Here is a 55755-nt window from a genome sequence, read left to right on the forward strand (position 1 = left end):
GAGCCGAGCAGGGCAGCGGAGACCGCCAGGATCAGCGTGTTGGGCAGCCCGACGGTCAGCATCTCGGGCAGCGCCTCGCGCATCGCGTCGGTGTCGAAGAAGGTCTCCCACAGGGTGCTCAACGGATCCATCGGTCGCCTCTCCTACCGCCCCGCTCGCTCGTCACCGGCTCAGGACGCGGCCGACGCGGACGCGGTCGGCGTGACGGGCGTGCCGGACGCGGACGGCGCGACGGACCCGGTCGGTGCCGGCACCGTGCCGCTGCCCGGCGTGAAGTCCGCCGGGATCGGCCGGCCCGGGTAGTACTGCGTCTGCAACCGGCTCCAGGTGCCGTCCGCGATGACCTCGTCGAGGCCCTTGTTCAGCGCCTCGCGCAGTTTGTCGCTGCCCTTGGCCACGGCGTACGCGGTCGGGGCCGGGCTGAGCTGCTTGGCCGCCACGGTGATCTTGCCGTTGCTGTCGGCGGCCGACTTCTCGCCGATCTCGGCCGGGGCGATCCACGCGTCGGCGGTGCCGGCCTTGAGCTGGTTGATCGCGCCGTTGTAGTCCGGCACCCGCACCGGGTCGAGCTGCTTTCCGGTGGCGTAGTCGTCCTGCACGGTGCCCTGCACCACCACGACCCGCTTGCCGGTGAGCTGGTCGAAGCCGGTGATCGGTGAGCCGGCCGGGACGTCCAGGCCGAAGTAGCCGAAGTCGTAGCCGTTGCCGAAGTCGACTGTCTTCTTCCGCGCCTCGGTGATGGTGATCGAGGAGCTGCCGACGTCGAACTTGTGGTTGTTGACCTGGGAGAGCAGCGCGGAGAAGTCGGTGCCGACGAATTCCACGGTGAGGCCGAGCCTGCCGGCAACGGCGGTCAGCAGGTCGTTGTCGAAGCCGGTGAACCTGCCGTCCTTGAGGAAGACGTTCGGCGGGGCGTCGGTCAGGGTGCCGGCCCGCAGCACGCCCGGCTGGGCCAGGCCGTACGGGTTGGCGGTGGTGTCGGACGAGTTGTCGTCGCCGCAGGCGGTGAGCGCGGTGGCGGCCAGGATGGTGGCCGCGCCGAGGGCGGCGGCACGGGTCAGGGCAGGAAGAAGTCGCACGGGTGTCTCCGAAAGAGGTCGTGTCTCGGCGGGCACGGACGTGCGCCGCCGACGGTGCGCCCGATGGGCGTACCGCTGGAAATGGGTGTGGGAAGAGGGACGCGTCAGTGCGCGGTGCGGCGGCGACACGCCGCGCTGCACATTCGCATCATGTCCACGTGCCGTCGCCGGGTCAGTGCCGGCGCGAGCCGGTCGGCGCGCAGATCCGCGACGTCGGCCGGTGGGGTGGAGCTGAAGATGCGCATACGGTCTCCCGGGTCTGGTGCTGACCTGGGTGCCAGGCCACGCTTGCACCGACGTCGTGCCGGTGCCTGGTCTTCACCCGGGGCACCCCACCGCGGAGGAGGGTTGCCGGCCAGCGAGCCGGGGCTTCGCGCTGGCACTCATGACCTGCGGCGAGGTTAGCAGCACCTCCGGGTGGATCGTCCAGTCGTTATGACCACGCTCACCGTGCCGGACCGGGTGCCCGGCCGCAGGTCAGCCGGCGTGCACGTGCGGCCGGCGGTGCGGGTCGGGCTCCTGGCGGCGCAGGATCTCCCGGGTGACCGAGGCGATCGCCCCCTGCCCGAAGGCCAGGTACCGCAGGATGTTGCGGGCCGGACCGCCCTCGCTCCACTCGAAGTAGATGTGTGGGCGTCGCCGGCTCCGGTCGCGGATCTCCAACAGCAGGGCGGCGAGCGCGGTGGGCACCGAGGAGGCGGCCAGGCTGAGCACCGCGAAGCGGTCGTCCACCATGCTGCCGCGCACCAGCAACTCGGTCTCGAAGTCCGACGGGTCGGTGACGTGCACCTCGACGAAGATCACGTCGCTGTCGTCGGGAAAGTCGTTGTCCGCCATGGTCTGGTCCAACTTGGCGCGGTACTCGGCCTCGTCGCGCCGGTCGGGCTCGTGGGCGATGAGCCGGATCCGCCGTCCGGCCCGCTCGTCGATCATCCGGGCCGCGACCGGGTCCAACTCGACCCGGTCGACGCGCAACTCGTAGGCCCGCGACAGCCGGGAGAGCAGCGACACCACGATGATCCCGCCGATGAAGCAGGCCGCGATCTTGACGCCGTCGGGGCGTTCCACCACGTTCGCCAGGGTGGTGTAGACGAAGGCCACCGCGATGACTCCGAACGCGATGCCGCGACCGCGCTGCCGCCGCCGGACCGCCGCGAGCGTCACGGCCGTCGCCGCCGAAGTGATCAACACCAGCACCCCGGTGGCGTACGCGCCGCCCTGCGCGTCCACGCTGGCCTCGAAGAGGACCGTGATCAGGAAGGCCACCGAGGTGAAGACCAGCACCAGCGGCCGGACGGCCCGCGCCCAGGCCGGTGCCATGCCGTAGCGGGGCAGGTAGCGGGGGACGAGGTTGAGCAGACCGGCCATCGCCGACGCCCCCGCGAACCAGAGGATCCCGATGGTGGACAGGTCGTAGACGGTGCCGAACACCTCCCCGAGGTGCTCGTGCGCCAGGTAGGCCAGCGCCCGTCCGTTCGCCGGCCCGCCCGGCCGGAAATCCTCCGCCGGGATCAGCACCGTGGTCGTCACGCTGCTGGTGATCAGGAAAACGCTCATGATCACCGCAGCGGCGGTGAGCAGTCGGCGCGCACCGCGGATCCGGCCCAGCGGGCGCGCCTCCGAGTCCCGCGGGTCGCCCCGGATGCTCGGCATCACGGCCACCCCGGTCTCGAAGCCGGACAGGCCCAGCGCCAGTTTCGGGAAGACCAGCAGCGACAGCCCGACCACCAGCCAGGGATCACCATGCGCGGTGGTCAGCGCGGTGGTCCAGTCCTCGACCGTGCTCGGGTGCGTCACCACCCGCCACAGCGCGTCGACCACCACCACCGCGTTCAGCGTCAGGTAGACCGCGACCAGCACGACGGCGATCCCGATGGCCTCGGTGAATCCCTTGAGGAACACCGCGCCCAACAGCGCCACGAGCAGCAGCGTGAGCAGCACCTCGTGCCCCTTGAGCCCGTCCGGCCAGAACGGGTTCTCGTCGATGTGCGCGGTCGCGTCGGCGGCCGAGAGGGTGATGGTGATGATGAAGTCGGTGGCCGCGAAACCCAGCAGCACCAGCACCAGCAGCTTGCCGGGCCAGTAGCTCAGCAGGCGTACCAGCATCGCGATGGAGCCCTCGCCGTGCGGGCTCTCCACCGCCACCCGCCGGTAGACCGGCAGCGCGCCCAGCAGCGTCACCAGCACCAGCACCAGGGTCGCCACCGGCGACAGCGCCCCGGCGGCCAGCGCCGCGATGCCCGGCTGGTAGCCCAGCGTGGAGAAGTAGTCGACGCCGGTCAGGCACATCACCTTCCACCACGGGTGGTGCCGGTCCTCCGGCGGACGTCCGTGCGGCCCCGGGTGCCGCACGGCCTGGTCCGAGCCCGCGTCGAGCAACCACCCCCGCAGCCGTCCGGCGCGCCTGTCGACCTCCATCGGCGCGTCCCCCGTCATCCGCCCACGGTCACGGTCAGTATCCGCCGGTGGGGGTGCGCGCGTCCGCCGGTGCGCGGAACCCACCCGGCCGCGGGACGGGTTTCGGGTCGGGGACACGGGGGATGCAGCGCCCCCGGGTTGGCGGAAGTGCGCGGGGCCGGACGGCACCGGGGGAGGGGACAGGGCATGGTCGGTGGCCGTCGCTTCCGCCCCGGTGGTGGCTTCGGTCGCCAACTGGACGAGTACGAGACGACGGAGGGTGTGCCCCCGCCCACGGAGTCGACCGAGCCGCCCAGCGGTGGTCTGGTGGACAGCGCGGTCTACGTCCGCGGGCACCGCTTCGCGTCGCCGTCCGGCCTCGCCGAGACGTACCGCTGTCTGCAGGAGCAGGACGCCGCGATGGCCTGGATCGGGTTGTACCGGCCCGACATCGACCAGATCACCTCGCTGGCCCGGGAGTTCCGGCTACACGACCTGGCAGTCGAGGACGCGATCAACGCCCACCAGCGACCCAAGCTGGAACGGTACGGGCACACCCTGTTCGTGGTGCTGCGTGCCGCCCGCTACGACGACCAGCGGGAGGAGGTCGAGTTCTCCGAGCTGCACCTGTTCATCGGGCCGGGCTTCGTGGTCACCGTCCGGCACGGCGAGGCCCCCGACCTGGCCGCGGTGCGGCGGCGGATGGAGACCGACGCGCAGATGCTGGCCCGGGGCCCGCAGGCGGTCCTGTACGCGATCCTCGACCAGGTCGTCGACGGGTACGCGCCGGTGGTGGCCGGGCTGGAGAACGACATCGACGAGATTGAGACCCAGGTGTTCGGCGGCGACCCGAACGCGAGCCGCCGCATCTACGGCCTCAGCCGCGAGGTCATCCAGTTCCAGCGCGCCGCCCGGCCACTGCTCACCGTGCTCGACGCGCTGGCCGACGGCGCCGGCAGCGCCAACACGGACGAGGAACTGCGGCGCTACCTGCGCGACGTGACCGACCACCTGACCCAGGTGGTGGAGCGGGTGGACGGTTTTCGGCACCTGTTGCAGAACATCCTGACCGTCAACGCCACGCTCGTCTCGCAGCAGCAGAACGAGGAGATGCGCAGCCTCAACGCGGCCAGCTACGCCCAGAACGAGGAGCTGAAGAAGGTCTCGTCCTGGGCGGCGATCCTGTTCGCCCCGACGCTCATCGGCACCGTGTACGGGATGAACTTCGTCCACATGCCGGAGTTGAACTGGCGCTTCGGCTACCTGTTCGCGTTGCTGCTCATGCTGATGGTGTGCGGCACCCTCTACCTGATCTTCAAGCGGCGCGGCTGGCTGTGAACCACGCGGCCGGGGATCACTCGATGCCGCGCAGGATGTGCCGCTCGTCCTCGATGTCGTCGTCGCCGGCAGCGATCCGGCCGAGCAGGACGGCGGCGGCCCAGATCGTCAGTGGTGTCGCCGCCCCGGTCATGCCGCCGCCGGTCCGGTCGTCCCGGGCCTGGCTTCGCTCCGCACGCGCTGGCCTGCGCTGAGCCTCCATGGGCCCCGCCTCTCCTCGTCGAAGCCGCCGTCGGTGGCGCGGCGTCAGCGCGCCACCGGTACGACAGCCACCTCGAACCTTCCCACGCCCGGCCGCATCCGCACCGCTTGTTTTCGGGTTTCTGACTGTGACCCGCCAAACCGGACATTCTCGCCTTCGCCTTCGCCTTCGCCTGATCGTGCTCGATCCTGGTTGTAGTGGCCTCGTGCGCGCATCGAGGGGCACTCGTTCCTGGATCGAGCGCGATCTTCCTGGTGCCCGCCGCGGTAAGTGATCCACTCGGTTTCACGAATATCGGGGCATCCCGGCGTTCCGGATACCGCGTCTTCACCAAACCCGAGTGGATCACCACCGGTCGCCTGAGTCTCGGCAGGACCATGGGCGGCGCTGCGCCGGCTCGGTCGACGCGACGTCCTGGTCCACGACGCCGCCGCCGGGCCTCCTGACCGGCGCGGCCGCGCCGGACCCGTGTGGTTCAGGGCAACGGGTGGGCGATGCCGCGGGCATGGTCGGTGAGCGCCGCGCCGACCACCGTCGCGGCCAGCGGCAACACCTCGAGACAGCGGCGCACCGCCGCGGCCATCAGCGCGTTCGGCACCCGCATGGACAGCGTGCAGTGCGGCACCCAGCGGCCCGGCCGGTAGTGCTCGCTCAGGGCGACGCCGGCGGCGGTGAGCCGGTCGGACACCATCCGTTGGTGGGCCAGCATCTCCGGGGTGGGCACCGGGCCGAGCCAGAGCACCCGGCCGACGAACTGCCCGGCGTGCTGGAAGTCCAGTCGCAGCGGGGCCGCCACGACCGTCCCGTGCAGCGCTTCGGCGACCTGCGCGGGGTCAAGGCGGGGCGCCACCGCGAGCGAGACGTGCGGACGGTGGCGCTGCTCCAACAGCGAGCGCATGCTCTGCACGCCCTCGGCCTCCAGCGCGTCCCACAGCACCCGGATCCTGCGGGTGGCGTCCGGGTCCAGATACAGCTCCACCGCGGCGACCATTCGATCACCGTAGCGACCGAGGTTTGCGCGCCCGCTGTCGGCGGTACCTGATCGGAAACCAACCTGGAGGTGTGCCCGGTGGACGTGAGTGACCTGCTGACCGAGACGTACGACCGGCTGCCCGACCTCGTCCGCGCGGCGGTCGACGGCCTCAGCCCGGAGCAACTGCACCGGGCACCCGTCGAGGGCGCCAACACGATCGGCTGGCTGGTCTGGCACCTGACCCGGGTGCAGGACCACCACGTCGCCGACCTGCTCGACACCGAGCAGATCTGGGTCAGCGGCGACTGGGCGGGCCGGTTCGGGCTCAAAGCCGACCCGGACGACACCGGCTACGGTCACTCGGCTGCCCAGGTCGAGGCGGTGCGGCCGGAGAGTGCGCAGGCACTCGTCGACTACTACGAGGCGGTGGCGTCGCGGACCGGCTCGTTCCTGGCCGGTCTGCACCCGGCGGACCTGGACCGGGTGGTCGACGAGTCGTGGGACCCGCCGGTCACCCTCGGCGTCCGTCTGGTCAGCATCGCCGACGACGACCTGCAACACGTCGGCCAGGCCGCCTACGTGCGTGGCCTGATCGAGGCCGAGGCGCCCGCCAACAGCGGCCGATAGGACCTGCCGGTCAGCCCATCGTCTTCGCGCCGTCGATCGACTCCCGCAGGATGTCGGCGTGCCCGGCGTGCTGGGACGTCTCGGCGATCAGGTGCAGCAGCACCCGGCGGACCGTCCAACTCGCCCCCGGCTCGAACCAGGGTGCCTGCGGCAGCGGGTGCGCCGCGTCCAGGTCGAGGGTGGCGACCAGCGCGTCGGTCTGGGCGGCAACCGCCTGGAACCGCTCGACCAGACCGGCGAGGGTCTCGCCCGGTGCCAGCTGGAACTGACCGACCCAGTCGATCTCCTCACGCTGCATCGCCTCCGCGCCGCCCACGGCGAAGAGCATCCACCGGTGCTCGACGCCGGCCACGTGCTTGACCAGGCCGCCGAGGCTCAGCTCGCTCACCGTCGGGCGGGTGGCGGCCTGCTCGTCGGTGAGCCCGTCCACCGTGTGCAGCAGGAAACCCCGGTGCCGGCGCAGCGTCTGTAGTAGATCGGCCCGCTCACCGGTGAGCTGCTCCGTGCTGGTCATGCCGCCACCCTTCGTCGATGTCCACTCGGTGCCACCGTAGGCCCAGGCACCGACACTTCCGGTGTCGGACACGACGTGCGACGTACGAGCCGCCAGCGGTTGCCGATCCGCGTCGGTGGCGGTCCACTGAATGACATGGGTGTGATCAAGGTGGGTACGTCGTCCTGGGCCGACCAGTCGCTGCTGCGCTCGGGGTGGTACCCGCGCTCGGCCAACACGCCGGCCCGTCGGCTCGGTTTCTACGCCGGCCGGTTCCCGCTGGTCGAGGTCGACACGTCCTACTACGCCGTACCCGTACCGGAGACCACGCAGGGCTGGGTCGACGCCACACCCGACGACTTCACCTTCGACGTCAAGGCGTTCAGTCTCTTCACCGGCCATCCGACGCCGGTCGCCGCGCTACCCCGGGACCTGCGCCCGACCGCCGGCCCGAGCCGGATCCGCCGCCGGGACCTGCCGGAGCGGGCGTACGACGAGCTGTGGGCCCGGTTCCGCGCGGCCCTCGACCCGATCGCGGCGGCCGGCAAGCTGGGTGCGGTGCTGTTGCAGTTCCCACCGTGGCTGGTGCGCGGCGCGGCGGCCGAACGCCGGATCGTCGAGCTGGCGCAGCGCTGCCGGCCGTGGCGGGTGGGTGTGGAGCTGCGGCACGGCTCCTGGTTCGACGGCCCGGCCGCGTCGGACACGCTGGACCTGCTGCGCGCGCACGACCTGTCCCTGGTCTGCGTCGACATGCCGCAGGGGCACCCTTCGTCGGTGCCGCCGATCCTGACCACGACCGCGGAGCCGGCGATCGTCCGGTTCCACGGCCACAGCCGGGCCTGGGGCGACGGCGACAAGCAGGAGAAGTTCCGGTACGCGTACGACGAGGCCGAGCTCGCGCACTGGGCCGGGCGGTTGGCCGAGCTCGCCGGTCCGACCGACGACCTGCACGTGTTGTTCAACAACTGCTGCGCCGGTCAGGCCCAACGCGACGCGACCCGGCTGGCGCAACTGCTCACCGAGACCATGATCGCCGACCGGAGTGTTGCGGCCGGATCGAGCGGCTGACCGGCCACGGGGGATCAGGAGCGTCGACCCCGGCTACGCAGCGCGTCCTGTGTCGAATCGCCGATGTCGGCGTCGTCCGGGAAGGTCCGGCCGCTGGGCGCCGGGTCCGGTGGGGCGCCGGGGCCGGCCATCGTCGTCCGGGTCGGCTCCACCGAGCCGAAGCCGTGCCGTCCCGCCGGGTCGGTCCGGCCCGACGGGGCACCCGCACGCCGTTCCCCGCGTCGTCCCTCGGGCACCGCGGTCTCCTCGCTGCCCTCGTCCATCGGCGAGTCCGCGTCGGCACCCCAGGGCGCGTCGGCGTCGAAGCCGTCGCCGCCGCCCCACGGCTGGGTCGCCTCCGGCTCCTGCCGGTCGTTGTCACCACTGCGTCCCTTGTGCACCGTCATGGCCACCCCGCTCGTCGGTCCGCCGCTGCCGGCGGACGGTGTGCCGTTCTCGGGTCGCGCCCGCCCGCGCCGGTGCCGTCGCAGGAGCGTCGTCGCCGCGTCGGGGAGCGCACGGGACCGGCCAGCGCCCCACCGTCGAGAGGGCGGCGGGACGCGGGCCGGCCCGGCGTTCAGCGTCCGGCCATCGCCATCGGCCGTTTTCCGTTGCTCGTGCCAGCCATCTTGATCATGCCCTTCGAGGCACCCTTCATGCTGCTGCCCCGGCCGAGAATCCCCTTGAACACCTGGCCGGGCTTCTGCTGCTCACCCATGTACGCGGTGACCACCACCAGGGCCCCGGTCAACGCCGGAATGGCCCACTGGAGCAGCTTCATCTGCCGCTGCGAGGAGGCCACGCTCGCCGGGGTCTGGTGGTTCGGCTCGGTGGTCCCGCTCACCGGCGAGGCACCGGCCTTCTCCAGGCGCATGCCGACCAACCGGCTGTAGCCGGTCACGGCCAGCGCGCCGATCGTCAACGCCGTCTTGATGGCGCTGGTACGGCCCACCCCGGACTGAGCCGCCACGCGTGGGCTCTCCGTCACCAACTCGCCGACCGCACCGGCCAGGTGCGCGCCGATGGCGGCGGCGTTGACCGGGGTCCATCTGGACCATCCGGCCGACGCGACCGAGAGTCGCTGGGTCGAGTCGCTGATCTTCCCTGCCGCGCCGTTGACGCCGAAGGCACCCATGAGGGAGCCGCCGAACCAGGCCGCGAGACCCAGATCGTGCATCGAGCGCAGTGCGGTATGCCGTTCGGACATGTGATCCCCTTCCGCCGTGTTGGGCGCTGCGGCTTACCCGCCGCCCGGGCGGCTAACCCCGTCACCCGGCGGCCGATCGGCACCGCACCGGCAGGACCGCGACATACGGGTTTCGAGGTGCCGCACCACCGCCGGCAGGAGTCGTTCGCGCGGTGGCGGGTAGATCCCGAGCGACGCTGACCGAGAGGGGAACGGGATGTCGCAGCCGGACGAGAGTCGGGAGAAGACCCCGAAAACCGACGCGGTGCTCATGCACCCGGACAACGACCCACACAAGAACACCGCGGAGGTCGCGCCGCGCAAGGACCACGCCAAGATCCAGGTGGAGCGCGACGGCGAGCTGGTGCCGCTGGACCAGGACGAGTGACCGGCCCGACCCGGCTCAGCGGGGCGGCAGGTCGCCGGCGAAACTGGCGATCCGCCGCGCCAACGGGGTGCTCGCGCGGACCCACGTGAAGTGGTCCAGAGCCGCACCGGCCTCCGCCACCGAGTAGCGCTCCCGGGTGAGCGGGGCCGCGACGAGCTTCGCGCAGAGGGCGTCCATCGTCTCGTGCGGGGTGTACTGGTCGTCGTCCACACTGACCGCCAGCGTCGGCGTGCGCACCGCGCGTACCGCAGCCTCGGTGTCCGTGCCGTTCAGCCGGGGAAAACGGCCGGTGCGCGCGGTGTGGGCCCAGTCGCGGATCACGCCGCGCGCCTGCCGGCCGCCGAAGCCCCAGCCCGGCCAGACCCGCAGCAGGGCCGCGGTGGCGGCGATCCCCTGGGTGTACGGCAGGACGCCGAGGCCGCGCAGGCCCGGGTAGTGTCGCCAGTACGGGATGCCGACCGCGATCAGTGCCAACGCGTCCACCTCGTCGCCGCCGTGCAGGGCGAGGTGCAGCAGCGCGGCCTGACCGCCGAGCGAGTGCCCCAGCAACAGGCGGTTACGCCCGTCCAGTCGTGGCTTGAGGGCGGCCAGAACGGCCCCGACGTCGTCGGCCAACTCGGCGTAGCCGTAGCGGTCGGCCCGGCTCGGCGTCGGAGTGCTCGCCCCGGTTCCGCGCAGGTCGGCGACGACCACGGCCAACCCGGCGGCGCGTAGCGTGGCCGCGAAGGGGCGGTAGTAGCGGGCCCGCACACCCATCGCGGGCCAGATCACGACCACCGGCGCACCCGTGGTGTCGGGCGGTTCGGGGTAGACCTGCACACCCAACCGGCCGCCGTCGACGTCGACGAACTCCTGCGCGTACTCCGGATCTTGATCCACCGGCTCAGCCTACGGTCCCGGCGTTACCGGCGGGTAGCCGACGGTGCGCCGACGCGACGGAGGGCCCCGCCGCAGCGGGGCCCTCCGGTTGGCGACGCGGTCAGGAGACCGAGATCGTCCCGTTGCCGGCGCGGACGCAGGCGACCGAGCGGGCGCTGGTGGTGGCGGCTCCACTCAGGCACTGACCGAGCACCTGGTGACCCGTGGCGTTCGGGTGCCAGGACTCCTGGCAGGTCTGGAAGTAGCTGACGCAGGTGTTGGCGATGCGCTGGATGGCGATCTTGTCCTTGCCGGACAGGCTGGTGACGAAGGTGCCGCTCGCGCCGTCCTGCAGCCGGATCGGCGTGGCCAGCGAGCCCGTCGGGCTGCTGGTCTGCTCGCACAGCCGAGCGCCGTTGAAGGCCTGCTGCACGTTCAGGTAGACCAGTTCGTCGGCGGGGAACTCGGCCGCGAGGGTGTCCCGGGCGGACTTCACGATGGTGCCCAGGCCCTGCGAGAACCGGTGTCCGGGCGCCAGGCTGGCCCGGTGGATCGGGCAACCCGCCGCGTACCGCTCGGCACCCAGGTCACGGAACTTGTCCCGGGTGTCGTCGCGGCTGTCCTCCTCGTGGAACTGCGGGTTCAGGTCCAGCGGCAGCGGGTTCGTGTAGTCCTGGAACACCACCCGGTGCTGTCCGTCCGCGTCGATCTGGTCCAGGGTGGTCAGGATCTGGCGTACGGCGGCGGTGGTCTCCGCGGTCGCGGCGCTGAGCTGTGCCGCGGTGGCCAGGTCGGCGTCGCTGCACGGCTTCTGCTCCACCGGCCCGCCGAGGTACGCCCAGAACTCCCACCAGCCGGTCCAGGCGTCGGCGATGAACCGGTTGGCGCACTTCTCCGCGACGCTGCCGAAGGTGAACGAGCTGTTGTTGGAGCCCAGGCCGACCAGCACCAGGTCGATGTCCTGGGTCTGCGCGACGGCGCGGAGCTGGTCCAGCTGCGCGGCCACGGTCCGGCCGTTCGTCCGCGCCTGCGAGGCGTTGGCGATGTCGTGCGGCTGGCCGCCGGAGCAGGCCAGGTTGAACCGGTTCTGGATGCCCGGCAGGTTGGCCTGGTGCAGCGAGGCGTTTGCCGAACGGTGGCAGAAGAACGCGTTGTTGTTCGCCGCGGTCCAACCGGGGAAGCCCTGGGCGACACCGTTGACGTCGACCACCGGGGTGTACGCCCCGGCGCCCTCGCCGCTGATGAAGCTGTCGCCGAGTGCCACCGCGGCGGTGGGCAGCGCGGCGGACGCGGGTGCGGGCAGCGCGACGGCGGTCGACAACGCGGCCATGGCGATCGTTAGTCCCGCGGCGAGCGCGGTACGCCGGAACCTGGGCATGGGGCCCCCATCCATCGAAAGATGAAAGATTCTCTGAGAGCGCGATCAGATCACCCCTGTGCAACGGGCGTCAATGGCCCGTAACAGATTCGTTCGATGAAAGACATGTGGCACACTCCGGTCACTTTCCGAAGCCGTGCGCCCCAACCGACCGTGATCGTGCTTTGCGGTGCGTGCTCCCGTGCTCACCGGCTGACTGTTCGCTGGCTCACGTCCGAGGGCCATCGCGCGGCGGGTCGCGTAGGTCCTCCGGGAGTTGTCCTAGCCTCGGGCTAGGCTCGCTGCGGCGCGCCACGCCGGCTGATGTCGCCGGTGACCGGCAGCACACCGCCGAGACCGGGGAGTACGACCAGTTGACCGCAGAGCCTGACACCCTGTACGGGGCCGATGACCTCACCCACCTTGAGGGGCTGGACGCTGTCCGCAAGCGGCCCGGCATGTACATCGGCTCCACCGACAGCCGTGGCGTGGGTCACCTCGTCAACGAGATCCTCGACAACTCCACCGACGAGGGTGTCGCCGGTCACGCCGACCACGTCGAGGTGATCCTGCACGCCGACGGCTCGGTGCAGGTCGACGACGACGGCCGGGGCATCCCCACCGACGTGCACGCCAAATCCGGCATCTCCGGCGTCGAGCTGGTGCTGACCCGGCTGCACGCCGGCGGCAAGTTCGGCGGCTCCGGCTACAAGACCTCCGGCGGCCTGCACGGCGTCGGCGCCTCGGCGGTCAACGCGCTGTCCCGCCGCTTCGACGTGACAGTCCGCCGAGCCGGCAAGATCCACACGATGTCCTTCCGGCACGGCGTCCCGGGCATCTTCGACGGCGCCGGGCCCGACGCGCCCTTCACCGCCGGCCCCGGCCTCCAGGTCACCGGCGCGATGAAACGCGGCCAACGCACCGGCACCTCGATCCGCTGGTGGCACGACGCCCGCTACTTCGAGACCGGCGCCGCACTCGACGTGGACGCCGTCCGCACCAAGCTGCGCAACACCGCCTTCCTGGTCCCCGGCGTGACCTACCTGCTGCGTGACCTGACCGGCGAGGCGCCCGCCGAGGAGCGGTTCCACTACCCCAACGGGCTCAGTGACATGGTGGAGTTTCTCGCACCGGCCGGCGACCGGCCCGTCTCCGGCACCCTGCTGGTCAACGGCGAGGGCACCTACCGGGAGAACGCCGCCGACGCCAACGGCGTCATGCAGTCCAACGTGCAGCGGCGCGCCGAGGTCGAGGTGGCGTTCCGGTGGGGCACCGGCTACGACCGCACCGTCGAGTGCTTCACCAACACCATCCGCAACGCACACGGCGGCACCCACCGCAAGGGCTTCGAGCGGGCCCTCGTCCGCGCCCTCGCCGACGCGGTCCGCAACACCCGCGGCCTGCTCAAGGCCAAGGAGGAGCCGCCCACCCTGGACGACGTCCTGGAGGGGATGACCGCGGTGGTGCACGTGCGCATCCCCGAGCCCCAGTTCACCTCGCAGACCAAGGACGAGCTGTCCACCCCGGGGATCACCAAGGTGCTCCAGGGTCTGGTCGACGCGCACGTGAAGGCCTGGCTGGAGGACCGGCGCACCAAGGCCGAGGCCCGCACGGTCCTGCAGAAGATCGTCGACGCGGCCCGGGTGCGTCTCACCCAGAAGCAACAGAAGGACGCCGCCCGGCGCAAGACCGCCCTGGAGGGCGCGTCCATGCCGCCGAAGCTCGTCGACTGCCGGGCCACCGGCATCGACCGCAGCGAGCTGTTCATCGTGGAGGGCGACAGCGCGCTCGGCACGAGCCGGATGGCGCGATCCTCGGAATACCAGGCGCTGCTGCCGATCCGCGGCAAGATCCTCAACGTCCAGAAGGCCAACCTCCAGCAGGTTCTGGACAATGCCGAGTGCGCCGCGATCGTGCAGGTCCTCGGTGCCGGCTCGGGGCGCACGTTCGACCTGTCCGCGCTGCGCTACGGCCGCGTGCTGATCATGGCCGACGCCGACGTGGACGGCGCCCACATCCGGACGCTGCTGATCACCCTCTTCGCCCGGTACATGCGCCCGCTGATCGAGGCCGGTCGGCTCTACGCCGCGATGCCGCCCCTGCACAAGATCACCACCAGGGGGCGCAACCCGCAGACCACCTACACCTACACCCAGGCCGAGATGGAGACGACGGTCCGCAAGCTGGAAAAGGCCGGCAAGCAGATCGTCACACCCATCCCACGCTTCAAGGGTCTCGGTGAGATGGACGCCGACGAGTTGTGGGACACCACGATGAACCCGGCCACCCGCGCCGTCCGCCGGATCACCCTCGACGACGTCGACGCCGCCGAACGCATCCTCGAACTGCTGATGGGGGAGAAGGTCGAGCCGCGCCGCAACTGGCTCATCGACTCCGCCGACCGCGTCGACCGGGATGCGATCGACGCGTGAGCGCCCGTTCCGTTCCAGTTCCAGTTCCCGTGGAGAGCTGAGTCATGGCACGCCGTAAGGAAAACAAGGTCGACCTCTCCTCGTTCGACCAGGCCGGCGCGCGGGTCTTCGACAACCCGCTGGTCACCGAGGTGTCCGACTCCTACCTGGAGTACGCGTTCTCGGTCATCCACTCCCGCGCCCTGCCCGACGCGCGCGACGGCCTCAAGCCCGTGCACCGGCGCATCCTCTGGTCGATGTACGAGCAGGGCTACCGCCCGGATCGCGGCCACGTGAAGTCTGCCCGAATTGTCGGGGATGCGATGGGAAAGTACCATCCACATGGTGATACGGCCATTTATGACGCGATGGTCCGCCTCGCACAGGACTTCTCGCTCAACGTGCCACTCATCGACGGGCATGGAAATTTTGGGTCTCCAGACGATGGCCCGGCTGCCTCGCGTTACACGGAAGCACGAATGTCCCGGGAGGCCATGCTGCTCGTCGGTGAGCTGGGCGAGGACACCGTCGACGTCGAGCCCAACTACGACGGGTCGCTGACCCAGCCGACCGTGCTGCCCGCCGCGTTCCCCAACCTGCTGGTCAACGGCGCGTCCGGGATCGCGGTCGGCATGGCCACCAACATGATCCCGCACAACCTCGCCGAGGTCGTCTCCGCGGCCCGCTGGCTGATCAACCACCCGGACGCCACCCTGGACAAGCTCATGGAGTTCGTTCCCGGCCCCGACCTGCCCACCGGCGGGGTGCTGCTGGGTCTGGACGAGGTGCGCCGGGCGTACGAGACCGGGCGTGGCGTGGTGCGGATGCGCGGCAAGGTGGAGATCGGCCCGATCGAGGGCAGCCGGGGTCGCCAGGCGATCACCGTGGTCGAGCTGCCCTACGGCGTCGGCGCGGAGAAGGTCATCGCGGCGATCACCAACGAGGTCACCAAGACCAAGCGGCTCACCGGCATCGCCGACGTCAAGGACCTCACCGATCGGGAGAGCGGCACCCGGCTCGTCGTCGAGTGCAAGGTCGGGGTCAACCCGCAGGCGCTGCTCGCCGACCTCTACCGGCTGACCCCGCTGGAGCAGTCCTTCGGCGTCAACAACCTGGTCCTGGTCGACGGGCAGCCGCGCACGCTGGGGCTGAAGGCGTTGCTGGAGGTGTTCCTGGCCCACCGGTACGAGGTGATCACCCGGCGTACCTCGTACCGTCGGCGTAAGCGCCAGGAGCGGCTGCACCTGGTCGACGGTCTGCTGATCGCGCTGCTGGACATCGACGAGGTGGTCCGGCTGATCCGGGGCAGCGACGACGCGCAGGCCGCGAAGGACGGGCTGATGAGCCGGTTCGGCCTGTCCGACATCCAGGCGACCTACATCCTGGACACTCCGCTGCGCCGGTTGACCAAGTTCGACCGGATCGAGTTGGAGGCCGAGCAGGAGCGGCTGCGTGCCGAGATCGCCGAGCTGAGCAAGATCCTCGACGACGAGCGGGTGCTCAAGAAGCTGGTCTCCGACGAGTTGGCGGCGGTGGTCAAGCAGTTCGGCACCGAACGGCGGACGACGCTTGTCGACGGCGATCTCAAGGAGGTGCTGGCGGCGTCCGTGCCGGCCGGCCCGCTGGAGGTTGCCGACGACCCGTGCCAGGTGATCCTGTCTGCGACCGGGCTGGTCGCCCGGACCGCGGCCGAGTCGGAGGAGAGCGCCGAGGGGCGCCGGCGCAACGGCCGGGTCAAGCACGACACGGTACGCGCGATCGTGCACTCCACCGCCCGTGGTCGGGTGCTGCTGCTGACGAGTGCGGGTCGGGCCTTCAAGGTCGACGTGCTGCCGCTGCCGGTGTTGCCCGAGCAGGCCGGCACGGTGTCGCTGCGCGGTGGCATGTCCGCGGCCGAGCTGGTGCCGTTGGCCGCGGGGGAGACGGTCGTCGGTCTTGCCCCGTTGGGTGGGCAGGCGGACGGCTCGCCCGGCCTGGCGCTGGGCACCCGGCAGGGCGTGGTGAAGATCTGCGCGCCGGAGTGGCCGGTGCGCTCCGACGAGTTCGAGGTGATCGGCCTTCGGGACGGTGACGAGGTGGTCGGTGCGACCTGGTTGTCCGACGGCACCGAATCGCTGACGTTCGTCACCTCGGAGGCGTCGCTGTTGCGCTTCCCCGCCGGGCTGGTCCGTCCACAGGGCCTCAAGGGCGGCGGGATGGCCGGCATCAACCTGCCGGAGGGGGCGCGGGTGGCGTTCTTCGGCGCGGTCCGCACCGACGACCCGGGGCATGGTGAGCCGATGGTGGTCACCTCCACCGGGGCGACGGTGAAGGTGACGCCGTTCAAGGCGTACCCCGCGAAGGGCCGGGCGACCGGCGGCGTGCGGGCGCACCGGTTCCTCAAGGGTGAGACGGACGTGGTCGTCGCCTGGGTGGGTCCGCGCCCGGTCGGCGCGACCGGCACCGGCGACCCGGTGGAGTTGCCCACGGCGGATCCGCGCCGCGACGGCTCCGGCTTCGCGGTGATGCTCGGCCCAACGGTGGTGGGCCACGTGATCGAACGCGACTGACCGCACCAGGTCGACGTCGACACATGCGCGTGTCGCCAGGCCACGTGGGACTCATGCGTGCGAGCGAGGCTCTCATGCGTGCGGGGGAGGTGGCGGGCACTGGCAAGATCGCCCGGCGGCGCGATGCCGTCGGGGCGGCGAAACGGGAGGCTTGACCACGTCGAACACACGACGTCAGCACCCCGAGGAGACACCACAATGGAGTTTCGTTCCGCCTTCGTCGCCGCCCCGGTCCTGGTGATGAGCTACGGCATCATCCGTCTCGTCGACGGGCTGGACGGCGAGCGTGGTCCCGGCCCGGCCTGGACCATCGGGCACCTCGCATTCATCGGCGCCCTCGTCGCGTTCATCTCGGTGTTCTGGCAGATGCGCCGCATGACTGGCGGCCGGGTCCTGGCGACGGTGTTCGCCACGGCCGGCACCTTCGGCGCGCTGTCGTTGATCACCCAGTTCTCGATCGACCTGGTGGCCGGCCTGCTGGCCACCGACAACTACGGCATGAGCATGATCACTCACCAGGTGCGTACCCTGCCGGGAATCTCGCAGTTGGCCTACGACTTCGGGCCCTACGCCTTCTACCTCGGCCAGCTCGCGTTGGTCGTCCTGCTCGCGGTGCGGCGCCGGGTCAAGGTGTGGACGCCGGTCCTGGTGCTTGCCGACCTTGCCACGCCGTTCATCGACAAGGACCTGATTCCGCTGGGATCGATCTTGTTGCTGGTCTCCTTCCTTCCGCTGGCCCGCCGCGGCACCGCCGCCACCCCGGCGAGCCCGGTGCCCGCCCTCGCCTGAGCGGCGAGTCCGAACCAATCCCCCCGGGGCCGGGGGATCGGCTGCCGATGGGGAGGAGGGTCCGAGCTGATGCACACTGTCGCGATGTCGTTCGCCCGGCTCGTGCGCACCGCCAATCCGTACGTGGTGGATGCGGCGATCGCCGTGTTCGTCCTCGTCGCGGTGTCGCTGCCGTTCGTGCTTCCCCAGCGGGGCGGCGCACCGGGGCCGCTGGCATACCTGCTCAGCGCGGGTACGGCGATCCCGCTGATCTGGCGCAGACGGGTGCCGTTCACCGTGTTGGTGGTGGTCGCACTGGCCACGATCGGGGGCAAGGCCGTGGACGCGCCAGGGCAGCCCCTCGCGTACGGCGGGCTGGTCGCGCTCTACACGGTCGCCGCGCTGGGGGGTCGTCGGCAGCGCTGGGGGGCACTCGCCGCGACCTTCCCGGGTGTGGCGGCAGGGGTGGCGTTCAACACCAACCGCGTCAGTGAATACTTCTACACCTTCCTGGTCTTCTTCACCGCGTACGTCCTGGGTCGACTCAGCCACGCTCGCCAGGAGCGCGCGACAGCGCTGGAGGACCGGGCGCTTCGGGCTGAGCGTGAGCGTGAGTTCGAGGCCGATCGGGCCGCCATCCGTGAGCGGGCGCGGATCGCCAGGGAGATGCACGACGTGTTGTCCCACGCGGTGAGCCTCATGATCGTGCAGGCCGAGGCCGGGCCGGTTGCGGTGCGGACCGCCCCGCACCGGGCCGAGGCGGCGTTCGACGCCATCGCCGCCGCCGGCCGCGACGCCATGGTGCAGCTGCGCGGCATGCTCGGCCTGCTGCGCTCGGAGGCCGGGCCCCGCAGTCCGCAGCCCACCCTGGCCCAGTTGCGGCCGCTGATCGACGGAGTCCCGGCGGCCGGGCTGCGGGTGACAGGTGAACAGCGCCCGGTGTCGGCAGACCTGGAGTTGGCGGCGTACCGCATCGTGCAGGAGGCCCTGACCAATGCCGTCAAGCACGCGGCGGCCAGCACTGTCGACGTCCACCTGGGCTGGTCCCCCGAAGCCCTCGCGATCACCGTGGCCGACGACGGTGCGGGAACCAGTGACCCGGGTGGCGGACACGGCCTCGTCGGCATCCGGGAGCGGGCGATCGCCTGCGGAGGTACGGCGAGAACTGGGCCGGGAGTCGGTGGGCGCGGGTTCACCGTCGAGGTTCGGCTACCCTTCCCGGCGTGACGATTCGGGTGGTGATCGCGGACGACCAGGAGCTTGTGCGCAGCGGATTCGCCATGATCCTTGACGCCCAACCGGACATCACCGTCCTTGCCGAAGTCGGTGACGGCGAGGCGGCCGTGGCCGCCGTTCGGGAGCACCGGCCGGAGGTGGCGCTCCTGGACATCCGGATGCCGACGATGGACGGCATCGAGGCCGCCCGTCGTATCTGTGCCGACGCCGGTAGCCGAGTCATCATGCTCACCACCTTCGACCAGGACGACTACATCTACGAGGCCCTGTATGCCGGTGCCAGTGGCTTCCTGCTCAAGGACGTACGCCGTGAAGACCTCGTCCACGCCGTCCGGGTGGTGGCCTCCGGCGATTCGTTGCTCGCCCCCTCGGTCACTCGGCAGATCATCGCCGACATCGCCGGTCGCCACCGCCCTGGTGCGACCAGGTCGGCCGGTGGGTCCGACGCTCGCCTCGGCGTGCTCACCACCCGCGAACGGGAGACTCTGCACCTGCTGGGCCGAGGTCTGTCCAACGCGGAGATCGCCCAGGCGCTGGTGGTCAGTGAGCACACCGTGAAGACCCATGTCAGCAATGTGCTGACCAAACTCGGCCTCCGAGATCGCGCCCAGGCGGTGATCTGCGCCTACGAGACCGGCCTGATCGCCGTCGGCGAGAGCTGAGCAGCTTCTCTGGCCGCCCGCCTCAGGCCACGCCGACCGGGCGGAACTGGACGCTCACCCGGGGCCCGACCGGGCGGGCGGTTTTCGGGATGGCGTGCTCCCAGGTGCGTTGGCAGGAGCCGCCCATCACGATCAGGTCGCCGTGGCCCACCGGGAAGCGCAGGGTGTCGCCGCCACCACGCGGGCGCAGGAGCAGCGGTCGGGGCGCGCCGAAGGAGACGATCGCGACGACGGTGTCGGTGTGTGCGGAGCGGCCGATGGTGTCGCCGTGCCAGGCGACGCTGTCCCGGCCGGACCGGTAGAGGCACATGCCGGCGGTGACGAAGGGCTCGCCCAGCTCGGGCGCGTAGTGCCGGGTCAGTGCGGCCCGTGCCTCGGTGAGCACCGGGTGGGGCAGTTGCCGGTCGCCGGAATACCAGCAGAGCAGGCGGGGCACGTCGACCTCGCTGTCATACATGGTGCGCCGCTCGGCCCGCCAGGGGACCTCGGTGAGCAGGGTGTCGAGGACGGCGTCGGAGCCGTGCACCCACCCGGGGAGGTGGTCGACCCAGGCGCCCCGGCTGAGCTGGTGCCGGCGGAGCAGACCGGGCAGGGGCCCCAGGGTCGGCCCGGCGTCGGCCAGGTCGAGCATCGACGGCTGGTAGGCGGCCTGCGTCATACGGCCACCCTAGCAGCACTTTCGTACACCCGTGCTAGGGGTGGAGCGCGTCGGCCCGCTGCCTTCCGGGAAGATCGTGCTCGATCCTGGATCTCAACGCCGCTGCGTTAGGTGGAACGGCTGTTCGTCGCCCAGCACTTGCTTCGCCGATCATGGAGTTGTGGTGGGTAACAGAACGCCCGTAAAACCCCAAAGTCGGCACCACAACTCCATGATCGCCAAGCCGGGTCCAACCCGCTCCCCGATCGGGCACTTCCTGTCCCGGGTTGACCCGCCGGCTACAGCCCTAACGCAACGGTGTTGTGCTGGATCTAGTGGCCTTCTGAGCGTTCAAGGGGACTGTTTCCAGCTTCGAGCACGATCTTGCCTGCTGGGATCAGCCGGGAAGGGCGGCGGCGCGTACGGCGTCGAACACCGCGTCCACGACCCGGGCCCGGCCCTGCCCGTCAACTGTCGACCAGGCCTGCGCGGCGAGCGTGGCGCGGCGCTGCGGTGCGCTGAGCAGCCCGTGCAGGGTCCGCGCCGCCGTCGCGCGGGCGGCTCGTCCGGCGACGCCGCCGGTGGTCAGCTCCGGCAGTTCGCCGAGACCGGCGGCCAGGCCGTGCCGCACCACCCGGGTGTACGACTCGCGTTGGTTGTCCACCACACAGACCAGTGCGGCGGGTGCGCCCAGGCAGCAGAGTTCCCAGGTGGACGTGCCGGCGGCGCTGACCACCAGGTCCGCTTCGGTGATCAGGGTCGGTAGCGAGGTGGTGGGCGGGATCGGCCGGATGATCTGCCCACGGCCGGGGGCGATGTCCTCGACCTCTGCCTCCAGCTCGGGTCGGCCGACGATGACCGTGAGGTCCATCGGGTGGCCGGTGGCGACCAGCACCCGGGTCAGTAGCGGGGCCGCGCCGACCGCGTCGGTGCCGCCGAAGAAGGCCAGCACCCGGGGGCGGCTCACCGTCGTGGCGGGCGGGGCGACCGGTGGCCGGGCGCTGATCACGGAGTCGCGCAGCAGGGCGTACCGGCTCCCGGCGAGCAGCCGGCCCGGCAACCGCGCCCCGGCCCCGACATCCCGGCCCGGCGGCTCCGCGCCGGGACCCGGGCTTGTCAGCTCCGCGCCGAAGTTCTGGTCGAGGTAGAGGTCGGCGGCCTGGCCCCGGCTGTCCCCGTCGATGATGGCGAGGGTGAACACGCCGGCGGCGCGCAGGGCGCCCGCCCCGGCCGGGTCCAGCTCGTAGGAGTCGAGAACCATGACGTCCAGCTCGTGGCGGTGGGCTGCCTCGACCAGCTCGGCCGGCGATTCCGGGCCCGGGTGCAGGGGGATGCCTCGTGCGGCCAGCTCCGTGGTGGCCCAGGCGAGCTGTTCGACGGTGCCGAACACGGCGACGTGGGCGCCTCGGGCGAGGAATTCCTCGGCGAGCGCGAGGCAGCGCACGAGGTGGCCGACGCCGCGTCGTGGCCCGGCGTCGCAGCGCAGCCCGATCCGCGGCGTACTCAGGACTCCTCCAGCTGTTTCTGTCGGACGTCGGCGTTGAGGGCGCGCAGCTCGGGCTGCCCGTGCAGCCAGTCGGCGAGTTTGGCGAGCGGCACGCTGACGTCCCCGAAGTGGTCGACGACCGCACTGACCAGCGCCCAGTCCTGCTCGGTGTCGAGGGTGAGCCGCAGGTCGGACCGGTCCGGGGTGAGCGTCACGCCGAGCACCCGGAACAGCTCCGGATGGGTGTACGCGTACGAGGTCACGTGCACCCGGTGGTGGTCGGTGGCGAGCTGGCCCAGGGTACGCAGCGTCTCCGCTCGGATGATCTCGACGTCCAGTCCGCGGGGCAGGGTGCGGGCGATCGACGTGCTCGCGTAGTCCAGCCCGGGGACCGCCCGGTACACCGCCGCGACCAGGGTGATGATCTCCGGGTCGAGCAGCGGGCAGTCGGCGGTGAACCGCATGACCGCGTCCCCCGGGTGCGCCGCGAGGGCGCCCACGAAGCGATCCAGGACGTCGTCGACCGGCCCGCGGTGGCACGGCACGCCCAGCCGGGCGCACTCGGCCACCACGGCGTCGTCGGCGGTGTCCGTGCTGGTCGCGACGACCAGGTCGGCCAGAACACCGCTGTCGCGGGCGGCGCGCACCACCCGGCCCAGCACGGAACGCCCGGCGAGCGGGCGGAGCACCTTGCCGGGCAGCCGCGACGAACCCATCCGGGCCTGCACGATGCCGACGATCCGGGGGGCCGCGCCGTTCGTCGGGGTCAGCCCGGGTGCCGGTACGCCGGTCACTGCTGCTCCTCCTCCTTCGGGCTGAGCACGGCGGTGGCTCGGCGCTTGGCGGCGCGGGCACCCCGTTTGGCCAGCCGGGCGGGGGTGATGGCGAGCCTGCCCACCCGGTAGCTGAGTGATCCGCTGAGCAGGCCGATCGTCGTCTCGGCCCGGCGCAGCGCCCGTTCCCGGGAGGTGAGCAGCTCCTCGGTCCAGGCGGTCAGTGCCGCCAGTCGGGTGAGTTCCTCGCGTTGGCGCAGCCACGCCTCGCGCAGTTGTTGGTAGCTGCGCGCACCGACCGGCGGGTCGGTCGGTGCGACGGCGTGCAGCTCGGTGGCGAGGTGGATCCTGCCGTCGGGGTCCAGCCCGTGCAGGGCGGCGGCGATGGCCGCCTCGGCCTCCACCGCCTCGGCGACTGTCGCACGGTCCAGGTCGTGGCCGGCGAGGCCGCCGAGCACCACGGTCAGGCCGGCGACGTCGAGGGTGGACGACCACGGGTGGGCGTACCCGCCGGTGAGCAGGCCCGCCGCGAAGCGCCACAGGCCGCGGGCCAGCACCACGTCGGCGGGCAGGGCGTCGGTGGCGCGCCAGCTCGGGTCGAGCACCGCGTACCGATCGCCGTCGACGACCACGTTGTCGGTGCCGGCCAGCGCCGCAGCGCCACCGATCCGACCGTCGGTGTCGGCCTGGTCGGCGAGCCAGCCCGCGTACCCGTGCAGGAGCGTGCGCAGGGCGGCCAGGTCGCGGCGCAGGGCCGCGTCGAGCAGCAGGGTACGCAGCAGCCGGCCGGACGGCACCGGCCCGGACAGCGCGTCCGCGTCCCGGTACGCGGCCTCGCGGCTGGCGAACGGCGCGGCGGCCGGCAGGTTCGTGCCGGCGGTGGCGGTGAGCCCCCAGCGCCAGCCCGACGGACCGTGTCGCACCTCCAGCACGCCGATCCCGGGTCGCCCGGTCTGCACCAGCACCACCGGCAGATCCCGGTCGACGGCCGGTGCGGTGGGAGTCGCCGTATCGGCGGGCCGGTGGGCGAGCACCAGCCAGCCCGGTGCGAGGTCGGCGGCGCGGCCGGCGTGCAGCGCGTCCACCGCCAGTCGGGCCGGGTCCTGGAGCACGGTGTCGCCGGTGAAACCGCCGGCGCAGGCGCCGTGCAGCACCGCGTCGAAGAGGCCGGAGCCGGCGTCGGAGTCGAGGTGGTCGGCGTCAACAAGGGCCGTCGGGGTGCCGGCGTCGGGGTACGCGGCCCAGCACGCGCCCGGCCGCAGCCCCGCCGCGGTGAGCCGCTCGCGGAGCTGGTCCCGGTTGGCCGGGTGGGTCCGGTCGAGGACGCCGCCGATCGTCCACGCGGAATCCTCCCGGCCGGCGTACCACGGGGTGGTGGCGACGAGTCGGTGCAGGCCGAGCGGGTTGTCCACGCGCAGCAGCAGCGTGCCACCGGGTCGCAGGGCGGCGACCAGTCGCGCCAGCACGCCGTCCCACCCGAGGCGGGTGCCCTCCACCGACTCCACCGGGTCCAGGCCGGCGGCGGCGATCACCACGTCGTACGTCTCGTCGGGCAACCCGGCCGGACCGCCCACCACCAGGTGTGCGGTGCGCTGGGCCAGCGCGACCGCGTCCGGGTGGCTGCGCAGCAGGCCGGTCACCTCGGCGTGGCCGAGCTGGTCGAGCAGGGCCGGGTCGTGCGGGCCGGCCACCAGCACCCGGGCGCCGGGCGGCACGAGCCGGGCGGCCAGCGCGGCGAGGGGCCCACCGTCGGCCAACCGCTTCTGCGGCAGGTCGGACCAGGCCAGCATCTCACCGCCCGGCAGGGTGATCCGCCCGGCACGTGCCGTCGCAGAGGCTGTCGGGGAACCCCGCAGCGGCTGCGACGGGCCCAGCCGACGACCGGCGGCGTTGGCGGGTGGTCCGGATACAACACCGGTATCCGGACCACCCGCCGCCTTGCCGGATCGCCGCCTGGACTCCGCCTCGCTCGCCCCGGGGTTCCCCGACAGCCTCTCAGTCGTCACGGTGGTCCTCTTCCTCCTGGAGGTTCGCCCAACCGAGCAGCTCGCGCAGCTCTGCCGGCGTGCAGCGGTGGTCGGTGCCGAGCTCGGCGCGGGCGATCTCGACGGCGGTGGGCAAGTCGACCTCGGTGCCGTGCAGCTGAGGCCACTGCCGCCGGATGCGGGCCGTGCCGCCGAAGGTGGGGTCCTCGTTGGACAGGATCATCGGGTCGCCGTAGACCGCCGGTTCGCAGCCGGCCGCGATGCCGTAGAAGATCGCACTGGTCAGCCGGTTGGATGCTACCCGCCGGTGTCGACGCAGCTCGGTCAACTGCTTGTCGAGGAACTCCGGGTCGGTGTCCTTCCACCAGTGCCCCCGGTAGCCGTGGCAGATCACCCGGAACCCGGCGCGCTCGTAGAGCCGGCGGACGCTGCGCATCCGGTACTCGTGCCAGTAGAGGCAGACGGTGACCGGGCCGGGTTCGGTGTCCTGGATCAGGGCGATCAACTTCCGGTGGTCGCCCTTGACGTGCTGGCCCTCCCACCCGTGGAACGGGTACCAGATGGTGCCCTCCCGCTCCTCGTCCGGCGGGTCCTCGGGGCGCAGGGCCAGCAGGTACGCGAACGGGGCGCCGATGACGACCACGTTGCGCCGCCCCACCGACCAGGCCCGCCGACGGGTCTGTTCGGACCAGAGCAGGCTCGGGGCGCGCTCGGCGTACGGGTGACCGGGTGCCAGCCCGTCGCCGATGTTCCAGCCGTGCTGCACGTACCCGTTGATCCGCGGTGGGTGCCGGTCGCCGAGACCGGCGTAGCGGGCCAGCACGTGCGCGTGGCCGTAGAAGTGGTTGGCGTGGTGCATCAGGTTCCCATCAGGCGGCGGAACGCACCGAGCCGACCCGCAGGGCCGCGGTCAGCGCGTCGATGACGCGATCCTGCTCGGCGTCGCCGAGCCCTGGGTAGAGCGGCAGGGACAGCTGCTGGGAGTAGAACGACTCGGCCACCGGGCAGGACCCGCGCCGGTAGCCGAGGTCGGCGAAGGCCGGGTGCCAGTGCACCGGGAGGTAGTTGACCTGGACGCCGATGCCGGCGGCGCGCATCCGGTCGTACACCTCGCGGCGACGCCCGTCGAGCACCCGGATCGGGTAGAGGTGCCAGGCCGGGTCCGCCCAGGACCGGCGGGTCGGCCGGAGTACGCCGTCCAGGTCGGCCAGTGCCTCGTCGTAGCGGGCGACCAGGGCGGCGCGTCGGGCCTTGAACTCGCCGAGCCGGCGCAGTTGGCTGCGGCCCAGGGCGCAGAGCACATCCGGCAGGCGGTAGTTCAGTCCGAACTCGTGCACCTCCTGGTGCCAGCCACCCTCGTCGGCCAAGCGCAGCTCGTCGCGGTCGCGGACCACCCCGACGCCGCGGAAGCGGCGGGCCCGCCGCAGGATCCACGGGTCCAGCGCGGCGACGGCGCCGCCCTCGGCGGTGGTCAGGTTCTTGGTCGGGAAGAACGAGAACGTGGTCAGGTCGGCGAGCGACCCGACCGGTCGACCGTGGTACGTCCCGCCGATCGAGTGCGCCGCGTCGGCGAGGAGCAACGCGTCGCTGCCCTCGACCGACCCGCGCAGCGCGTCGTAGTCGGCGGGGTGGCCGGCGTAGTCGACAGCGGCGACCACCTTCGTTCGCGAGGTGACGGCGGCGGCCGCCGCGGCCGGGTCGAGGCAGAACGTCTCGTCGTCGACGTCGGCGAACACGATCTTCGCGCCGAGGGCGACCGCGCTGCTGGCGGTCGCCACGAACGTCATCGGCGGGACCACCACCTCGTCGCCCGGTCCCACCCCGGCGGCCGCGTACGCCACGTGCAGCGCGGCGGTGCCGTTGGAGACGGCGGCGACACCGACCCCGCCGGTCCAGGCCGCGAGGTCGGCCTCGAAGGCGTCGACCTGCGGACCGGTGGTGAGCCAGTCGCCGCGTAGCACGTCGGCGACGGCGGCGATGTCGTCCTCGGTGATGGAGTGCCGGCCGTACGGGAGCATCCCCGTCATGCGGTGAGGCCGAGCATGTCGCGCAGGTGCTCGACGGTGAGCCACTCGTCGTTGGTGTCCGACTGGTAGGCGAAGCCGTCCGGCACCGGGTCGCAGTCGACCGGCGGCTGGTAGCCCCAGGTGGCGATCGTCGGCTGGACGATGAACCGGCCGTCGGCGCGCAGCGTCCGCCGGCTGTCGTCGGGGGCGATCATCTCCTCGTGCAGCTTCTCGCCCGGCCGGATCCCGATCTCGTGGGTGGTGGCGTCCGGGGCCACGGCCTCGACCAGGTCGAGGATGCGCATGCTCGGGATGCGCGGCACGAACAACTCGCCGCCCTGCATCTGGTCGAACGAGTCCATGACGAACTGCACGGCCTGGTCGAGCGTGATCCAGAAACGGGTCATCCGCTTGTCGGTGATCGGCAGGCTCTTGCCCTCGGCGGCCAGCCGGCGGAACAGCGGGACGACCGAGCCGCGGCTGCCCACCACGTTGCCGTAGCGCACGACGGAGAACCGGGTCGGGTGCTGGGCGGCGTAGTGGTTGGCCGAGACGAAGAGCTTGTCGCCGACCAACTTGGTCGCGCCGTACAGGTTGATGGGGCTGGACGCCTTGTCGGTGGAGAGCGCGATGACCTTCTTGACGCCGGCCTCGATCGCGGCGTCGACGACGTGCTGCGAGCCGGTGATGTTGGTGGCGATGTACTCCGAGGGGTTGTACTCCGCGGTGTCCACCTGCTTGAGCGCGGCGGCGTGCACCACGTGGTCCACGCCGTGCATGGCCCGGGTGAGGCGGTGCCGGTCCCGGATGTCGCCGATGAACCAGCGCAGCCGCGGGTCGTCGCCGAGCTGCTGGCGCAGCTCGTACTGCTTGAGCTCGTCGCGGGAGAACACCACCACCCGGGCGGGGTCGGCCTCGGTGAGGATGTGCCGCAGGAACGTCCTGCCGAAGGAACCCGTTCCCCCGGTGATCAGAATGGACGACCCATTCAACTCACTCAATGTGGTGCTCCCGTGCTCGTGGATGAACGGGCGGCCCTCGGCCGGCCGACCGGGGTGAGACGCTAGCCATGGCGGGTTAACTCCCCGACGCTCGCGGGTTAACCGCGCCCGGTGCTCCCGTGAATGCCGAGCACCACGTAGGCAAACACTTCCGACCGACCCGTAACCGGCCTGACCTGGCCACATTGGGCCGTTACAGTGACCGGCGCGAGTGACCCGGCAGCCCGCTTCGCGGCCGGTCGCGCGTGCACCCGACATCCGCATCGGCCCGGTGCGAGCGGGTCACCCCACGCGTTACCGGCGCGGGCCGAGGGGTCCGCCGGTCGTGCGCGCGGGACCGGTTCGGCCGGCAGTTCTGGAGGCGTTGATGGCATCCGGTAGCGACGTGATCGAACGGCCGGCGACGCTGGCGCGGACACCGGACCCCGCACCGGCGCGACGCTGGTTGGTGCCGGCGCTGCTGGTCGTCGGTTGGGCGCTCAGCGTCGCCTGGCGGATGTGGCTGTCCCGGCACATCGTGCTGCCGATCGCGCACACCGACGAGGACAGCTACCTGAACACCGCCCGCGCGCTGGCCGGCGGCCCGGGCGGGTTCAGCAGCGAGAACGACCTGCTGCGCCGGGTCGGCTACCCGATGCTGATCTCACCGGCGTTCCTCGGCGACCGGGACTTCACCGACAGCTACCGGATCGTCCAGCTGATCAACGCGATGGCGAACTCGACGCTGTTGCCGCTGGCGTACCTGCTCGGCCGTCGCCTGCTCGGCCTGCGCCGGTCGTACGCGCTGCTCGCCGCGGTCGCGGCGGCGACCCTGCCGGCCACCGCCTTCTACGCGGGCATCGCCATGATCGACACGGTGATGGCGCCGCTGGTGGTCGCCTGGCTGCTCGCCGTACACCGGTGGATCGGGCGGCCCGGCCCGCTCGCCGCCGCCACCGTCGGCCTGCTGGTCGGCGCGTTCCACCTGCTGCACTCCCGCGGCCTGGTGATCGTGGCGGTGCACGCCGGTCTGGTCCTGCTGCTGCTGGTCCGCCGCCGGATCGGCCCGCCCGCGGTGCTCGCGGCGCTGCTGCCGGTGCTCGCCATGGCGCTCGTCAACGCCGCCGCCATCCGCCACCTCGGCGACAAGGTCTACCTGCTCGGCAGCACCCCCGGCGGCGGCACGGTCGAGGCGGTCGCCTCGGTGCGGGGCGTGGTTCGCGTCGGCGCGGGCGTCACCACCCAACTCTGGTACCTCGTGGTGATCACCTTCGGGATGGCCGGAGTGGCCTGGGCCGCGGCCGTGCGTGAGCTGTGGCGCCCACGGCACGGCGACGCCGCCCGCTGGACGATGGGCGTGGCGCTCGTGGTGACCGTCGGGGTGGCCGGCGGGGCATCGGTGATCCTGGCCGGCATCACCGGTAAGCCACTGGACGCGATCTACGGCCGCTACGTGCAGATGCTGGCGCCGTTCTGGCTGCTGGTCGGGCTCGGGGTGCTGCTCACCGCCGGCCGCCGGGTGGTGCTGCGCCGGGCGGCCGTCGCGGTGGCCCTGCTGGTCGGCGGCGGTGCGTTGATCGCCGCCCGCCTCGCGTACGTGGCCAGCCAGGGGCACCGGTTGCGCTACGGCGGTTTCAGCGCGCCGGACCTGGTGGCGTTGACCGGGGGCTGGCGGGAGATGCGGCCGGTGCTCGGGTCGATCGTCGGCATCGCCGGCTGTCTGCTGCTCGTCGCCGCCGCGCTGGTGCCCCGACTGCGGTTGCCGATGTTCGGCGTGCTCGTCGTGGCCAACCTCGTCACCATGCAGGTGATCGAGCACCGCATCGTGCGGCCGGCCGTCGCGAGCACCGCGCCGACGCCCCGGGTGGCCGACGTCGGCGTACGCCCCGGCGAGCGGGTCTGGGCCTCGACCGGCGTGCACTACGTCCTCCGGTTCAACCTCAGCCACCAGGTGACCTGGACCGACGTCCGGTGGTTCGGCGAGCAGCCGCCGGCCGCCGCGCAGGTGGTGTTCGCCCGCTGGGCGCCCGGTCAGCCCGACGACTGGGACGGCACGGCGTACGGCTTCGTCCGGCTCGGCGGCAACCCGGTGCAACACTGGGCGGCCTGGCGACGGGCCTGACCGCCCCGGTGGACACCGCCATTCGTGAACGGCGGATGTCCACCGGGAACACCATCGGTTAATGATTCGGGGCCATTGCCCGAATGGGTACGACAATCAGCGCTGGCGGCGGTCGGCCCGAGCCAGGGAAATCGGGATGACGGTGATTTCCCGACCGTCGGACAGCTCCTCTCGCGGGGTGCCCTCGACGAATCGGAAACGCCTGTTCATCTGTCGTACGACGGTATTGTGGCCGAGCACCTCGCCGTCGAGCCGGTCCAGGTGCAACCCGTCGAAGGCGTACTCGACGGCCTCCCGCATGACGCCCAGCCAGGCGGGCAGCGTCTCGCCCCGCTCGGCCAGCCCGTCGGCGTCCAGATAGAAGCCCCAGGCACCCGTGCGAGGGCCGTCGAACCGCAGGTCGAAGAAGGTGACCACGCCGCAGGGCCGGTCGTCGCGGACGTACACCAGTACCCGCCGGGACGGGTCGCCGCGGACCGTCGACCACCACCTGGCGTGTTCCTCGGCGGTGATCTCGTGGCTGGTCTTGCTGACCTGGCGATTGGTTTCCTGATTACGCCAGGACAACATCGGGTGAACGTCGTCCGCCGTCGCTTCGCGCAGCACGTGCGTCTCGCTTTCCTCGCTCTTCTCGTCCGGTCGGAGCACCTTACCCGGGGCTACCGGGAAAGCGGATAAGCATTCGTCGGGTTGTAGACTGCGGCGCATGAACGAATTGAGTCGCGCGCAGATCCGCGACCTCATGGCTCAGGTGCTGAAGAACCAGGACAAGGAGCTGCCCACCGACGACACGGCGCAGTTGCGCGAGATTGGTTTCCGGTCGCTCGACTTCTCCGAGTTGGCCCTGCGGGTGGAGGACGAGACGGGGGAGGAGCTCAACTTCGACGCCCCCGGCCTGCGCCGCATCGCCACCGTCGGAGACGTCCTCGACTTCCTCGTCGAGCTTCAGCACCAGTGACCGTCCCCGCGCCCCCGGAGCCGGCCGGTGCCGACAACCGGATCGTCGTCGGCGGTGCCGCGCTGACCTGGCGTGCACTGCCCACACCGACGCTGCCCGACCCGGCCGCCGTGCTCGCCCACCGCGCCGTACACGCGCTCACCGCCGCACGGCAGCACGCCGTGCACGGCACCGAGCTGCTGCTCGGCACCGCGAGTCGGGTCGATGCGGCGATGCGTACGGAGCTGCTGGAGGCCGGGTTCACCGTTGGCGTCCTCGACGACGACGGGCTGCACCCGAGCCTGCCGAGCCGGCCGCGAGCCGCCGAGCCCGGCCGGCTCTGGCTGCTGACGTCGGGCTCGACGGGCCGTCCCAAGCGGGTCGGGCACACCCTCGACACGTTGACCACCGTGCGGGCCGAGCAGCCCGAGCGGACCTGGCTCTGCCCGTACGCCCCCGGCACGTACGCCTGGTGGCAGGTGGTCACCCTGTCGCTGACCCAGCCCGGCCAGCACCTCGTGGTGGTCGAGCCCGACGAGCTGGACGACTGGCCCAGCGTCGCCGCCGCGCACGGGGTCGACGCCGCCTCCGGCACCCCCACCTTCTGGCGACGCACCCTCTACCGCGATGCCGACGCGCTCGCCCGGGTGCCGTTGCGCCAGCTCACCCTCGGCGGCGAGCCGGTGGACCAGGCCATCCTGGACCAGCTCCGGGAAGTCTTCCCGACGGCCCGGATCTCCTGGATCTACGCCTCCTCCGAGGTGGGAGCGTCCATTGTGGTGCACGACGGGCGGGCCGGGTTCCCGGTCCAGTGGCTGGACCGGGAAACCCCCGGCCGGCCGACGCTGTCCGTGCGCGACGACGAACTGGTGGTCACCTCCCCACACCACGGCGCCGGGTTGGCCGGCCCGATCCGCACCGGGGACCGGGTGCAGGTGCACGACGACCGGGTGCTGATCACCGGCCGACTCGACGTCGACGAGATCAACGTCGGCGGCAGCAAGGTCTCCGCCGGGGTGGTCCGCGGTGTGCTGGCCGGGCATCCGGCGGTGGCCTGGGCCCGGGTGACCGGCCGCCGCGCCCCGGTGCTCGGCCGGATGGTGGTCGCCGAGGTCGTGCTGACCCCCGCCAACCCGGCTCCGGCCGGTCCGGCCTCGGTCGATACCGGGGTGCCGGACGAGGCCGCGCTGGTCCGCTGGTGCGCCGAGCGGCTTCCCGAACACGCGGTGCCACGCCGCATTCGCGTCCTGACCGACATTCCCGTCAAGGAGACCCTGAAGAGCGATGTCTGAGCCCGCCAACACCCAGCTCGTCCCGCCCAGCTCCGTCGTCCTCGTCTCCGGCGGCTCCCGGGGGCTGGGCCTGGCCATCGTCACCGACCTGCTCGACGCGGGCGTACGCGTGGCCGCGTTCGCCCGCACCATCACCCCGGAGCTGGAGAAGATCGCCGCCGAGCACCCCGACCGGGTGCACGTCGGCTCGGTGGACGTCACCGACCTGCGGGCCGCGCAGAGCTTCGTCCGCGAGGTGGAGCAACACCTGGGCCCGATCGACGGCATCGTCAACAACGCCGCCATGGGGCAGGATTCGCTGCACGCGCACACCGCCACCGACGACATCGCCCGGATCATCGAGACCAACCTGACGGCCCCGCTCCAGCTGACCCGGCTGGTGATCCGCCGGATGCTCGGCAAGGGCATGCGCGGGCGGATCGTCAACATCACCTCGATCTGCGGGCAGCGCGGTTTCCCGGGTCTGGTCGCGTACTCGGCCACCAAGGGCGGCATGGACGCCGCCACCCGCTCGCTCGCCCGCGAGTTGGGCGGCCGGATGCTCGTCAACTCGGTCGCACCCGGCTTCTTCGCCTCGGAGATGTCCGCCGTGCTCGGCCCGACCCAACTCGACCAGATCGTGCGCCGCACCCCGACCGGCCACCTGACCGAGCCGGCGGAGGTCACGCCCGTGGTGCGGATGCTGCTGCGGGAACACACCAACATCAACGGCCAGGTCATCGTGGTGGACGGTGCCGCCTCCATCTGACCTGCGGCCGGTTCCCCTCCCGGTGCAACCGGCGCGGCGGATCGGCCCCGTCGGGCCGGCCCTGTCGGCGGGGGTGGGCGGGGCCGCTGTGCCCCGTCCGGTGCCGGGGCTGCTCGCCGCCGCCGAGCGGCACCTGCGCATCGGGTCACCGACCGCGATGGCCGACGCGGTGACCCGCAGTCACCTCGACGACGGGCGCTGCGTCGGCTGGTACGGCCCACCGGCGCCCGGCTGGCGGGTGGCCATCGACGCGGAACGCGCGGACGCCCCGGTGCCCCCGGCGCTGGCCCGCCGGTTCGGCGTGGAGGACTTCTGGGCGCGGTGGACCCGCGCCGAGTGCTGCTGCAAGCTGGCCGACGTCCCGGTGGCCGCGTGGTGGCGTCGCCACGGACTGAGTACGCCGGCCGACGGGCCCGCGGTCTGGCGGACCCTGCGGATGGCCGACCTGGTGGTCACCGTCGGCTTCGTTCCCGACGGTCGGGGTGTTGCTGTGTGGGGCAGCCGCTGACCGTCGGAACTCCGATTCGGCGGTGTGCCGCGACAGTAGGACCTGCCCCTTCACCAACCCTGTGCGGTATGAAGAAGAGTCGCGCCGCGCGCCCATCAGACCCCGAGTGGGCAGGCCTCTTCGGAGCGCGGTCAGCTTGGGGCATCAGCCCTGAGGCTGCCAACGAAAGTTTGCCACTGGTCTGGGCCGAACATCAGAGCCGGTCCCGTGATGTCCTTGCTGTCTCGCACACCGACGACATCAGGGAGGTTGTCGGCCACCTCGACGCAGTTACCGCCGTTGGTGCCAGACCGTGAGGACTTGCGCCACCGAGCGTTGGTCATGTCCATGCTTTTGCCGCTTCCTTGATCATGTCCAGAGACAGCCTTCGAGGCAGAGCGGCTCGGAGGATCGTCTCCCACGTCGCCCGTAGCGTAGCAATCTCCGGCCCGCCGCTGACTGTCTGTGAACGCATCTGATTGTCGATGTGTCCGAGCGTGGAGCCGTCCGGCATGCTCGCCAGGATGAACCCACCTTGCAGGCCAGGGTAGAGCCCAGTGTCGTCGGGCACGACATGGATTCGCACGTTCGGCAGCTCCGCCGCTGCCGCGAGGTGGTCCAGCTGCTCACGTTCAAGGTTGGCTAGACGCAGGGGAGCCCCAGCCTCGGAGTGAGGCTGGGGCTCTCTGCTGCTTGGGGCCCAGCAGCCCGTCACCTCCGGGTCAACCCGACCTCCCGCAGCCTTCCCGCCCCTCGCGGCGCAGTCCTGTGGCCTTCCCGCCCCGCGATCTTGCACTTTGTGACGCCGAATCGCGACTTTCGCACCTTTCGCCGGGGCAGAAAGTGCAAGATCGCCGAGCCGAGCCGAGCCGGGTCAGACCAGGTCCCAGCTCAGCGGGGTGCCGCGGGGGACGTCGGTGGTGAAGGTGCGGCCCAGGACCCGGTCGATCTCCACGGGGGGCAGGCCGCCGGCCGGGCGGATCGACCGGACGTTGTCGCTTGTCACCTGGTCGCCGGCGCGGACGTCCTCGACCACGAAGAGCGAGCGGCGGAACCGCAGCCCCTCCCGTTCCGCCGGGGTCGGGCCGATCGCGGTGCCGCCCAGCGCCGCGTACGCCCGGCCGGACTCGTCGACAAGTGCCGTCAGCTCCGCCGGGTTCAGCGAGAAGTCCGAGTCCACGCCGCCGTCGGCCCGGTCCAGCGTGACGTGCTTCTCGATGAAGCAGGCGCCGAGCGCCACCGAGGCGACCGCCACCCCGATGCCGGGCGTGTGGTCGGACAGCCCGACCGGCACGTCGAACGCACCGGCCAGCACCGGCAACCGGCGGAGGTTGCTGTCGGCCGGTGGCGCCGGATAGGAGGCGGTGCAGGCCAGCAGGACGATGCCCGCCGCGCCGCCGGCACGGGCGGTGCGCACTGCGGCGTCGATCTCGGCGACCGTCGCCATCCCCGTGGAGATCACCATCGGCTTGCCGGTGCTGGCCACGAGCCGGATCAGCGGCAGGTCGACAAGCTCCGAAGAAGCGATCTTGTACGCGGGCACGTCCAGCGACTCCAACAGTTCCACGGCCGTCGCGTCGAACGGTGACGAGAAGACGGTCAGGCCACGCTCGCGGGCCCGTTCGAAGATCGGGGCGTGCCACTCGTACGGGGTGTGCGCCCGCTCGTAGAGGCGATAGAGGTTCTCCCCGCCCCACAACTCGTGCCCGCTGGAGATCCGGAACGCCGGGGTGTCGACGTCGATGGTGATGGTGTCCGGCCGGTACGTCTGGAGCTTCAGGGCGTGCGCCCCGCTGTCGGCCACCGCGTCGACGATGGCCAGCGCGCGGCCCAGGTCGCCGTTGTGGTTGCCGGACATCTCGGCGACCACGAACGGTCGCTCCCCGGCACCGACCAGGTGCGGTCCGATCTTGATTGTCGCCGTCATTCCGACCTCTGCTCCGATTTGCCCGCACCTGCGCGCGGTGGTGCCGCTGTCGTCGTCCACCCGGCGGGCGGACGACCTGGAAGACCAGTGCGCCGGGAGCCGACCCGGCTCCCGGCGTGGTGTGTGGTGGGCGCGGTCACGGCAGGCGGCCCCCGGCGAACGCGTCACGCCGATCCGTCACCGTGCCGGCGTCGCGCGTCGTCGCGACGTCCGCCCCTCGCCCCGGGTCGTCGTCGGCGCTTACCGCACCGGCCGCGCCGCCGCCACCCGCTGGTCCACTGCGGCGCAGGCGACCGGCGACCCGGTGGGCCTGGCGCAGTGCCGAGTACGCCAGCCAGTCGCCGCGCCCGACGAGGCGGTGCTTGAGCCCGGTCACGCCCGACGGCAGCGGATAGCCGCCGGTGGGCAGGTACCGGCGGTAGTGCTCGGCGGCCCGGTGGAAGAAGTCCCGCCGCAGGTGTGGGTGCAGCCGGTCGTCGTTGCCCACCACCACCAGGTAGTGGTTGATCATCAACTGGAACAGTTCGGCCTGCAACCGCTCGTCCGGGTGCTTGCGGGCGACCCAGCCCAACAGGCGCTCGTACTGGGCGAACGCGTCGAAGTGCCGGCCACTGCGGGTGGACGTGATCGCGCCCTGGCGGCCCTGCCGGTACAGGTAGCAGACCCGGTCCAGCACGGAGATCTTCTCCGCGCCGATCAGCAGCGGGTGGCTGAACGGGATGTCCTCGTACCAGCCGGGGAAGAACCGCAACTCCAACTGGTCCAGGAAGTCCCGGCGGACCACCTTGTTCCAGGCGGTGTGCTGCACCCGCAGCAGCCGCGGCTGGTCGGCCAGACGGGTCACGCCGGGAATGCCGCGCAACAGGTGACTGCTCGCGTCGACCTCCCGCCGGCCGTCCTCGTGCACCCGCAGGTGGTCCAGCATCAGCACGTCGGGCTGGTGCTGACGCAGCCGGTCCAGCACCGCCGCGATCGTGCCGGGCGGCAACCAGTCGTCGCTGTCGACGAACCAGACGTACCGGCCGGCGGCCACGTCCAGCCCGGCGTTGCGGGCCAGCCCCAGACCCACGTTGCTGCTCAGGTGCACGACACGGACACCGTCGTGGCCGGCCGCGTACGAGCGGAGCATGTCGCCGCAGCCGTCCGGGGAGGCGTCGTCGACCGCGACCACCTCGACCGCGTCCGACTCACCCGCCGGGATACCGGCCCGGATCGACTCGAGGCACTGGTACAGGTACGCCTCGACGCCGTAGACGGGCACGACGATGCTCAGCAGCGGTGCGTGCGTCGGCTCATTGACCACGCCCGCCAGGTTCGACGACCCGGGTGACCGGCCCCGGAACCGCGCGTGGCCGACGATGGTGGAATCGCTGAACTCCCGCCCAGCGGGAGGTTAACGACGACCGGCGGGACCGGGCCCGCGGCGGGCGGGACGCGTCCGGTTCACCCGGGAGTGACCCGGTAGGGTGCCCCGGGTGCGGCCCTGCCGGGCCGTCGCGGGCGTCGCCGTCGCGTCGTCCACGCCGCGCCGAGGAGGATGCGAACGTGCTGGTGACCCTGCCAAGCCTCGGTATCCCCGCATGACGAGCACCGACGCGGTGTCCACCGCCCGGCCCGGCCCCGCGCCGGCCCGGCTGCCCTCGCTGACCGGGCTGCGCTGGATCGCCGCGCTGCTGGTCTTCGGTTTCCACGCGGGCACCATGCGGATCATCGCCGAGCCGGACTACAAGGCCGTTGTCGACAAGGTGTTCAGCCTCGGCCTGTCCGGGGTGCAGTTCTTCTTCATCCTCAGCGGGTTCGTGCTGGTCTGGTCGGCGCGCGAGGGTGACTCCCGGCGCACCTTCTGGCGGCGGCGGGTTGCCAAGATCTACCCCAACCACCTGGTGCTGTTCGGGGCGACGGTGCTTGTCGCCTGGTGGTTCGCCGACCCGGTCCTGCCGGCGGCCGCGTTGGAGAACGTGCTGCTGTTGCAGGCCTGGGACCCCCGGCCGGGCTGGTTCTACAGCATCAACACCGTGAGCTGGTCGCTGTCCTGCGAGTTCTTCTTCTACCTCTGTCTGCCGCTGGTGCTGCCGTTGTTGCGCCGGGCCCGGCCGAAGCTGCTCGTGGCGCTGCTCGTCGCGCTGCCCCTGCTGATCCTCGCGCTCTGGCCGGCCCAGAACCTGGTGCCGGAGGTGAGCCGGTGGTGGTTCACCCAGATCTTCCCGCCGGCACGGTCGCTGGAGTTCTGGTTGGGCGCGGTGGCGGCCGAGCTGATGCGCCGGGGTCTCTGGCGTGGCCCGGGGCTGACCTGGGCCAGCGTGATCTTCGTGGGCATCTGGGCGGCGGCCGCGCAGTGGATCCCCGCGGAGCTGTGGACCACGCTGCTCGCGGTCGCGTACCTGCTGGTGATCGCCGCCGCGGCGGACGCGGATGTGCGGGGCCGGCGGTCGCCGTGGCGGTCCCGGCCGCTGGTCTGGCTCGGCGAGGTCTCGTTCGCCTTCTACCTGGTCCACGTGCTGGTGATGACGAGCGTGCTGCGCTTCAGCGGTGACTGGGGGACCGGCTTCCCGGGCTGGCGCGGCCCGGCCGTGGTGCTCGGTTTCCTGCTGGTGAACCTGGTCCTCGCCGGGCTGCTGCACCGCTTCGTCGAGACCCCGATGATGCGCCGGCTCGCACCGCGCCGTCCGGCCCGACAGGTGTCCGTGCCCGGACAACGCACCGCCGCGACCCAGGCCGCCGGCACCGACAGGACCGGCGGCACCGGCGCCCGAACCGACCCCGGCGGGCCCGACCAGACCGACAGTCGATCAACGTACGCGGACACCCGCTGACACCGTCCACCCAGGTCAGCGTGTCGGCGCGGCGTACGCCGACACGCCCGTGGTCGATGCGCCAGGCGCCGGCGCGACGGTAGCGTGGGGACGTGCTTCCGGTCGCGTTCACCTGTCCGCTGTGGTGGGTGGCGCGCTGGGCGACACGGGTGCTGACCAGCCTCGCCGTGGTCGCGGCCCTGGCGCTCGGCGCAGGCCCGGCCTCGGCCGCCGTGCCACCGTCGCACCCGGCCGCCGCGCCGAGCGTGAGCGCCGCGCCGACTGCGGGTGTCGCCGAGGAGACCTTCCCGACCTGGTCGGTCGACGCGCCACCGGCTCTCCCCGGCGCCCAGGGGGCCATCGCGACAGGCCTGCTGCCGGTGTGCGCGACCCGGTCCGACCGGCTGCCGCTCGTCGACGGTCTCCGCAGCTGGCCGCCCCGGGGCCCACCCGCGCGCTGAGCCACCCGGGACACGCGTCCCGTCGCCGCGCCCTGTCGACCCACCAGCTCCGCACCCCGCCGATTCCTGGCCCGCCGTGGCCGGGCGGCCGGTGGGGCTCCCATCGCTCTGCTTCCTCCGCGAGGTGCCGACCATGGAGACAGTCGTCTTCTACCAGTTCGTAACCGAGGTGCCGCAGGCCGCCGCCATCTGGTCGGCCCTGTTCCTGCTGGCGCTCGGCGTCCTCGCCGTGCTGGTCGCCCGGCCCGAACGGGACCGGCCCACCGACGACCCGTCGCCGCCCGTCCCGACCGCCCGCGAGCTGGCCGCGGCCGAAACCGTCGACAGGCACCGGTACGCCGAGGAGGTGGCCGTCGCCGCGGCCGGCGCGGCCAGGACGGCCGGGCGGCGACGGGATGCCTGGCTGACGGCTCAGGACCAGGTGGAACGGGCCTGGGCGCGGTACGACGAGGCGGACACCGCCGCGCGTCGCTTCGCGGGGTCCGGGGCGCTACCCACCCCGGGCACCCCCCGCACCCCCGCCGAGTACGCGTCCCGGGAGCGCTACCTGCACCGTGCGGCGACGGCGGCGTACTGGCGGGGTGACCTGACCATGGCGCAGCTCGGTGACGTCTTCGGGCGTCGGCGCGGCTGGGATTCCCGGCGACACCCGGTCGAGCAGGAGGCGCTGCTCAGCCGGGTGATCCGGGATGCGAGGCTGGCCGACTACCAGGCCGCGGCCACGGCGGAGCGGGCCGCCTGGCGGGATGCGGACCTGGCCGCCTCCTCGGCGCGCATCCTCGCGGCGGAGGCGGCCGCGGCAGTTGCCCGGTTGCGGCCGAGCCCGGCACCCGTCCGCCGGCTGGTGCGTGGGGTGCCCCGGCCCGCCGTCGTGGCACGCTGGCGTCCGGCCCGTGCCCTTCGCGCCCGATCCGTTATGTGAGCCCGGTCACGGGATTTGCGAATCGGGCGTCCGGCACGATCGGCTCGATTTTTCCCGGGATTGTGGCCGCATTGTTGGCGGCCTGTCCGGTTGTCGACCGTAGGCGTCGCCGTAACCGGTTGTCCCATCGAGTCACGTCATCGGCAATACGCGCAGAAATTGTGGCACCCATTGAGGTTTACGCAGGTGAAGCCGGCTTGGCAGGGTGTGGATGGGCCAGTAGTGTCGTCCCGTCCGGTGCGGTAACCGATCGCAAGAGGCGACGCCGCGCCGACCCGCTCAATCGTGATCAACGAACCGGGGACCCATCAGTAAGTCCGGGGTGAATCCGCGAGCCACGGCCCGCGGTAGGGCGATCTTCCCGCCCGAATCCGTCAGCTAACCCGGTAGGCGGTGTCGGAAGGAGTTCCAAACTCGTGCAGCACCTTTCCACCCCTCGGCTGTTCCCTCGCCTCCACGGCGCAGCGGTGCCCCCGCTCATCCGTCCAGTGACGGTGAGCTGACCCCCGGGTCACCGCCTCTCCCGCCCGGCCGTGCCGGGCGTTCCCCTGAGCGGTTCACCATCCGCGGACCACCGTCCGCGCGCTGGCGCCTGCCCGGACACCGGTCGCGCCCCGGTGTGCCGCTCTCCCCCCGATCCGTGGAGGACCCCGTGAAGCACACCATGCAGCGCCAGCTCCGCCGCATCGCGACCGAGCGCCCGTACCAGATCGTCGCCGCCTCCGCCGCGGCCCTCGTGCTCGCCGCCACCACCGGCACCCTGCTCACCGTCGCCGACGACGCCCCGGCCGCTCAGCGCACCGCGACCACGGTCGCCGAGATGCGCAGCGACACCACCACCTCCCAGGGCGACGCGTCCCCGCTGGCCAGCACCGCGCCGTCCAGCGCCGCCCCGGCCACCAGCGCCGCGGCGCCCGCCGCCAAGGCCAGCAGCAACCCGGATCTGACCCGTAAGCCGACGCCGCCGAAGCCGCCCGCGACCAAGGTGCTCGACTACGAGTACGAGGCGCAGAACACGTACTACAACTGCGGCCCGGCGGCCACCCGCAACGCGCTCAGCGCCAGCGGGATCGACCGCACCCAGGAAGAACTCGCTGCCGAACTGGGCACCACCGAGATGGGCACCAACTCGGCCGAGGACACCACCCGGGCGCTCAACGCCGAGGTGAAGGGTTCCCCGTACCGGACCCGGATGTTCCCCGGCGCGCCCAGCCCGGCACAGATGGACCGGCTCCAGGCCGACGTCGTCCGGGCCATCACCGACGGCCGGGGCGTGGTGGCCAACGTCGTCGGCGACGCCACCGACACCGACGGCAGCTGGCACTCCTACGGTGGCGGCCACTACATCGCCGTCGTGGGTTACAAGGACAACGGTCGCACCGTGCGGATCGCCGACTCGGCGAACCCGGCCGACCCGTCGTACTGGATCACCACCATCGACCTGGCCAACTGGATCACCAGCCGGGGCTACTCCGCCTGACCCGGGCACCCTGACCGCCGCGGGCGTCGTCCCCCACAAGGGGCCGACGCCCGCGGCGTCTCTCCCGCTGGCCCGGGGTACGCCCCCGTCGACGACTCTCGTCCGGGACAGCGAACCGTGGGAGACTGCGGCCGTGGTGGACGAATCGGGTGGTCACGCCGGTCGACGGCCGGTCCTGCTGCTGTTGCACGGCATGGGGGCGACCGGTGACGTGTGGCTGCCCTGGGCGTCGCACCTGGAACAACACTGGCCCGGCCGGTGGCTGGCACCGGACCTCGCCGGACACGGCTGGGCACCGCCGCTGCCGTCGTACTCCTTCGCCGGTCTCGCCCAGCGGATCGCGCAGGCCCTCGCCCCCGACGACCGGCTCGTCGTGCTCGGGCACTCGCTGGGCGGCGTGGTCGGCCTCGCGTTGGCCGCACGCGACGCCGGGATGCCGGTGGACGCCGTGGTCGGGTTCGGCATCAAGGCGCTCTGGTCACCCGCCGAGCTGGACCGCGCCGCCGAGCTCGCCGCCCGCCCGGTGAGCTGGTTCGCCAGCCGCACCGAGGCGGCCCGCCGCTACCTGCGCGTGTCCGGGCTGACCGGCCTGCTCCCGCCGGACCACCCGGTGGTGGACGCCGGCCTTCGTCAGGTCGACGGCAAGTGGCGCCTCGCCATGGATCCCCGCGCCTTCGCCGTCGGCGAGCCCGACCTGAGCGCGCTGCTGGCGGCGACCGACGCCCCGGTGCTGCTGGCGCGTGGTGAGCACGACCCGATGGTCACCGAGGCGCAGCTCAAGGAGTACGGCGTACCGGTCGCCACGCTGCCCGGCCTCGGGCACAACGCGCACGTGCAGGACCCGGCGGCCGTCCTGGCGCTGCTGGACGCGTACCGCTGAGGTTCGTCGCGGGGGTAAACCGGTAGTGGCGCCATACCCGGACGCCTACCATCCCGCGTTGATGTCCACAGTCGAGCAAGCCCTGATCACCACCGTGAGCCTGAACGTCGTCGACACCCGACTCGACGACGCGGCACGTCGCTGCCGGCCGCTCGTCGCGTCGCTCGGCGCGGTGAGCGTCACGGCGTCCCGAACCGAGGTCGACGGCCCCCGCAGCGGGGTCAACCTGGACCTGACGCTGACGCCGGCCGCCCCGTCGGCGTCCGGCGGGGAGGCGGTGCGCCAGCTCGCCGCTCCGCTGCTGGAGCGCTTCCGGTGGGGCCGTGGCGATCTCGACGTGGGCGAGACGGCCGCCGGCCATCCGTGGGGTTTCGCCGCCGGTCCGGAGCGGACGACCGACGGGGTGACGCCGCTGAGCGTGTCCGTCGGCGCGGTCGGTGACGCGGCGGAGGAGTGGTGGGATCCGCCGGAGTGGCTGCCCGCCGACGCATCCGTCCTCGCCGTCCGGCGACGGGTCAGGCGACTGCCGGCGGCGGCGTCCGACGACGACGTGGTGGCCCGGGTGCACGCCCGGCTGACGGCCCCGGATCTTGACACCGCCCTGGTCCGCTGCCTTCCACTGCTCGGGCGGGCGGACGTGTGGTCCGTCGACCTCCACCCGGTGGCGGTCGACGGGGACGTCTGGGGTCTGGCCCTGCTTCTGGTGCTGCCCCTGGTCGAGGTGTCACCGCAGGCTCCCTTCGGGACCGGGGTGGACGCTCTGGCCGCCGAGTTCGGATTGCTGACGGGGCGCCTGCGCAGGTCACCGCTCGGCGTCTGGATGGTGGCGGCGATGGAGGCGACCCGGCCCCTCGCCGATGCGCCGACGGTCGAGGCGCTGTACCTGCGGACCGCCATCGACCCGTTCGACCCCGGGCCGGTCGACCGGCCGGTGGAGACCCGGGAGATGGGGCTGCGGGGCCGGGACGAGGACGGTCCGGCCGAGGCCGAGTTGATCAGCGCGATCGAGGAGGCGTTGCGGGACGCCGTACGGGTAGTGCTGACTGTCGACGTCGTCGGGCCGGTCGCGGACGCCGCGGCCGTCGTCCGGGACGTCGTCGGGATCGACGAGGAGGACATCGAGTCGGTCGGTAGCGAGACCCTCGCCGACGGGCGGCAGAGGATCGTGGCACACCTCGGGGCCACGCTGATGGGCGCCGAGGAGGTGCTGCGGACCGTCGTCACCGCCGCCGAACTCCAACCGTGGGAGTTCTCGCTCCCCGAGTCGGCCGACGGTCCCGCGACAGCTGAATGGCACGCGCCGGCCGGCACGTCCGGGATCGTCCGGATCGAGCTGAACGCGGGGGAACGGCTCGGCCTGGGCTAGCGCCTGTTTCATAAGAACTGGCCGGCCTGCGGCGGGCCCGGACGACGACCGCCGCCCGCCCGGACTCCGCCTCGGCTCGACCGCCCTTATGAAACAGGCGCTAGTACTCCAACGTCGCTTGATCTGCCGGCTGGCTTACTCGGCTGGCTCATGAAGAAGATCATGGCCGCGAGGCTTGCCCCCATGGCCAGGTGCTCCCAACGGAGCAGGTCCGTGATCGGTCGATTGCGCAGCCGGACGAGTGCGGCCGCCATCCAGCAGCGGTAAGCCGCCGTGGCGGCGCGTAGCAACACGAGCGCCGCGTCATGGCCGGTGACGGTGCCGTGGTCGATCCGGGGCCCGGCGGCCATGTGGTGGATAGCCATCGACCCGCCGAGCGTCAGGACGTCACCGCCGGCGTAACGCCGGGGCGTGACCATTGGGCGGTGGGGCGGCCGTTGAGCCGCCACGGGTGACCACTGACCCGCGGCCAACCTTGGGGTGAGTTTTCCCAGTTCTCTTGCCGGCCGTACACGGTGAGGTCCAAGGCGTGGTAGCTGGTCGTCAACGCCTCCACGCCCCGCCCGGTGGTCCAGTAGGTTTCGTAGACCTGGTCGCCGTCGCGCAGGTAGCAGGCGATGAACCCGAATTCGCGACCGTCGGCCAGAGCCGGGTCGGAGTCTTTCGCCGAATACCACGGGAACGGGTAGCCCATGAACTCCGCGAACGGGGCACTTTCGTCGTAGGGGCCCTGGCAGAACACGGCGTAGGTGACGTCCCGGGCATGCAGGTAGTCCAGCATCTGCATGTGACAGGTCGAGAAGGTGCACCCCTCACACTGATCCCCGTACGGTTTGCCGTCGTGCCACATGTGGAAGTAGGCGATGAGCATCCGGCGGCCCTCGAAAACCTCCACCAGCGGGGTGTCCCCGCCGGGGCCCTGGACCGTCACCGTCGGCATCAAGGTCATCGGCAGCTGGCGACGAGCGGCTGCGATCGCGTCTCCTTCGCGGGTATGGGCCTTCTCCCGGACCAGCAGTTCGTTGCGCTCGCGCAGCCAGGTCTCCCGGTCGACGACCGGGGGCGTGGCCGCGCTGGACGCGGGGGTTGCCGTCATGGCTGTCTCCTTCGTGGGGTGGGGATTGGTCACAGGTACAGACGACCGAGTCGGCGATCGTCATCGGTGACCGATGACGGATGGGGTCCGCGGTCGTCAGTACGGTGGTGAGGACCACTCAGCCCCGGGGAGATCACATGTCCGACTCGCCTGACGAGCAGGCGGTCTGGCTGGAGCGCGCCTTCGACGAGCACCGGCGCGAGTTACACGTGCACTGCTACCGCCTCGCAGGGAACGTCACCGACGCGGACGACCTGGTGCAGGAGGCCTTCCTGCGTGCCTGGCGGGCTCGCGACCGCTTCGAGGGTCGGGCGTCGGCGCGCACCTGGTTCTACCGGATCGCCACGAACGTCTTCCTCGACAGCCGCAAGGCGGCCGGTCACCGGACGGTTCCGTATGGTGACCCGCTGGAGTGGTCCACCGAGCTCGGTCCCTATCCAGACGCCCTGTTGGCCGACGATCCGCAGACCGGTCTCGCCGCCCGGGAGACCGTCGAGCTGGCCCTGATCGCAGCGCTCATGTACCTGCCGCCGCGGCAGCGGGCGGCCTTCGTGCTGCGCGACGTCTACGGCTGGACGCCGCAGGAGATCGCCGGCGCGCTCGACACCGCCGTAGCGGCCGTCAACAGCCTCCTCCAGCGGGCCCGCCACACCCTCCGGCGGCGCGCTCCGTCGGACCCACAGGACTGGCGCCGCCCGCAGCTCACCAGCGAGGACGAAGAGATCCTGCGCCGCTACGCCAACGCGAAGGACCCGGAGACGGTCCGGGAACTGCTCGCCGAGGACGTACGGATCACGATGCCGCCCGAGCCGCCGGTCGTCGGGATCGACGCGGCCGCGGAGTTCCTCGGCCGACCGCTCGACTGGCGTACCTTCCCCACCTCGGCCAACGGGCGCCCGGCACTGATCAACTATCTCCGCCGGCCCGGCAGCCCGCACTATGAGGCGCTGGTCGTCGACGTACTCCGGATCGAGAACGGGAAGATCGTAGAGAGCAACGCCTTCATCGGTGCCCGTCACGTCGCCGCCTTCAGCATGCCCGCCACGCTCGAGCCCTAGACGAGTAAGTCTCAAGCAAAGTGGCCGAGTCTGCGCTGGTAGTGGGATCGCCGGGCTCGGGCTTGGGATGTTCGTCGCCACCCGGTCGGGTCTACGCTGTGGCACCCGGCCACCGCACGATCTTCGGTTGTCCTCACAAACCATCGATGATCAACGCGGTGGCCGTCCCCATGCCCGCGCCACGCCCAACGCCGAAGCCAAGTGACGTTGGAGTACCAGGGCGCGTCTCGGGGGTCAGGCGAGGGGGGAGAGTTGCGGCGAACGCTTGGCCGCGGGGGTCTCCGTCGCCGCCAACTCCCGACGAGCGGCGGTCAGGAACGCCTCGGCGTACGACTCGGCGGGGAAGTCACCCAGGTAACGCCGGCGGGTGGCCCAGCGTTCCGCGGCCAGCGGATCGGTGTCCAGCAGCGCGGTCAACACACCGTCCAGATTGGACATGTCCCGACGCAGCACGTAACCCGACGCGGCCAGCGGGAACCGTTCGGTGAACCGGTCGCCCTCGTCACCCATGTCGGTGACCGCGTACGGCTTGCTGGAGTAGAGGTAGTCCGAGATGACCCCGGACACGTCGGAGACCAGCGCGTCCGAGGAGTTCACGCACTCGGTCAGGCTCAGCTCACGGGCCGCCGCACCGACCACGTGCGGGCGACCGCTGCTGGCCCGATCGGCGACGAGCAGCTCGGTCAACCGGCCCAACTGACGGGCCGAGGCCGGGTTCTGTGCCGTGTACGGGTGGGCTCGCAGGATCACCGTCGCGCCGCGCTCCAGCAGCCGCCGCAGCAGCCCCTCGGCCACCGGCAGCGAGCAGTAGTCGGCGTCGGCGTGGTGCCCGGTCCACGTCGGCGTGTACAGCACCGTTGGATGCGCCAACCCCCGAGCCGGCTCCGGACGTACCTGGATCGACTCGACCTGCGGGCGGCCCACCACCACGAACTTGTCCGCCGGGATCCGCACGCCGGCACGGGCGTACCTGTCGATCGCCGCCGGCCCGGCCACGAAGATCCGGTCGAAGATCCCCGACACCGGGTTGGCGCTCGGCGCCTTGTCGCTGTCGCCGTGGTGCAGTTGCACGTGGGTGAGCTGGGTGAAGCGGATGCAGTGGCTGTTCTTCGCGCCGTGGTTGACGTAGAACGCCGCCCGCAGGCTCGGCACGAGCGCCTCGTCCATCGCCCGCAGGGTGGGGCAGTAGACCACCGGCGCGTCGGTGGCGGCGGCGATCGGGGCCAGGAACTCCGGCTCGCGCAGCACGACCAGGAACGGCCGGCCGATCCGTTGCAGGTACGGCAGCCACATGGTGACCTGGTATTCCGAGCCGGGCGGCGCGGAGAAGTAGAGCAAAAACTCCGGCTGGTGGCGGCGCAGCGCCCGAGCCACCGGCCCGCCACCGGCTCCCGGCCGCAAGCGCCGCCGGGCCAGGTCCAGGGCGACCACACCGGTGCCGACGCCGACCAGCAGGCTCGCGGCCAACGCCACACCGGCCGGCAGGGTGAGCGCGGCGGCGAACGCCAGGACGGCGAGCAATCCGAGCAGGATGGTGCCGAGCCGGTCGGCGACCAGCGGTGTCCAGGCGCGGACCGGCAGGTTGGCCGCGCGGATCTCCAGGTTGCCGGCGGTACGCAGGGGCCCCACCAGCAGCACCAGCCCCAGCAGGACCAGGGCGGTGGCGACAAGGGTGAGGCTGAGCCCGTCGTCCAGCCGTCGGGAGTAGCCGACCAGGATCGCGGCGGCGATCAGCGTCGTCTCCGCGACGAGGTCGGCGGTGGGTCGGATCCGCTGCTCGGCGGCCGAGGCGGCCAGCGCGGCGACAGCCAACGCCAGCCCCCAGCCGGTGGCGCCGGTGAGGGCCAGCACGACAAAGGCCAGCACCGCCAACCCGGTGCTCAGGCACCGGGCGGCCAGCTTTCGGACCAGGTCGCCGCGCATGTCGCTCCGTTCGTGGTTCCGCCGCCGGTCGGGGTCAGCTCGTCGGCGCCGCGCCGGCCGTCGCCTGGACCTGACTCGGCCCGGCCTGGGCCGGCACGCTCGGCGCGGGTCCGTCGCCGGGCGCCCGGCGTACGTCGATGACCTGGCCGGTCAGGTCGGAGATCAGCACGTCCAGTGACGACTGGGCGACGGCCTCCGCGGCGAGCAGGGTGTGTTCCGGCTCCTCGCCGAAGGCCCGCGTGCGCATCGGCGTGGCGGTCCGCTCCGGGTTGATGCAGTTGACGCGGACGCCGACGTCGGCCCACTCGTCGGCGAGCGCCTGGGTCAGGTTGACGAGCGCGGCCTTGGTGGCCGAGTACAGCGCGTAGCGGGCCCGCCCCCGGGTGTAGGAGCTGGACGTGTAGAGCAGCAGTTGGCCCTTGGTCTGCTGAAGGTAGGGCAGGGCCTGTCGGGCGATGGTCACCGGGCCGACGAAGTTGACCTGGAGCACCCGGTCCATCGTCTCCTCGTCCATCTCGGCGAGGGCGCCCTTCTCCAGGACCCCGGCGGTGACCACCACGTGGTCGATCCGCCCGGTGGCCTCGAAGGCGGTGGTCAGCGCGGCCTCGACGTCCGCGGCCCGCTCCACGTGGGTGCCGGTGCTGGAACGGCTGAACGGGAAGACCTGCGCGCCGTAGCGTCGGGCCAGCTCGGCCAGCTCGTGGCCGATGCCGTAGCTGCCGCCGAACACCACGATGGTGCGGCCGGTCAGCTCCTCCGAGTAGCTGCGGTGGTCGGTCAGTCGGGGTGCCTGCGCCGCGGCGAGCTGGAAGAGCTTGTCCGCCAGGTGCACGTCGACCGGGTGGGTGACCTTGATGTTCTCGTCGGAGCCGTCGATCACCTTGATCGGGGTGCCGGGCAGGTACCGCAGGACCACGCCGCAGTCGTCGGTGGCGGCGAAGTCCGGGTCGTCCTCGGCGATCCGGTACGCCTCGCGGATGGTCGGGGAGCGGAACGCCTGCGGGGTCTGCCCACGGCGCAGCCGGGAGCGCACCGGGATGTCGGTGATGCAGTCGTTGTCGTCCACCTGGATGATCGTGTCCGCGGACGGGATGGCCACGTCCACGGCGTCGTAGGTCCACAGCGCGTTGACGCACTCGCGCACGATCCGGCCACTGAGCAGCGGGCGCACCGCGTCGTGGAAGAGGATGTTGCAGTCCGCCGGGCCGACCGCGTCCAGTGCGATCCGGGTGGTGGCGTTGCGGGTGTCACCACCCTCGATCACCTTGGTGACCTTGCGCAGGCCGGCCTTCTCGACGATCTGCCGGGCGTCGTCGACGTGGCCGGTCGCCATCAACACGATGATCTCGTCGATCTCCGGTGCCGCCTCGAAGACCGCCAGGGTGTGCTCGATGATCGGCTTGCCGGCGATCTTCAGCAGTTGCTTCGGGATGCCGAGGCCCAGCCGCGTCCCGGTGCCTCCGGCCAGAACCACGGCCACCGTCCGCGAGGGCCGCCACGGCGTCGGGGTCTCCGCCACGGCGTCCGGGCCAGTGGTCTGGTCCTGCGTCATTGCCGGATCCTCACTCTCTTCGGATGCGTTAACGGAAGGTTCCGCCCGAGCGGCGACGGGATGAACCTTAACGCGCGGACCGCGCCGCCCCAACGTGGGCGACGCGGTCCGTGGTGCCGTGTCGATGCCGGTGGCCTACTTGCTGTTCGCGTACGCCTCGTAGGCCCGGATGACCTCGTCGGTGGGCCCGTCCATCCGCAGGACGCCCGATTCCAGCCAGATCGTTCGTTCGCAGGTGTCGCGGACCGAGGAGAGCTGGTGGCTGACGAGGAACACCGTGCCCGCGCCCTCCCGCAGCTCGCGCACCCGCTGCTCGCTGCGCTTGCGGAAGCCCTTGTCGCCGGTGGCGAGCGCCTCGTCGATGAGCAGCACGTCGTGCTTCTTCGCGGCGGCGATGGAGAACCGCAGCCGGGCCGCCATGCCCGAGGAGTACGTCCGCATCGGCAGGCTGGCGAAGTCGCCCCGCTCGTTGATCCCGGAGAACTCGATGATCCCGGCGGCCTGTTGGGCCACGTCGTCCGGGTGCATGCCCATGGCCAGGCAACCGAGGGTGACGTTGCGCTCGCCGGAGAGGTCGTTGAGCAGGGCGGCGTTCACGCCCAGCAGCGACGGCTGCCCCTGGGTGTGGATCGCGCCCCGGTTGACCGGCAGCAGCCCGGCGATGGCCCGCAGGATGGTGGACTTGCCAGAGCCGTTGCTGCCGATCAGCCCGATCGCCTCGCCCCGGTACGCGGTGAAGGAGATGCCCTTGACCGCGTGCACCTCCCGGATGTTCGGTGCGTTGGTGCGCTTGACCAGCCGGCGCAGCGCGGCCACCGGCGTGGTGCCACCGGCGGCACCCTGGTGCACCCGGTAGATGATGTGCGCGTCGTCGACCACCACGGTCGGGATGCGCTCCTGCGACGCGGTCATTGTCGCGGTCGCCTCGGTGGGGGTCTCGAAGTGCTCAACCACGGCCGTACTCCTGTTCGCCGCGCCAGAAGTAGATGAAACCGCCCAAGCCGGCGAGCAGTGCCCACCCACCGCCGACCAGCCAGAGCTGGGCCAGCGACTCGTTGAGCAGCGGTGCCTCCTCCAGCAGCGTGTACCGCGCGAGCTCGATGTAGACGAGCAGCGGGTTGTACTGCACGAGCGTCGTCGCCCAGCTCGGCAGCCGTTCGAAGAGGCTGACGCTGTAGAGGACGCCGGAGCCGTACATCCAGGTGCGCATGATGAACGGCATGACCTGCTTCAGGTCGCTGGACTTGCTGCCCAGCCGCGCCACCACGAGGACGACGCCGGCGTTGAACACCGCCTGGAGGAACAGCGCCGGCACCAGCAGCAGCCACTCCAGCGTGATCGGTTCCCCGGTGGCAAGCACGATGCCGATCAGCACCACCATCGACGCCAGCAGTTGCTGGAACTGCGTCAACGTCGTGGACAGCGGCAGGCTGGCCCGGGGGAAGTGCAGCGCCCGGATCAGCCCCAGGTTGCTGCTGATCGACTGGGTGCCGGCCAGGACCGCGCTCTGGGTGAAGTTGAAGATGAACAGCCCGGTGGTGAGGTAGGCGATGAAGTTCGGGATCTCGTTCTGTGCCAGCACCACCCCGAAGATCAGGTAGTAGACCGCCGCGTTGGTCAGCGGGGTGAGCACCTGCCAGAGCTGGCCCAGCTTGGCGTTGCTGTAGGAGGCGACCAGCTTGGCGTTGGCGTACGCGGCGATGAAGTGCCGGTAGGCCCACAATTGGCGGCTGTACTCGACGACGCTGGGGCGCTCACCGGCGACCCGTAGCCCGTGCCGAGCGGCCAGCTGCGCCTGGGTCAGGCCCGTGTCGGGGTCGACCAGCGCGGTGGTGGCCATGGAAATGGCGCTCCGATCTTTCGTGCAGACGGGTGGCTCACGACGATGGGATCCTAGTGGGAGATGTGCGCGGGGCGCCGCCTCGTCGCTGCGAGGACAGTAGTCCGAAACACGTCGGGACGCAACCGTACCGTCGTTGCGCTACCCTGGGCCCCGTGACCTGCGATAAGAGTTCCTGGTGACGACCGAGAAGAGGCGTGCCCCGGCCGGCGCGGCCGTGCTTCGTGGCGAGATCACCACGGCCATCCGGCGCGCGCTGACGCAGGAGTTGGCCGCGGTCGGCTACGGCCGGCTCTCCATCGAGGCGGTGGCTCGTCGCGCCGGCGTCAGCAAGACGGCGATCTACCGACGGTGGAACTCCAAGCTCGACCTGGTGTTGGAGATCGTCGCCGCGGCGGCGCACGGCAAGCTGCCGGCACTGGACACCGGCACCCTGCGTGGCGACCTCACGCTGCTGTTCCAGGCGGTGGCGCACGCGCTGCGCCACCCGTTGGCGTCGCAGATCATCCCGGACCTGCTGGCCGAGGCGGCCCGCAACCCCAGCATCGACGCGACCCTGCGTCAGGTGTTGCACGCCCGTCAGCAGGAGATCGGCGGTCGCCTGGTCGCCCACGCCGTGCGGCGCGGCGAACTGCCCGCCGACACCGACCCGGACGCGGCGGTCGACCTCATCGTGGGCCCGCTCTACTGGCGGCTGGCCATCGCCCGTCTCCCTCTCACCGACAGCTACCTCGACAACCTGGTCGAATCCGTGGCCGCCGGGCTCGGCGCCGACAGCGCCCTACCCCGTCCCCGAACAGCCCCGATATCGGGTTGACCAGCCTCCGACACTCCGTCGCCCGCAGCGGCGGTCCCGCTGTCCGATTCCGCTACGCTGCCCCCTGACCCCCGGCCGGTCACCGGTCAGACATCCGCTTCTCGCCCCTCAACCCGCCGCCGGACGACAAGGACGCCCCGTGACGCACGTCGAAGACGCTGTTGTGGCCTCAGCGGCAGGCAGCCAGAAGGACACCCCGAGCGCGGGTGCTCGACCCGCACGGGGCCGCGGTCTGATCGGGCGGTTCAACGCCGCGGTGGCGGCCGCACCCGTGGTGTGCACCGACGCGGCGGTGGTGAGCTTCGCCATCTGGACGCTGCTCTACCACCTCAACCTCGGCCTCGACCTGCGCCCGTCCGTCGTCTTCCTCATCTGGGTCGTCCTGCAGCCGGTCGCGGCGTACGCGGCCTGGCGGCTGCGTCGTCACGACCCGGTGGCGCGGCAGGCCGACGACGAGGCCGTCCCCGCCCCGACCGACGTGCCCGCCGACCGCGCGTCGCTGCTGCGTCGGTACGCGCTGCCGGTCGGTGCCGCCCTCGGCGCGGCGTTGTTCGCCGCCCTCGGTCGTGGCGCGGTGAGCTGGTGGTTGGCCGCCGGGCTCGGCCTGGTCTCGGTCGTCTCCGCCTGGCTGACCCTGCCCCGCCGCGGCGGGGCGACCGACGCGGTCGCCGCGCCGGCCGGCCAGCGGACCACCCCCGTGCAGGGGTACGTGGTCGTCGTCGTGTCCCTGGCCGCCGCCTACTTCGCCACGTTGATCGACCGGGTGTCGCTCGACGATGTCTTCTACGTCGGCAAGTCGGTCTGGGTCGCCGACCGGGACAACATCCCGTTCAAGGACTTCCTGTTCACCGAGGGCGTGCTGCCGGGCGGTTCGGCGAACCCGCCGCTGCCCTCCTTCGAGGTGTTCATCGGGGCGCTCGCCCGCGCCCTGCACGTGCACACGGCGTCGGTGTTGTGGTATCTGCTGCTGCCGGTGCTGGCCGTCTTCGCGGTCTTCGCGCTGTGGCGGCTCGTGCTGCGCTGGGCCCCGCGACGCCCGCTCGTCGCGTTCGGCGTCGCGGCGGCCTACATCCTGCTCGTGGCGTACTACGCCGACGCCCTGAACACCTACCACCTACCCCGGCTGACTCAGGGCAAGAGCGTCTTCGTCCACGCGCTGATCCCCCTCGCCTGGGTGTACCTCACCGACTACCTGGAGCACCGCTCGCGGCGGGCCCTGCTCCTGCTCACCCTGCTCTCCGTCGCTGCTGTCGGCTACACCACCACCGCGGTCTTCCTGCTGCCGCTGCTCGCCGCGGCGGCCGGCGCGGTGCTGCTCGCCACGCGGCGCACCCGGGAGGCCATCGTGTGCTTCGCGGTGCTCTCGGTCTACCCCCTGCTGTCCGGGGTGCTCGTCCAGGTTCTGCGCGGTGGGGTGGAGGAGGCCGCCGCGACGTACTCTCCGCTGTTGCCGCTGCGGACCATCTACGAGCTGACGCTGTGGCTCGGCGTCCTCGGCGTCATCGGTGGGCTCGCCGTCTGGTGGTCGCCGCTCCTGCTCCGTCGTGGTGTGCCGCAGCAACTGGCCGTCGGCGCCGCACTGGCGGTCACGGTGCTCATGGTCCCCGGCCTGTTGAAGTTCGGCGGTGACCTCAGCGGGCTGACGGCCGTGCTCTGGCGGGTGCCGTGGATCCTGCCCGTGCCGGCGCTCGTCGGTGTCCTCGCGGTCATCCGCCTGCCCGGGCTGGCCCGGACGAGCCGGGTCCTCGCCTTCGCCCTCCCCGTCGTCCTGGTGTTCCTCTTCTTCACCCAGGGCAAGCCGATGTGGGAGGGGCAGGTGATCAAGGCGAAGCCGACCTGGCGGATGCCGGAGAACCGCAAGGCCGCCTCCTTCTGGATCGAGAAGCTGGACCACCCGGCCGGCCTGGTCCTCGCACCGTCGTCGGTGATGCGGGCGCTCCCGCAGGTCACCTCGGAGGTCCGCGTGGTGCTGCCCCGCGACCTGTATCTCACCGACTACGGACCCGAGACGCCGTTCGCGCAGGACAGGCTGCTGCTCGCGAGGTTCGCCGACGGCACGGAACCCATCTCCGTTCCCGCGGTCGCCGAGGCTATGGCCAGGGTCGGCGTGGGCATGGTGTGCCTGTGGAAGAGCAACACCGTCAGCGCGGCGGCGACCCCCGCCCTGGGGCTGGCACCCTTCGCGTCGCGCAAGGCGCCGGGCGCCATGGTCTGCTATCGCCCCGGCTCGCCCACCGGCGGATCCTGAGACGGGTCGGGTTGGCGGTCGGTTTGGTCGGTTTTCCGCACGGATACCCGCTCGATACCATCACGCAGTCTCGCGTTAGGGTCGCAGTCACGTTCGTCAGCCGGGGGCTGCCGTGACGTGACGAGCGTCCACCAGGCGCTGCGGTCCCGGCTTGTGGTCTGCGCAGACCGAGCCCAGCCCGATACGGAAATCGTAGGGAGCGAACTCGTTGTTCGGCACGTTCTCAGGTCGCATCGGAGTGGCCGTCAGCGCCGCGCTGCTGGTGCTGGCCTACCTGGTCATGCTCGTCGCGGGTGTCTTCGGCTGGGTGGGCCTGTTCGCCGTCGCCGGACTGGCCGCCGTGATCGGCGAGTTCGCCGCCGCCCGCTGGTCGCCGATGTCGCAGCTGCTGTTGGAGAAGGTGGGTCTGCACTGGTCGTACCGGCAGCTGACCCGGGACCTCGCGGCCGTGTTGCTGGTCGCCGCCGAGGTGCGGCTCAGCGGCGGTGAGCTGACCCTGCTGCTGGCGCTGCCGGCCGCGGTGTGGGTCGTGTCGGTGTTCGCCGGGGCGCTCTCCATCATGATCGAGCGTCGTAACCCGCTCTCCGCCATGGTGCGCAACATCGAGCTGGGTGAGCTGCGCTCCGCCCCGCAACTGCCAGCGTGGGTGGCGGCGGTCACCGGTGACCGGATGCCCCTGCTCAACCTGCTGCTGGTGCCGGCCGCCGTGGCCGCCGCGGTGCGGCACGACCCGACGCCGTTCTTCGGCGCCGCCGCGGTGGCGGTCGTGGCGACCGGCCTGGTGGGCGCCATCACCGCGCTGACCTGGCTGCGCGGCCGGGGCCGGAGCACGGGGGAGGGGCCGCTGCTGCCGGCCGTGCAGCGCTGGCTGGACACCTACCGGCCCGAGGTGGCGCTCTACTTCGCCGGGCCGGCCAAGGACGTCTACCAGGCCAACATGTGGCTCGCCCCGACCGAGGCGCTCCAGCAGCGCGCGGTGGTGCTGCTGCGCAACCGGGACGCGTTCCTGGAGTTGGCCGACACCCGGCTGCCGGTGATCTGTGTGCCGACCGGTGTCGACTTCATGAACCTCGACCTCACCGGCATCCGCGCCGCGCTCTATTCCGCGAACGTCGGCGCGAACATCCACATGCTGCGTGAGCCGAGCACGAAGCACGTCTTCGTCGGGCACGGCGACAGCGACAAGCAGGCCAGCGTCAACCCCTACAGCAAGGTGTACGACGAGGTCTGGGTCGCCGGCCTGGCCGGCCGGGAGCGCTACGCGCGCGCCGGTGTGGGGGTGCTCGACTCGGACATCGTCGAGATCGGCCGCCCGCAGCTCGCCGGCGTGCACACCTTCGGCGCCGAGTTCGTGGACCGGCCGTTCACCGTGCTCTACGCCCCCACCTGGGAGGGCTGGCTCGACGACGACCCGTACCACACCTCCCTGGTGCTGATGGGTGAGCGGATCGTCAAGGGGCTGCTCGCCACGACGCCCCGGCTGCGTCTGATCTACAAGCCGCACCCGCTCACCGGGTCGCGGTCCAGGGCGGCCAGGGCGGTGCACGACCGGGTCGTGGCGGCCATCCGCGCCGCCGGCGGCGACCCGAACGCGTCCTCCCTGGACGGCACCGCGCACCTGGTGGTCACCGGCCGTACGCCGGCGCTGTTCGACTGCTTCAACCAGACCGACCTGCTGATCAGCGATGTGTCCAGTGTGGTCTCCGACTTCGTGCAGAGTCAGCGGCCGTACGTGGTGGCCAACCCGGCCGGCCTGTCGGACGACGACTTCCGCCGGGAGTACCCGACGGCTCGGGCCGCGTACCTGCTCTCGAAGGACTGCGGCGAGTTGGAGAAGATCGTGGCGCTGACCCGGGCCGGTGACGACCCGATGACCGAGGCCCGCCGTGAGCTGAAGACCTACCTGCTCGGCCCGGCCGAGGCGAACCCGATGGACCGGTTCCAGGAGGAGATCGACCGCCTCTGCCGCTGAGCCCCGTTGCGCGGCTCTGCCGCTGAGCCCCGTTGCGCGCCCGACCCGACACCTCTCGGGCCGGGCGCTTCCGGCTCAACCCAGCAGCGCGGCCACCGCGTCGGCGGCCGGCGTGTCCGCCGGCAACGCCTGCGCCGCGATGACCGCCGCGACCGGCAGCGGGCCGTACACGTGCGGGAAGAGCTGCCCACCGCGCGACGGCTCCCAGCGCAGGGTGTCACCCAGCCGGTCCTCCGCCACGCTCAGCAGGGTCAACCCGGTCGCGCCGGCGAAGTGCCGTCGCGCCGTCTCCACCACCTGGTCGGCGCCGGAGAGGTGGATGAAGCCGTCCTGCCGGTCCACGGCGGAGCCGGGAAAGGCGCCGGCGGCGAGGGCGTCGTCCCATTCCGCGCTCGAC

53 protein-coding genes and 2 riboswitches (2 of these 55 cut by a window edge) are annotated in these 55755 nt (G+C 71.7%); of the genes, 24 read left to right on the forward strand and 29 right to left on the reverse strand.

All coding sequences use genetic code 11. From position 1 onward, the window contains the following. From AB0B57_RS05715 to AB0B57_RS05730, 4 genes are all read right to left on the reverse strand, one after another. Window positions 1–131, reverse strand: the 5' portion of a protein-coding gene (locus tag AB0B57_RS05715) for an amino acid ABC transporter permease (protein WP_357065438.1). It extends 652 nt beyond the left edge of the window; 131 of the gene's 783 nt are visible here — the first part of the coding sequence; it begins with the start codon at window positions 129–131; its stop codon lies beyond the left edge, outside the window. Between the two features lie 39 nt (window positions 132–170). Next, window positions 171–1079, reverse strand: coding sequence for an ABC transporter substrate-binding protein (locus AB0B57_RS05720; protein WP_357065440.1), 909 nt, complete (start codon window positions 1077–1079; stop codon window positions 171–173). Between the two features lie 104 nt (window positions 1080–1183). Further along, the gene (locus tag AB0B57_RS05725; RefSeq protein ID WP_357065442.1) at window positions 1184–1324 is read right to left on the reverse strand and encodes a hypothetical protein; all 141 of its coding nucleotides are present in this window, start codon (window positions 1322–1324) and stop codon (window positions 1184–1186) included. Window positions 1325–1358: 34 nt separating this feature from the next. Beyond that, window positions 1359–1470, reverse strand: a riboswitch (SAM riboswitch). 86 nt (window positions 1471–1556) lie between these two features. After that, window positions 1557–3515 carry an amino acid transporter gene (locus AB0B57_RS05730; protein ID WP_357065444.1) on the reverse strand — a complete coding sequence of 653 codons (1959 nt, stop codon included), beginning with the start codon at window positions 3513–3515 and terminating at the stop codon, window positions 1557–1559. A 168-nt stretch (window positions 3516–3683) separates the two neighbouring features. Between AB0B57_RS05730 and corA the strand changes: the two genes are divergently transcribed. After that, on the forward strand, window positions 3684–4814 hold the full coding sequence (gene corA / locus AB0B57_RS05735) for a magnesium/cobalt transporter CorA (protein WP_357065446.1): 1131 nt from the start codon (window positions 3684–3686) through the stop codon (window positions 4812–4814). 16 nt (window positions 4815–4830) lie between these two features. Here the strand turns inward: corA and AB0B57_RS05740 are convergent, their stop codons facing one another. Beyond that, complete coding sequence (locus AB0B57_RS05740) at window positions 4831–5016, reverse strand: hypothetical protein (protein WP_357065447.1); 186 nt, start codon at window positions 5014–5016, stop codon at window positions 4831–4833. 475 nt (window positions 5017–5491) lie between these two features. After that, the gene (locus AB0B57_RS05745; RefSeq protein ID WP_357065449.1) at window positions 5492–6007 is read right to left on the reverse strand and encodes a 2'-5' RNA ligase family protein; all 516 of its coding nucleotides are present in this window, start codon (window positions 6005–6007) and stop codon (window positions 5492–5494) included. Between the two features lie 78 nt (window positions 6008–6085). Here AB0B57_RS05745 and AB0B57_RS05750 point away from each other — a divergent pair, with 78 nt between their 5' ends. Further along, window positions 6086–6616 carry a DUF664 domain-containing protein gene (locus AB0B57_RS05750; protein WP_357065451.1) on the forward strand — a complete coding sequence of 177 codons (531 nt, stop codon included), beginning with the start codon at window positions 6086–6088 and terminating at the stop codon, window positions 6614–6616. 10 nt (window positions 6617–6626) lie between these two features. Here AB0B57_RS05750 and AB0B57_RS05755 read toward each other — a convergent pair whose 3' ends face one another. Further along, complete coding sequence (locus AB0B57_RS05755) at window positions 6627–7130, reverse strand: DinB family protein (protein ID WP_357065452.1); 504 nt, start codon at window positions 7128–7130, stop codon at window positions 6627–6629. 135 nt (window positions 7131–7265) lie between these two features. On the opposite strand from AB0B57_RS05755, the gene AB0B57_RS05760 reads away from it, so the two are divergent. Beyond that, window positions 7266–8177 (forward strand): DUF72 domain-containing protein, encoded by a 912-nt coding sequence (locus AB0B57_RS05760; protein WP_357065454.1) that lies wholly within the window; start codon window positions 7266–7268, stop codon window positions 8175–8177. Window positions 8178–8191: 14 nt separating this feature from the next. Here the strand turns inward: AB0B57_RS05760 and AB0B57_RS05765 are convergent, their stop codons facing one another. Both AB0B57_RS05765 and AB0B57_RS05770 read right to left on the reverse strand, forming a co-directional pair. Next, complete coding sequence (locus tag AB0B57_RS05765) at window positions 8192–8563, reverse strand: hypothetical protein (protein WP_357065455.1); 372 nt, start codon at window positions 8561–8563, stop codon at window positions 8192–8194. A 170-nt stretch (window positions 8564–8733) separates the two neighbouring features. Continuing rightward, entirely contained in the window at window positions 8734–9363 is a 630-nt protein-coding gene (locus tag AB0B57_RS05770) for a hypothetical protein (protein WP_357065457.1), read from the reverse strand. Window positions 9364–9559: 196 nt separating this feature from the next. Between AB0B57_RS05770 and AB0B57_RS05775 the strand changes: the two genes are divergently transcribed. Continuing rightward, on the forward strand, window positions 9560–9730 hold the full coding sequence (locus tag AB0B57_RS05775) for a hypothetical protein (RefSeq protein WP_357065458.1): 171 nt from the start codon (window positions 9560–9562) through the stop codon (window positions 9728–9730). Window positions 9731–9745: 15 nt separating this feature from the next. Here the strand turns inward: AB0B57_RS05775 and AB0B57_RS05780 are convergent, their stop codons facing one another. Then, window positions 9746–10609 carry an alpha/beta fold hydrolase gene (locus tag AB0B57_RS05780; RefSeq protein WP_357065460.1) on the reverse strand — a complete coding sequence of 288 codons (864 nt, stop codon included), beginning with the start codon at window positions 10607–10609 and terminating at the stop codon, window positions 9746–9748. 100 nt (window positions 10610–10709) lie between these two features. Continuing rightward, window positions 10710–11966, reverse strand: coding sequence for a hypothetical protein (locus AB0B57_RS05785; protein ID WP_357065462.1), 1257 nt, complete (start codon window positions 11964–11966; stop codon window positions 10710–10712). A gap of 281 nt (window positions 11967–12247) precedes the next feature. Between AB0B57_RS05785 and AB0B57_RS05790 the strand changes: the two genes are divergently transcribed. The 5 genes from AB0B57_RS05790 (at window position 12248) to AB0B57_RS05810 (ending at window position 19571) form a co-directional block, all read left to right on the forward strand. Next, window positions 12248–14377, forward strand: a complete 2130-nt coding sequence (locus AB0B57_RS05790) for a DNA topoisomerase IV subunit B (RefSeq protein WP_357065599.1) — start codon at window positions 12248–12250, stop codon at window positions 14375–14377. A 44-nt stretch (window positions 14378–14421) separates the two neighbouring features. Further along, window positions 14422–16905 carry a DNA topoisomerase IV subunit A gene (locus tag AB0B57_RS05795; RefSeq protein WP_357065464.1) on the forward strand — a complete coding sequence of 828 codons (2484 nt, stop codon included), beginning with the start codon at window positions 14422–14424 and terminating at the stop codon, window positions 16903–16905. A gap of 198 nt (window positions 16906–17103) precedes the next feature. Continuing rightward, on the forward strand, window positions 17104–17694 hold the full coding sequence (locus tag AB0B57_RS05800; RefSeq protein ID WP_357065466.1) for a hypothetical protein: 591 nt from the start codon (window positions 17104–17106) through the stop codon (window positions 17692–17694). A 69-nt stretch (window positions 17695–17763) separates the two neighbouring features. Continuing rightward, window positions 17764–18900 (forward strand): histidine kinase, encoded by a 1137-nt coding sequence (locus AB0B57_RS05805; RefSeq protein WP_357065468.1) that lies wholly within the window; start codon window positions 17764–17766, stop codon window positions 18898–18900. Then, window positions 18897–19571 (forward strand): response regulator transcription factor, encoded by a 675-nt coding sequence (locus AB0B57_RS05810; protein WP_357065470.1) that lies wholly within the window; start codon window positions 18897–18899, stop codon window positions 19569–19571. Before AB0B57_RS05805 ends, AB0B57_RS05810 begins: the two co-directional genes overlap by 4 nt. Before the next feature lie 22 nt (window positions 19572–19593). Here the strand turns inward: AB0B57_RS05810 and AB0B57_RS05815 are convergent, their stop codons facing one another. From AB0B57_RS05815 to pseB, 7 genes are all read right to left on the reverse strand, one after another. Then, window positions 19594–20229: an alpha-ketoglutarate-dependent dioxygenase AlkB gene (locus tag AB0B57_RS05815; RefSeq protein WP_357065472.1), complete on the reverse strand. Its 636-nt coding sequence runs from the start codon at window positions 20227–20229 to the stop codon at window positions 19594–19596. A gap of 376 nt (window positions 20230–20605) precedes the next feature. Further along, entirely contained in the window at window positions 20606–21715 is a 1110-nt protein-coding gene (locus AB0B57_RS05820) for a spore coat protein (protein ID WP_357065601.1), read from the reverse strand. Then, complete coding sequence (locus tag AB0B57_RS05825; protein ID WP_357065604.1) at window positions 21712–22464, reverse strand: glycosyltransferase family protein; 753 nt, start codon at window positions 22462–22464, stop codon at window positions 21712–21714. Before AB0B57_RS05825 ends, AB0B57_RS05820 begins: the two co-directional genes overlap by 4 nt. Before the next feature lie 20 nt (window positions 22465–22484). Next, window positions 22485–24257: a class I SAM-dependent methyltransferase gene (locus AB0B57_RS05830; RefSeq protein ID WP_357065607.1), complete on the reverse strand. Its 1773-nt coding sequence runs from the start codon at window positions 24255–24257 to the stop codon at window positions 22485–22487. Window positions 24258–24462: 205 nt separating this feature from the next. Next, entirely contained in the window at window positions 24463–25311 is an 849-nt protein-coding gene (locus tag AB0B57_RS05835; protein ID WP_357065474.1) for a hypothetical protein, read from the reverse strand. A gap of 10 nt (window positions 25312–25321) precedes the next feature. After that, entirely contained in the window at window positions 25322–26479 is a 1158-nt protein-coding gene (locus AB0B57_RS05840) for an aminotransferase class I/II-fold pyridoxal phosphate-dependent enzyme (protein ID WP_357065476.1), read from the reverse strand. Continuing rightward, complete coding sequence (gene pseB / locus AB0B57_RS05845; protein ID WP_357065478.1) at window positions 26476–27459, reverse strand: UDP-N-acetylglucosamine 4,6-dehydratase (inverting); 984 nt, start codon at window positions 27457–27459, stop codon at window positions 26476–26478. Before pseB ends, AB0B57_RS05840 begins: the two co-directional genes overlap by 4 nt. Window positions 27460–27826: 367 nt before the next feature. On the opposite strand from pseB, the gene AB0B57_RS05850 reads away from it, so the two are divergent. Next, complete coding sequence (locus AB0B57_RS05850; protein WP_357065480.1) at window positions 27827–29560, forward strand: hypothetical protein; 1734 nt, start codon at window positions 27827–27829, stop codon at window positions 29558–29560. A gap of 96 nt (window positions 29561–29656) precedes the next feature. Here AB0B57_RS05850 and AB0B57_RS05855 read toward each other — a convergent pair whose 3' ends face one another. Continuing rightward, entirely contained in the window at window positions 29657–30208 is a 552-nt protein-coding gene (locus AB0B57_RS05855) for a GNAT family N-acetyltransferase (protein WP_357065482.1), read from the reverse strand. Between the two features lie 58 nt (window positions 30209–30266). Here AB0B57_RS05855 and AB0B57_RS05860 point away from each other — a divergent pair, with 58 nt between their 5' ends. The 4 genes from AB0B57_RS05860 to AB0B57_RS05875 all read left to right on the forward strand — a co-directional run bounded on the left by AB0B57_RS05860 (window position 30267) and on the right by AB0B57_RS05875 (window position 33045). Then, window positions 30267–30518 carry an acyl carrier protein gene (locus tag AB0B57_RS05860; RefSeq protein ID WP_357065484.1) on the forward strand — a complete coding sequence of 84 codons (252 nt, stop codon included), beginning with the start codon at window positions 30267–30269 and terminating at the stop codon, window positions 30516–30518. Further along, window positions 30515–31789, forward strand: coding sequence for an AMP-binding protein (locus AB0B57_RS05865; protein ID WP_357065486.1), 1275 nt, complete (start codon window positions 30515–30517; stop codon window positions 31787–31789). Before AB0B57_RS05860 ends, AB0B57_RS05865 begins: the two co-directional genes overlap by 4 nt. After that, window positions 31782–32537 carry an SDR family NAD(P)-dependent oxidoreductase gene (locus AB0B57_RS05870; protein ID WP_357065488.1) on the forward strand — a complete coding sequence of 252 codons (756 nt, stop codon included), beginning with the start codon at window positions 31782–31784 and terminating at the stop codon, window positions 32535–32537. Before AB0B57_RS05865 ends, AB0B57_RS05870 begins: the two co-directional genes overlap by 8 nt. Before the next feature lie 88 nt (window positions 32538–32625). Further along, complete coding sequence (locus tag AB0B57_RS05875) at window positions 32626–33045, forward strand: hypothetical protein (RefSeq protein WP_357065490.1); 420 nt, start codon at window positions 32626–32628, stop codon at window positions 33043–33045. Window positions 33046–33176: 131 nt separating this feature from the next. Here AB0B57_RS05875 and AB0B57_RS05880 read toward each other — a convergent pair whose 3' ends face one another. The 4 genes from AB0B57_RS05880 to AB0B57_RS05895 form a co-directional block, all read right to left on the reverse strand. Next, window positions 33177–33374 (reverse strand): DUF397 domain-containing protein, encoded by a 198-nt coding sequence (locus AB0B57_RS05880; protein ID WP_357065491.1) that lies wholly within the window; start codon window positions 33372–33374, stop codon window positions 33177–33179. Further along, window positions 33365–33820: a Scr1 family TA system antitoxin-like transcriptional regulator gene (locus AB0B57_RS05885; RefSeq protein WP_357065493.1), complete on the reverse strand. Its 456-nt coding sequence runs from the start codon at window positions 33818–33820 to the stop codon at window positions 33365–33367. Before AB0B57_RS05885 ends, AB0B57_RS05880 begins: the two co-directional genes overlap by 10 nt. Before the next feature lie 78 nt (window positions 33821–33898). Continuing rightward, the gene (gene pseI, locus AB0B57_RS05890) at window positions 33899–34951 is read right to left on the reverse strand and encodes a pseudaminic acid synthase (RefSeq protein WP_357065495.1); all 1053 of its coding nucleotides are present in this window, start codon (window positions 34949–34951) and stop codon (window positions 33899–33901) included. A gap of 136 nt (window positions 34952–35087) precedes the next feature. Then, window positions 35088–36254 (reverse strand): glycosyltransferase, encoded by a 1167-nt coding sequence (locus AB0B57_RS05895; protein WP_357065497.1) that lies wholly within the window; start codon window positions 36252–36254, stop codon window positions 35088–35090. Between the two features lie 277 nt (window positions 36255–36531). Here AB0B57_RS05895 and AB0B57_RS05900 point away from each other — a divergent pair, with 277 nt between their 5' ends. The 6 genes from AB0B57_RS05900 to AB0B57_RS05925 all read left to right on the forward strand — a co-directional run bounded on the left by AB0B57_RS05900 (window position 36532) and on the right by AB0B57_RS05925 (window position 42852). Next, window positions 36532–37764 carry an acyltransferase gene (locus tag AB0B57_RS05900; protein ID WP_357065499.1) on the forward strand — a complete coding sequence of 411 codons (1233 nt, stop codon included), beginning with the start codon at window positions 36532–36534 and terminating at the stop codon, window positions 37762–37764. 92 nt (window positions 37765–37856) lie between these two features. Then, window positions 37857–38204 carry a hypothetical protein gene (locus tag AB0B57_RS05905; protein ID WP_357065501.1) on the forward strand — a complete coding sequence of 116 codons (348 nt, stop codon included), beginning with the start codon at window positions 37857–37859 and terminating at the stop codon, window positions 38202–38204. Between the two features lie 133 nt (window positions 38205–38337). After that, complete coding sequence (locus AB0B57_RS05910) at window positions 38338–39126, forward strand: hypothetical protein (protein WP_357065503.1); 789 nt, start codon at window positions 38338–38340, stop codon at window positions 39124–39126. 266 nt (window positions 39127–39392) lie between these two features. Beyond that, a riboswitch (cyclic di-AMP (ydaO/yuaA leader) is annotated at window positions 39393–39534 on the forward strand. Window positions 39535–39766: 232 nt separating this feature from the next. Beyond that, window positions 39767–40606, forward strand: coding sequence for a C39 family peptidase (locus AB0B57_RS05915; RefSeq protein ID WP_357065504.1), 840 nt, complete (start codon window positions 39767–39769; stop codon window positions 40604–40606). A gap of 133 nt (window positions 40607–40739) precedes the next feature. Next, a complete protein-coding gene (locus AB0B57_RS05920) occupies window positions 40740–41486 on the forward strand; it encodes an alpha/beta fold hydrolase (protein WP_357065506.1) in 747 nt (248 codons plus the stop codon). Between the two features lie 61 nt (window positions 41487–41547). After that, window positions 41548–42852: a hypothetical protein gene (locus tag AB0B57_RS05925; protein WP_357065508.1), complete on the forward strand. Its 1305-nt coding sequence runs from the start codon at window positions 41548–41550 to the stop codon at window positions 42850–42852. Window positions 42853–43231: 379 nt separating this feature from the next. Here AB0B57_RS05925 and AB0B57_RS05930 read toward each other — a convergent pair whose 3' ends face one another. After that, window positions 43232–43948, reverse strand: coding sequence for a DUF899 family protein (locus AB0B57_RS05930; RefSeq protein ID WP_203119332.1), 717 nt, complete (start codon window positions 43946–43948; stop codon window positions 43232–43234). Window positions 43949–44085: 137 nt separating this feature from the next. On the opposite strand from AB0B57_RS05930, the gene AB0B57_RS05935 reads away from it, so the two are divergent. Then, window positions 44086–45006, forward strand: a complete 921-nt coding sequence (locus AB0B57_RS05935) for an RNA polymerase subunit sigma-70 (protein ID WP_357065510.1) — start codon at window positions 44086–44088, stop codon at window positions 45004–45006. Window positions 45007–45240: 234 nt separating this feature from the next. Here AB0B57_RS05935 and AB0B57_RS05940 read toward each other — a convergent pair whose 3' ends face one another. The 4 genes from AB0B57_RS05940 to AB0B57_RS05955 form a co-directional block, all read right to left on the reverse strand. Beyond that, on the reverse strand, window positions 45241–46929 hold the full coding sequence (locus tag AB0B57_RS05940) for a CDP-glycerol glycerophosphotransferase family protein (RefSeq protein WP_357065512.1): 1689 nt from the start codon (window positions 46927–46929) through the stop codon (window positions 45241–45243). Between the two features lie 34 nt (window positions 46930–46963). Next, the gene (locus AB0B57_RS05945; protein ID WP_357065514.1) at window positions 46964–48481 is read right to left on the reverse strand and encodes a bifunctional cytidylyltransferase/SDR family oxidoreductase; all 1518 of its coding nucleotides are present in this window, start codon (window positions 48479–48481) and stop codon (window positions 46964–46966) included. A gap of 135 nt (window positions 48482–48616) precedes the next feature. Next, a complete protein-coding gene (locus AB0B57_RS05950; RefSeq protein ID WP_357065610.1) occupies window positions 48617–49393 on the reverse strand; it encodes an ABC transporter ATP-binding protein in 777 nt (258 codons plus the stop codon). 34 nt (window positions 49394–49427) lie between these two features. Further along, the gene (locus AB0B57_RS05955) at window positions 49428–50321 is read right to left on the reverse strand and encodes an ABC transporter permease (RefSeq protein WP_357065516.1); all 894 of its coding nucleotides are present in this window, start codon (window positions 50319–50321) and stop codon (window positions 49428–49430) included. 178 nt (window positions 50322–50499) lie between these two features. On the opposite strand from AB0B57_RS05955, the gene AB0B57_RS05960 reads away from it, so the two are divergent. The 3 genes from AB0B57_RS05960 to AB0B57_RS05970 all read left to right on the forward strand — a co-directional run bounded on the left by AB0B57_RS05960 (window position 50500) and on the right by AB0B57_RS05970 (window position 55358). Beyond that, window positions 50500–51138, forward strand: a complete 639-nt coding sequence (locus AB0B57_RS05960) for a TetR/AcrR family transcriptional regulator (RefSeq protein WP_357065518.1) — start codon at window positions 50500–50502, stop codon at window positions 51136–51138. 139 nt (window positions 51139–51277) lie between these two features. After that, a complete protein-coding gene (locus AB0B57_RS05965; protein ID WP_357065519.1) occupies window positions 51278–53386 on the forward strand; it encodes a DUF6077 domain-containing protein in 2109 nt (702 codons plus the stop codon). Window positions 53387–53666: 280 nt separating this feature from the next. Then, window positions 53667–55358, forward strand: coding sequence for a CDP-glycerol glycerophosphotransferase family protein (locus tag AB0B57_RS05970; protein ID WP_357065613.1), 1692 nt, complete (start codon window positions 53667–53669; stop codon window positions 55356–55358). A 75-nt stretch (window positions 55359–55433) separates the two neighbouring features. On the opposite strand, the gene AB0B57_RS05975 is transcribed toward AB0B57_RS05970, so the two are convergent. Beyond that, window positions 55434–55755: the 3' portion of a DUF952 domain-containing protein gene (locus tag AB0B57_RS05975; RefSeq protein ID WP_357065521.1), read on the reverse strand. Its footprint extends 17 nt past the window's final position; only the last 322 of its 339 coding nucleotides appear in the window; the start codon falls outside the window, past its right edge; its stop codon occupies window positions 55434–55436.

Origin of the sequence: Micromonospora sp. NPDC049101 (assembly GCF_040648675.1) — a bacterium.
Taxonomy (GTDB): Bacteria; Actinomycetota; Actinomycetes; order Mycobacteriales; family Micromonosporaceae; genus Micromonospora.

Bases quoted from the DNA above. Each gene is read 5' to 3' on its own strand.
- AB0B57_RS05725 (WP_357065442.1), bottom strand. From the start codon at position 1,324: ATGCGCATCTTCAGCTCCACCCCACCGGCCGACGTCGCGGATCTGCGC.
- AB0B57_RS05730 (WP_357065444.1), bottom strand. From the start codon at position 3,515: ATGACGGGGGACGCGCCGATGGAGGTCGACAGGCGCGCCGGACGGCTG.
- corA (WP_357065446.1), top strand. From the start codon at position 3,684: ATGGTCGGTGGCCGTCGCTTCCGCCCCGGTGGTGGCTTCGGTCGCCAA.
- AB0B57_RS05740 (WP_357065447.1), bottom strand. From the start codon at position 5,016: ATGGAGGCTCAGCGCAGGCCAGCGCGTGCGGAGCGAAGCCAGGCCCGG.
- AB0B57_RS05745 (WP_357065449.1), bottom strand. From the start codon at position 6,007: ATGGTCGCCGCGGTGGAGCTGTATCTGGACCCGGACGCCACCCGCAGG.
- AB0B57_RS05755 (WP_357065452.1), bottom strand. From the start codon at position 7,130: ATGACCAGCACGGAGCAGCTCACCGGTGAGCGGGCCGATCTACTACAG.
- AB0B57_RS05760 (WP_357065454.1), top strand. From the start codon at position 7,266: ATGGGTGTGATCAAGGTGGGTACGTCGTCCTGGGCCGACCAGTCGCTG.
- AB0B57_RS05765 (WP_357065455.1), bottom strand. From the start codon at position 8,563: ATGACGGTGCACAAGGGACGCAGTGGTGACAACGACCGGCAGGAGCCG.
- AB0B57_RS05770 (WP_357065457.1), bottom strand. From the start codon at position 9,363: ATGTCCGAACGGCATACCGCACTGCGCTCGATGCACGATCTGGGTCTC.
- AB0B57_RS05775 (WP_357065458.1), top strand. From the start codon at position 9,560: ATGTCGCAGCCGGACGAGAGTCGGGAGAAGACCCCGAAAACCGACGCG.
- AB0B57_RS05785 (WP_357065462.1), bottom strand. From the start codon at position 11,966: ATGCCCAGGTTCCGGCGTACCGCGCTCGCCGCGGGACTAACGATCGCC.
- AB0B57_RS05795 (WP_357065464.1), top strand. From the start codon at position 14,422: ATGGCACGCCGTAAGGAAAACAAGGTCGACCTCTCCTCGTTCGACCAG.
- AB0B57_RS05800 (WP_357065466.1), top strand. From the start codon at position 17,104: ATGGAGTTTCGTTCCGCCTTCGTCGCCGCCCCGGTCCTGGTGATGAGC.
- AB0B57_RS05805 (WP_357065468.1), top strand. From the start codon at position 17,764: ATGCACACTGTCGCGATGTCGTTCGCCCGGCTCGTGCGCACCGCCAAT.
- AB0B57_RS05815 (WP_357065472.1), bottom strand. From the start codon at position 20,229: ATGACGCAGGCCGCCTACCAGCCGTCGATGCTCGACCTGGCCGACGCC.
- AB0B57_RS05830 (WP_357065607.1), bottom strand. From the start codon at position 24,257: ATGCTGGCCTGGTCCGACCTGCCGCAGAAGCGGTTGGCCGACGGTGGG.
- AB0B57_RS05835 (WP_357065474.1), bottom strand. From the start codon at position 25,311: ATGCACCACGCCAACCACTTCTACGGCCACGCGCACGTGCTGGCCCGC.
- AB0B57_RS05840 (WP_357065476.1), bottom strand. From the start codon at position 26,479: ATGACGGGGATGCTCCCGTACGGCCGGCACTCCATCACCGAGGACGAC.
- AB0B57_RS05850 (WP_357065480.1), top strand. From the start codon at position 27,827: ATGGCATCCGGTAGCGACGTGATCGAACGGCCGGCGACGCTGGCGCGG.
- AB0B57_RS05860 (WP_357065484.1), top strand. From the start codon at position 30,267: ATGAACGAATTGAGTCGCGCGCAGATCCGCGACCTCATGGCTCAGGTG.
- AB0B57_RS05870 (WP_357065488.1), top strand. From the start codon at position 31,782: ATGTCTGAGCCCGCCAACACCCAGCTCGTCCCGCCCAGCTCCGTCGTC.
- AB0B57_RS05880 (WP_357065491.1), bottom strand. From the start codon at position 33,374: ATGGACATGACCAACGCTCGGTGGCGCAAGTCCTCACGGTCTGGCACC.
- pseI (WP_357065495.1), bottom strand. From the start codon at position 34,951: ATGACGGCGACAATCAAGATCGGACCGCACCTGGTCGGTGCCGGGGAG.
- AB0B57_RS05900 (WP_357065499.1), top strand. From the start codon at position 36,532: ATGACGAGCACCGACGCGGTGTCCACCGCCCGGCCCGGCCCCGCGCCG.
- AB0B57_RS05910 (WP_357065503.1), top strand. From the start codon at position 38,338: ATGGAGACAGTCGTCTTCTACCAGTTCGTAACCGAGGTGCCGCAGGCC.
- AB0B57_RS05925 (WP_357065508.1), top strand. From the start codon at position 41,548: ATGTCCACAGTCGAGCAAGCCCTGATCACCACCGTGAGCCTGAACGTC.
- AB0B57_RS05930 (WP_203119332.1), bottom strand. From the start codon at position 43,948: ATGACGGCAACCCCCGCGTCCAGCGCGGCCACGCCCCCGGTCGTCGAC.
- AB0B57_RS05935 (WP_357065510.1), top strand. From the start codon at position 44,086: ATGTCCGACTCGCCTGACGAGCAGGCGGTCTGGCTGGAGCGCGCCTTC.
- AB0B57_RS05940 (WP_357065512.1), bottom strand. From the start codon at position 46,929: ATGCGCGGCGACCTGGTCCGAAAGCTGGCCGCCCGGTGCCTGAGCACC.
- AB0B57_RS05945 (WP_357065514.1), bottom strand. From the start codon at position 48,481: ATGACGCAGGACCAGACCACTGGCCCGGACGCCGTGGCGGAGACCCCG.
- AB0B57_RS05950 (WP_357065610.1), bottom strand. From the start codon at position 49,393: ATGACCGCGTCGCAGGAGCGCATCCCGACCGTGGTGGTCGACGACGCG.
- AB0B57_RS05955 (WP_357065516.1), bottom strand. From the start codon at position 50,321: ATGGCCACCACCGCGCTGGTCGACCCCGACACGGGCCTGACCCAGGCG.
- AB0B57_RS05970 (WP_357065613.1), top strand. From the start codon at position 53,667: ATGCTCGTCGCGGGTGTCTTCGGCTGGGTGGGCCTGTTCGCCGTCGCC.